The 57671-nt window shown below is 61.6% G+C and carries 47 protein-coding genes (1 of these 47 running past the window's edge); 20 read left to right on the top strand and 27 right to left on the bottom strand.

The features are described from left to right. From BLP99_RS24130 to BLP99_RS24120, 3 genes are all read right to left on the bottom strand, one after another. Nucleotides 1-26, bottom strand: partial view of an AAA family ATPase gene (locus BLP99_RS24130; protein WP_072391072.1) — the 5' portion only. It extends 499 nt beyond the left edge of the window; only the first 26 of its 525 coding nucleotides appear in the window; it begins with the start codon at nt 24-26; its stop codon lies off the left edge, out of view. Continuing rightward, nucleotides 23-586 (bottom strand): nicotinamide riboside transporter PnuC, encoded by a 564-nt coding sequence (gene pnuC / locus BLP99_RS24125; RefSeq protein ID WP_072431116.1) that lies wholly within the window; start codon nt 584-586, stop codon nt 23-25. Before pnuC ends, BLP99_RS24130 begins: the two co-directional genes overlap by 4 nt. Before the next feature lie 175 nt (nt 587-761). After that, nucleotides 762-2396, bottom strand: a complete 1635-nt coding sequence (locus tag BLP99_RS24120; protein ID WP_072391079.1) for a methyl-accepting chemotaxis protein — start codon at nt 2394-2396, stop codon at nt 762-764. A gap of 239 nt (nt 2397-2635) precedes the next feature. Here BLP99_RS24120 and BLP99_RS24115 point away from each other — a divergent pair, with 239 nt between their 5' ends. Next, nucleotides 2636-3466, top strand: a complete 831-nt coding sequence (locus tag BLP99_RS24115; protein WP_092181956.1) for an undecaprenyl-diphosphate phosphatase — start codon at nt 2636-2638, stop codon at nt 3464-3466. Between the two features lie 11 nt (nt 3467-3477). Next, nucleotides 3478-3906 carry a DUF1294 domain-containing protein gene (locus BLP99_RS24110; RefSeq protein ID WP_072391086.1) on the top strand — a complete coding sequence of 143 codons (429 nt, stop codon included), beginning with the start codon at nt 3478-3480 and terminating at the stop codon, nt 3904-3906. A gap of 1 nt (nt 3907) precedes the next feature. On the opposite strand, the gene BLP99_RS24105 is transcribed toward BLP99_RS24110, so the two are convergent. Beyond that, nucleotides 3908-4261 carry an MmcQ/YjbR family DNA-binding protein gene (locus BLP99_RS24105; protein ID WP_072391089.1) on the bottom strand — a complete coding sequence of 118 codons (354 nt, stop codon included), beginning with the start codon at nt 4259-4261 and terminating at the stop codon, nt 3908-3910. Next, nucleotides 4258-5166, bottom strand: a complete 909-nt coding sequence (locus BLP99_RS24100) for a LysR substrate-binding domain-containing protein (RefSeq protein ID WP_072391092.1) — start codon at nt 5164-5166, stop codon at nt 4258-4260. Before BLP99_RS24100 ends, BLP99_RS24105 begins: the two co-directional genes overlap by 4 nt. 128 nt (nt 5167-5294) lie before the next feature. Here BLP99_RS24100 and BLP99_RS24095 point away from each other — a divergent pair, with 128 nt between their 5' ends. Beyond that, the gene (locus BLP99_RS24095) at nt 5295-5903 is read left to right on the top strand and encodes an FMN-dependent NADH-azoreductase (RefSeq protein ID WP_076407100.1); all 609 of its coding nucleotides are present in this window, start codon (nt 5295-5297) and stop codon (nt 5901-5903) included. A 208-nt stretch (nt 5904-6111) separates the two neighbouring features. Beyond that, a complete protein-coding gene (locus BLP99_RS24090; RefSeq protein ID WP_072391098.1) occupies nt 6112-7149 on the top strand; it encodes an alpha/beta hydrolase family protein in 1038 nt (345 codons plus the stop codon). On the opposite strand, the gene BLP99_RS24085 is transcribed toward BLP99_RS24090, so the two are convergent. Then, nucleotides 7143-8336: an MFS transporter gene (locus tag BLP99_RS24085; protein ID WP_092181953.1), complete on the bottom strand. Its 1194-nt coding sequence runs from the start codon at nt 8334-8336 to the stop codon at nt 7143-7145. The genes BLP99_RS24090 and BLP99_RS24085 overlap by 7 nt on opposite strands. A 183-nt stretch (nt 8337-8519) precedes the next feature. Then, nucleotides 8520-10106: an ABC-F family ATPase gene (locus tag BLP99_RS24080; protein WP_072391104.1), complete on the bottom strand. Its 1587-nt coding sequence runs from the start codon at nt 10104-10106 to the stop codon at nt 8520-8522. 770 nt (nt 10107-10876) lie between these two features. Here BLP99_RS24080 and BLP99_RS24075 point away from each other — a divergent pair. Further along, nucleotides 10877-11629 (top strand): fimbrial biogenesis chaperone, encoded by a 753-nt coding sequence (locus BLP99_RS24075; RefSeq protein WP_168199565.1) that lies wholly within the window; start codon nt 10877-10879, stop codon nt 11627-11629. Beyond that, nucleotides 11626-12618, top strand: a complete 993-nt coding sequence (locus BLP99_RS24070; RefSeq protein WP_092181950.1) for a fimbrial protein — start codon at nt 11626-11628, stop codon at nt 12616-12618. Before BLP99_RS24075 ends, BLP99_RS24070 begins: the two co-directional genes overlap by 4 nt. A gap of 450 nt (nt 12619-13068) precedes the next feature. On the opposite strand, the gene BLP99_RS26675 is transcribed toward BLP99_RS24070, so the two are convergent. Further along, nucleotides 13069-13203, bottom strand: a complete 135-nt coding sequence (locus BLP99_RS26675) for a hypothetical protein (RefSeq protein WP_256327893.1) — start codon at nt 13201-13203, stop codon at nt 13069-13071. Between the two features lie 304 nt (nt 13204-13507). Between BLP99_RS26675 and lpxO the strand changes: the two genes are divergently transcribed. Then, the gene (lpxO, locus tag BLP99_RS24060; RefSeq protein ID WP_072391114.1) at nt 13508-14407 is read left to right on the top strand and encodes a lipid A hydroxylase LpxO; all 900 of its coding nucleotides are present in this window, start codon (nt 13508-13510) and stop codon (nt 14405-14407) included. 48 nt (nt 14408-14455) lie between these two features. Here lpxO and ligD read toward each other — a convergent pair whose 3' ends face one another. Both ligD and ku read right to left on the bottom strand, forming a co-directional pair. Further along, nucleotides 14456-16444, bottom strand: coding sequence for a DNA ligase D (ligD, locus tag BLP99_RS24055; RefSeq protein WP_072391117.1), 1989 nt, complete (start codon nt 16442-16444; stop codon nt 14456-14458). Between the two features lie 32 nt (nt 16445-16476). Then, on the bottom strand, nt 16477-17367 hold the full coding sequence (ku, locus tag BLP99_RS24050; protein ID WP_072391121.1) for a non-homologous end joining protein Ku: 891 nt from the start codon (nt 17365-17367) through the stop codon (nt 16477-16479). A 219-nt stretch (nt 17368-17586) separates the two neighbouring features. On the opposite strand from ku, the gene BLP99_RS24045 reads away from it, so the two are divergent. The 4 genes from BLP99_RS24045 (at nt 17587) to BLP99_RS24030 (ending at nt 20994) form a co-directional block, all read left to right on the top strand. Further along, nucleotides 17587-17928: a hypothetical protein gene (locus BLP99_RS24045; protein ID WP_072459216.1), complete on the top strand. Its 342-nt coding sequence runs from the start codon at nt 17587-17589 to the stop codon at nt 17926-17928. Nucleotides 17929-17946: 18 nt separating this feature from the next. Then, nucleotides 17947-19095 carry a PQQ-dependent sugar dehydrogenase gene (locus BLP99_RS24040; protein ID WP_092181947.1) on the top strand — a complete coding sequence of 383 codons (1149 nt, stop codon included), beginning with the start codon at nt 17947-17949 and terminating at the stop codon, nt 19093-19095. A 239-nt stretch (nt 19096-19334) separates the two neighbouring features. Beyond that, nucleotides 19335-20342 carry a threonine ammonia-lyase, biosynthetic gene (ilvA, locus tag BLP99_RS24035; protein ID WP_072391130.1) on the top strand — a complete coding sequence of 336 codons (1008 nt, stop codon included), beginning with the start codon at nt 19335-19337 and terminating at the stop codon, nt 20340-20342. Nucleotides 20343-20715: 373 nt separating this feature from the next. Next, nucleotides 20716-20994 carry a DUF1652 domain-containing protein gene (locus tag BLP99_RS24030; protein WP_072391133.1) on the top strand — a complete coding sequence of 93 codons (279 nt, stop codon included), beginning with the start codon at nt 20716-20718 and terminating at the stop codon, nt 20992-20994. A gap of 76 nt (nt 20995-21070) precedes the next feature. On the opposite strand, the gene BLP99_RS24025 is transcribed toward BLP99_RS24030, so the two are convergent. The 10 genes from BLP99_RS24025 to BLP99_RS23980 form a co-directional block, all read right to left on the bottom strand. Then, nucleotides 21071-22009 (bottom strand): carbohydrate kinase family protein, encoded by a 939-nt coding sequence (locus BLP99_RS24025; protein ID WP_092181944.1) that lies wholly within the window; start codon nt 22007-22009, stop codon nt 21071-21073. Nucleotides 22010-22021: 12 nt separating this feature from the next. Next, entirely contained in the window at nt 22022-23509 is a 1488-nt protein-coding gene (xylB, locus tag BLP99_RS24020; RefSeq protein WP_072431106.1) for a xylulokinase, read from the bottom strand. A gap of 123 nt (nt 23510-23632) precedes the next feature. Further along, nucleotides 23633-25114, bottom strand: coding sequence for a mannitol dehydrogenase family protein (locus BLP99_RS24015; RefSeq protein ID WP_072391142.1), 1482 nt, complete (start codon nt 25112-25114; stop codon nt 23633-23635). A 15-nt stretch (nt 25115-25129) separates the two neighbouring features. Beyond that, entirely contained in the window at nt 25130-26233 is a 1104-nt protein-coding gene (locus BLP99_RS24010; protein ID WP_072391145.1) for an ABC transporter ATP-binding protein, read from the bottom strand. 37 nt (nt 26234-26270) lie between these two features. Further along, nucleotides 26271-27101 (bottom strand): carbohydrate ABC transporter permease, encoded by an 831-nt coding sequence (locus BLP99_RS24005; protein WP_072391149.1) that lies wholly within the window; start codon nt 27099-27101, stop codon nt 26271-26273. Between the two features lie 10 nt (nt 27102-27111). Then, nucleotides 27112-28044, bottom strand: coding sequence for a carbohydrate ABC transporter permease (locus BLP99_RS24000; RefSeq protein WP_072391153.1), 933 nt, complete (start codon nt 28042-28044; stop codon nt 27112-27114). Nucleotides 28045-28201: 157 nt separating this feature from the next. Next, nucleotides 28202-29512 (bottom strand): ABC transporter substrate-binding protein, encoded by a 1311-nt coding sequence (locus BLP99_RS23995; RefSeq protein WP_092181941.1) that lies wholly within the window; start codon nt 29510-29512, stop codon nt 28202-28204. Between the two features lie 425 nt (nt 29513-29937). Continuing rightward, nucleotides 29938-30843, bottom strand: coding sequence for an AraC family transcriptional regulator (locus BLP99_RS23990; RefSeq protein ID WP_072391160.1), 906 nt, complete (start codon nt 30841-30843; stop codon nt 29938-29940). A gap of 182 nt (nt 30844-31025) precedes the next feature. Further along, complete coding sequence (locus BLP99_RS23985; RefSeq protein WP_092181938.1) at nt 31026-32318, bottom strand: glycosyltransferase; 1293 nt, start codon at nt 32316-32318, stop codon at nt 31026-31028. A 75-nt stretch (nt 32319-32393) separates the two neighbouring features. Continuing rightward, complete coding sequence (locus tag BLP99_RS23980; RefSeq protein WP_092181936.1) at nt 32394-32765, bottom strand: response regulator; 372 nt, start codon at nt 32763-32765, stop codon at nt 32394-32396. Nucleotides 32766-33017: 252 nt separating this feature from the next. Here BLP99_RS23980 and BLP99_RS23975 point away from each other — a divergent pair, with 252 nt between their 5' ends. From BLP99_RS23975 to BLP99_RS23955, 5 genes are read left to right on the top strand one after another with little or no spacing between them, the layout of a single operon-like run. Then, a complete protein-coding gene (locus tag BLP99_RS23975) occupies nt 33018-36506 on the top strand; it encodes a response regulator (RefSeq protein ID WP_092181933.1) in 3489 nt (1162 codons plus the stop codon). After that, nucleotides 36506-37321: a CheR family methyltransferase gene (locus BLP99_RS23970; RefSeq protein WP_072391175.1), complete on the top strand. Its 816-nt coding sequence runs from the start codon at nt 36506-36508 to the stop codon at nt 37319-37321. Before BLP99_RS23975 ends, BLP99_RS23970 begins: the two co-directional genes overlap by 1 nt. Next, the gene (locus tag BLP99_RS23965; RefSeq protein ID WP_072391178.1) at nt 37318-37905 is read left to right on the top strand and encodes a chemotaxis protein CheB; all 588 of its coding nucleotides are present in this window, start codon (nt 37318-37320) and stop codon (nt 37903-37905) included. Before BLP99_RS23970 ends, BLP99_RS23965 begins: the two co-directional genes overlap by 4 nt. Nucleotides 37906-37910: 5 nt before the next feature. Then, on the top strand, nt 37911-39176 hold the full coding sequence (locus tag BLP99_RS23960; protein ID WP_076407374.1) for a hybrid sensor histidine kinase/response regulator: 1266 nt from the start codon (nt 37911-37913) through the stop codon (nt 39174-39176). Then, the gene (locus BLP99_RS23955; protein ID WP_072391181.1) at nt 39169-39546 is read left to right on the top strand and encodes a response regulator; all 378 of its coding nucleotides are present in this window, start codon (nt 39169-39171) and stop codon (nt 39544-39546) included. Before BLP99_RS23960 ends, BLP99_RS23955 begins: the two co-directional genes overlap by 8 nt. Nucleotides 39547-39577: 31 nt before the next feature. On the opposite strand, the gene BLP99_RS23950 is transcribed toward BLP99_RS23955, so the two are convergent. From BLP99_RS23950 to BLP99_RS23920, 7 genes are all read right to left on the bottom strand, one after another. Further along, nucleotides 39578-41248, bottom strand: a complete 1671-nt coding sequence (locus tag BLP99_RS23950; RefSeq protein WP_092181929.1) for a response regulator — start codon at nt 41246-41248, stop codon at nt 39578-39580. Continuing rightward, nucleotides 41245-42747, bottom strand: a complete 1503-nt coding sequence (locus tag BLP99_RS23945; protein ID WP_072391187.1) for an ATPase domain-containing protein — start codon at nt 42745-42747, stop codon at nt 41245-41247. Before BLP99_RS23945 ends, BLP99_RS23950 begins: the two co-directional genes overlap by 4 nt. Before the next feature lie 207 nt (nt 42748-42954). After that, nucleotides 42955-44010: a tetratricopeptide repeat protein gene (locus tag BLP99_RS23940; protein WP_072391190.1), complete on the bottom strand. Its 1056-nt coding sequence runs from the start codon at nt 44008-44010 to the stop codon at nt 42955-42957. Nucleotides 44011-44284: 274 nt separating this feature from the next. Further along, nucleotides 44285-45706 (bottom strand): efflux transporter outer membrane subunit, encoded by a 1422-nt coding sequence (locus tag BLP99_RS23935; protein ID WP_092181926.1) that lies wholly within the window; start codon nt 45704-45706, stop codon nt 44285-44287. After that, nucleotides 45703-48882, bottom strand: coding sequence for an efflux RND transporter permease subunit (locus BLP99_RS23930; RefSeq protein ID WP_072391195.1), 3180 nt, complete (start codon nt 48880-48882; stop codon nt 45703-45705). The genes BLP99_RS23935 and BLP99_RS23930 overlap by 4 nt, the downstream gene beginning before the upstream one ends. Nucleotides 48883-48896: 14 nt before the next feature. Next, nucleotides 48897-50150, bottom strand: coding sequence for a multidrug efflux RND transporter periplasmic adaptor subunit MexE (mexE, locus tag BLP99_RS23925; protein ID WP_072391198.1), 1254 nt, complete (start codon nt 50148-50150; stop codon nt 48897-48899). A 126-nt stretch (nt 50151-50276) separates the two neighbouring features. Beyond that, nucleotides 50277-51041 carry a substrate-binding periplasmic protein gene (locus BLP99_RS23920; RefSeq protein ID WP_072459210.1) on the bottom strand — a complete coding sequence of 255 codons (765 nt, stop codon included), beginning with the start codon at nt 51039-51041 and terminating at the stop codon, nt 50277-50279. A 317-nt stretch (nt 51042-51358) separates the two neighbouring features. Here BLP99_RS23920 and BLP99_RS23915 point away from each other — a divergent pair, with 317 nt between their 5' ends. The 4 genes from BLP99_RS23915 to BLP99_RS23900 form a co-directional block, all read left to right on the top strand. Next, nucleotides 51359-53104: a type I secretion system permease/ATPase gene (locus BLP99_RS23915; protein ID WP_076407090.1), complete on the top strand. Its 1746-nt coding sequence runs from the start codon at nt 51359-51361 to the stop codon at nt 53102-53104. Continuing rightward, the gene (locus tag BLP99_RS23910; protein WP_072391208.1) at nt 53091-54410 is read left to right on the top strand and encodes an HlyD family type I secretion periplasmic adaptor subunit; all 1320 of its coding nucleotides are present in this window, start codon (nt 53091-53093) and stop codon (nt 54408-54410) included. Before BLP99_RS23915 ends, BLP99_RS23910 begins: the two co-directional genes overlap by 14 nt. 1 nt (nt 54411) lies before the next feature. After that, a complete protein-coding gene (locus BLP99_RS23905; RefSeq protein WP_072391212.1) occupies nt 54412-55737 on the top strand; it encodes a TolC family outer membrane protein in 1326 nt (441 codons plus the stop codon). A gap of 117 nt (nt 55738-55854) precedes the next feature. Next, nucleotides 55855-57671, top strand: a 1817-nt coding sequence (locus tag BLP99_RS23900; protein ID WP_143007976.1) for a M10 family metallopeptidase, incomplete at its 3' end; no start/stop codon positions are given.

The raw sequence follows: 57671 nt of genomic DNA, 5'->3' as shown, positions 1-57671 counted from the left end.
GGGCCGGTCAGCACCACCACCTTCATGCGCGCAAGGCCGGGTCGGCACGCCACTCCCGCCAGCCTTGCACGGCCAGCAGGGTGAACAGGGCATAAAGCCCGGCGGTGAGGTACAAGCCCTTGTAGATGAACAGGCCCACGAAGATCACGTCCAGGACGATCCACAACGGCCAGCATTGCACGCGTTTCTGCGCCATCCACCATTGAGCCACCAGACTGAAGCCGGTGAGCGCCGCATCGAGCCAGGGTTGCGCCGCGTCCGTCCAGTGCGCCATTGCCGCGCCGAGCATCAGGCTTGCGGCTGCGCCCATGGCCAGCCCGAGCATCACCGAAGGCCCTCCCAGGCGTGTCACCTGCCGGCCGTCATGATGCTGCCCGGCACGCGTCCATTGCCACCAGCCGTAAAGTTGCAGCACGGCGTAGACCACTTGCAGCAACATATCGGAGTACAGCTTCACACCGAAGAAGATCCAGGTGTACAGCAACACCATGACCAGGCCGATCGGCCAGCACCAGGGGTTCTGCTTGACGGTCAGCCAGACAGCGATCACGCCGAGGACTGCGGCAAACAGTTCGAGCCCGGACATGGCGGTTCCTCAGGGAGTGGAAGGGGCGGGGATTGTAAACGGTATGCAGGGGATAGCTCCAACCTCCATCCGTGGGGGCCAGCATCGATTCCGGGGAAACTGCATAGAACCTGTGTGGGAGCAGGTTGGCTCCCACACAGGTCCAGGACGGGCGGTTGTCCCGCCCTGGTGGTCGTCAGACGCGGAACTGTTTGAGCAGTCCGTTCAATTGTTCGCTCAGTTCCCTGAGCCGGGCGCTGGCCAGGCTCGACTGTTCCGCCGCCAGGGCGGTGCTGTGGGACAGGCCGGCGGCCTGGGTCACGTTCTGGTTGATGTCCTCTACCACGTGGGCCTGTTGCAGGGTGGCACTGGCGATGGAGGCGTTGAGGCTGTTGAGGTTGCGCAGGGCCTGGCCGATGGCGTTGAGACTGGCGCCGGCCAGGCCGGCCTGTTCGATGGTCAGTTGCGAGGCACGGCTGCTGTCGCTGATGACTTTCACCGCGGCTTCGGAATGGCTCTGCAGGCGCTCGATCATTGACTGGATTTCCGCCGTGGACTTTTGCGTGCGCTGGGCCAGCAACCGCACTTCATCGGCCACTACCGCGAAGCCACGACCCTGTTCCCCGGCGCGAGCGGCCTCGATCGCGGCGTTGAGGGCCAGCAGGTTGGTCTGTTCGGCAATGGAGCGAATCACCTCCAGCACGCTGCCGATCTGGGTGCTTTCGCTCGCCAGGGTGCGAATCACTTCCACGGCCTGGTCAATGGTCTGGGAGAGACGGTCGATCTGCTGCAGGCTGCCGTCGATGTTGACCTGGCCCTGCTGGGCCTGGGATTCGGCGTCGCGCATTTCGCTGGCGGCATGTTCGGCGTTCTTGGCCACGTCCTGCACGCCGTAGGTCACTTCGTTGATCGCCGTGGCGACCAGTTCCATCTGTTGCGATTGCTGTTGGCTGCGTTCCTGGGCTTGTGCGGCGTCGTTGCCCAGTTCATTGGACGATTGCCCCAGGGCACCGGCGGAGGCCTGCAATTGGCTCACCACCTGCCGCAGCTTGGCGGTGAAGGCGTTGAAGTGCCGGGCCAGCTGGGTGACTTCGTCCTGCCCGTGGGTGTCCAGGGTCCGGGTCAGGTCGCTTTCGCCGCTGGCGATATTCGCCATGGCGTGGACCGTCTCCTGCAACGGCCGCACGATGCTGCGCACGATCAGCGCCAACAGCAGGCCCATGATCAGCGCGATCACCAGGCCGATCACCGAAGCTTTGATCAATTGGGCGAGGAATTCGGCCTGTACGTCATCCACGTACACGCCCGAACCGATGATCCAGCCCCAGGGCTGGAACAGGGTGACGTAGGAAGTCTTGCCCACCGGTGCCTCCGCGCCCGGTTTCGGCCACAGGTAGTTCACCATGCCGGCGCCCTTGGTCTTGGCGATGGACACCATTTCGTTGAACAGCGCGAACCCGTTCGGATCGCGGATCGCCGAGAGATTCTGGCCTTCGAGCTTGGGGTTGGTGGGGTGCATGAGCATGACCGGGGTCAGGTCGTTGATCCAGAAATAGTCGTTCTGGTCATAGCGCAGGCCCCGCACGGCATTGAGGGCCTGCTTCTGCGCGGCCTCCCGGGTCAGCGTGCCGGCCGTTTCCAGGCCATGGTAGTAGTTCAGCACGCCACTGGCGGTCTGGACCACATGCTGGGTTTTCTGCACCTTTGCCTGATGGAGGTCGGTGTGGATCTGTTTGAGCATCAAGGCGCCCAACATGAACATCATCACGATGGCCACGCCCAGGATGAGCCACAAGCGTCGACTGATCGATACACTGCGCAAACTATTCATACGCTGTCACTCCGGTTTCTTGTTCTTGTCGTCCGCGGCGCTTGGGCCATAACGCGGCGGCGTTATCAGGGCTTGTCTGATAGGATTTCGGCCTCGCGGCGAAAAACCTGAGCCTGGCGTCGATCTTTCATTGGTTTTTTTTGAACGGTCGCCGTTATCGTGCTCCCGCTGCTTTTGCACTGGCTTGACACTTGAATATCGATGAGGCCTGCGCATACCAGGTCTTTTTTGGGGGATGAATGGATTTGTGGACCGCCTTACAGGCACTGATTCTTGGCGTTGTAGAGGGCTTGACGGAGTTTTTGCCGATTTCCAGCACGGGGCACCAGATCGTGGTAGCCGACTTGCTGCATTTTGGTGGCGAACGATCCATGGCGTTCAATATCATCATCCAGCTGGGGGCGATCCTGGCGGTGGTCTGGGAGTTCCGACGCAAGATCTTCGACGTGGTACTGGGCCTGCCCACCCAACCCTCTGCCCGACGGTTCACCGCGAACCTGCTGATCGCCTTCCTGCCCGCGGTGGTGCTGGGCGTGCTGTTCGCCGACCTGATCCACCACTATCTGTTCAACCCGATCACGGTGGCCACTGCGCTGGTGCTGGGCGGTTTGGTGATGCTCTGGGCCGAGCGGCGCCAGCATGAAGTACACGCCGAAACCGTTGACGATATTTCCTGGAAAGACGCGCTGAAGGTCGGACTTGCCCAGTGCCTGGCCATGATTCCCGGCACCTCGCGCTCGGCCTCGACCATCATCGGCGGCTTGCTGTTCGGCTTGTCGCGCAAGACCGCGACAGAGTTCTCGTTCTTCCTGGCGATGCCGACCATGGTCGGCGCGGCGGTCTACTCGGGCTACAAGTATCGCGAGCTCTTCGTTCCGGCGGATTTTCCGGTCTTCGCCATCGGTTTCATCACGGCCTTCATCTTCGCCATGATCGCGGTCAGGGGGCTGCTGCGGTTCATTGCCAGCCACAGCTACGCGGTGTTTGCCTGGTACCGGATCGCGTTCGGCCTGTTGATCCTGGCGACCTGGCAATTCGGCTGGGTGGATTGGGCGACAGTCCAGCCATGAAAGGGCCGGCCATGAACGGTCCGGGCCTGCGCAAGCCTGCTACGCGTCAGGCGGCGGGTGGCGTGCAGAACCTGCGGCTCAAGTGGGTCGTGTTTGCGCTGTTGTGCGCCTTGCCACTGCTGGGTTCCTTGCTGCTTTGGCTGCAAGAGGCGTCGTGGCTGCCGCTGGCGGCCTACGGGGCCGTCAGCCTGATGACGTTTCTGCTCTACTGGAATGACAAGCGCAAGGCCCGCGCCGAGGCCTGGCGCACCCCGGAGAACGTCCTGCACGCCATGGAACTGGCGGGCGGCTGGCCCGGGGCATTGCTCGCCCAGCAAATGTTCCGCCACAAGACCCGCAAGGTATCGTTCCAGGTGGTGTTCTGGTTCATCGTGGTGCTGCATCAGGTGTTCTGGATCGATCAGTTGTTCCTGGGCGGCCATCTGCTGGCGCTGTTCTGAATCAGGGCAACAGCAAGCCGACCTGGGTGCGCTTGGGCAGCTTGCTGACCACCAGTTGATGGGAGCGTTGCAGCAGGCCCCGCAGTTCTTCGGCGCCCAGCGGGTAGGGCGTCTGCATGATGATCCACTGGGCCCGGGCCAGATAGGGGGCCGGGTGGATGCCCGGTCGATCGCAATGGCCCAGGAACAGGTCCTTGTCGACCTTGAACGCCAGGGAGTCACCGCGCAATCCCTGCAAGGCGAACATCTTGTTCCCGGCGATGGAGAACACCCGCACGCCGCCCCATTTGTAATCTTCCCTGGCGCCGGGCAGGCCCAGGCAGAAGCGGGCGACGTCCTCTTCGCTCAAACTCATAGCGTCCTGTCTCCACAACGGGCAAAGGCTTCCACCAGATGGTCGATCCAAGCCCGCACCGCCGGCAGCAGTCCGCGTCGGTGGGGATAGACGGCCTGCAGCCAGCCATCGGGCAGCGACCAGCCTGGCAATAGTTCCACCAGTGTGCCGTCCCTCAACTCCTGTTCGCAATACATGCTGGGCAGTAGGGTAAAGCCCAGGCCGGCCAGGGCGCAGGCGCGGCGGACGATGAAATCGTCGATGCCCAGGCGCGCTTCCAGGGCCAGGTCGACACTTTCCCCATCGGCATTGAGCAGGCGCAGGTGCACCAGGCGGTCGGCTTCCAGGGCACCCAGCACGGGCAATTGCCTGAGGTCTTCCGGGGTCTCGATCCGGTGCCCTTCGACGAAGGCGGCGCTGGCCACCATGATCAATCGTGCCTGGCGCAGGCGCCGGGTCATCAGCAGCGGGTCCTCGTCCCCCAGGTCGCGCACCCGCAGCGCCACGTCGATGCCTTCGCTCACCAGGTCCACGCGACGGTTGAGCAGGATCATTTCCAGCTGCACCTGGGGGAATTTCTCCAGGAAGTCGGCCACCACGCCGGGCAGCATCTCGTGGGCCAGCCCCACCGGGCTCGAAACCCTCAGCCTGCCTCGCGGTGCGCTGGACATGCTTGCCACGGCTTCGTCGGCCATTTCGGCCTCCAGCAGCATGGCCTGGCAATGGCGCAGGTAGCGTTCCCCCACGGCGGTCAGCTTCAACTGTCGGGTGGTGCGTTGAAGCAGCCGGGCACCGAGGCGTTCTTCCAGCTCGGCGATGCGCCGGGATAACCGTGACTTGGGAATGCCCAGTGCCCGTCCGGCGGCGGCGAAACCACCGGCTTCGACGACTTTGGCGAAATAGTACAGATCGTTGAGGTCTTGCATGTAAAGCCCGATTGTCCTGTCAGTGGAACGAACTATCGCATCAATGCTGGCTAATCGGCCATTGGTTTCATCGGTAGGATTGTCACCAATCGATCGCCTCGGTAGCGATTCCACTTGGAGAGCACTTCATGAAACTTCTGCACATCGATTCGAGCATCCTCGGAGACAACTCCGCTTCTCGCCAGCTGAGCCGCGAAGTGGTCCAGGCCTGGAAAGCCGCCGAGCCGGACGTGGAGGTGACCTATCGCGACCTGGCCGCCGACGCCATCAGCCACTTCTCCGCCCAGACGCTGGTGGCGGCCGGTACCAGCGCCGAATTGCGCGACGCCGCCCTGCAGCATGAGGCGCAGCTCAGCGCCGCCACCCTGGCCGAATTCCTGGCGGCGGATGCACTGGTAGTGGCTGCGCCGATGTACAACTTCACCATCCCGACCCAATTGAAGGCCTGGATCGACCGTATCGCCGTCGCTGGCCAGACCTTCCGCTACACCGAAGCCGGTCCGCAAGGCCTGTGCGGCAACAAGAAACTGGTCATCGTATCCACCGCCGGCGGCCTGCATGCCGGCCAGCCAAGCGGCGTGGGCCATGAAGCGTATCTGAAACTGCTGTTCGGTTTCCTCGGCATCACCGACATCGAGATCGTCCGGGCCGAAGGCCTGGCTTACGGTGATGACATGCGCACCAAGGCCATGAGCGAAGCCAAGCTGCAGATCGGCGAGCAGTTCGCCGCCGCATAACGCTGTTGAATCCTCCGGGAGCGGCCCGCCCGCGATAGCGGTGTGTCATCCAGCAGCGATGCCGGGCGATACATCGCTGTCGTGGGCGGGCTTGTTCTTACCGTGCATATCGAAACCCTTGTAAAACGCTGTATTCTGGCTGCCGGGTGCACGTCAGGGCGGCGAGCGGACAGGTCTCTGTCGTTCGCTGGTGAAGGTGGAAGAGTCGATGAAGCGTCTTGGTGCAGGGTTACTGCTTGGTTTGCTCGGCAGCCTGGTGACAGTACAGGCCGCACCGGGGCTGGAGCCTCATTGGAGTGCCGGTTTCCATGAGCTGAGCTTCCTCGATCCGCTGGACCACCAGCCCATGCGTGCCATCGCCTTCTATCCGTCGACCGCCCGGGAGCAGACCAGCCGGTTGGAAGGCTATGAGATCGATGCCGCGCCGGACGCCCGGATCGCCATCGGCCGCTTTCCCATGCTGATGCTGTCCCATGGCAACACCGGTACGCCGCTGGCCTTGCATGACCTGGCCACGTCCCTGGCGCGCAAGGGGTTCGTGGTGGTGGCGGTGATTCATCCGGGCGATAACGCCCAGGACCACAGCCGGCTCGGCACCTTGAGCAATCTGTACGGACGGCCCATCCAGATTTCCGAAGCCATCACCGCAACGTTGAGCGACCCGATGCTGTCGCCGTTCGTCAATGCCGGGCAGGTGGGCGTGATCGGCTATTCGGCCGGCGGCGAAACCGCGTTGATCCTGTCGGGCGCCACCCCGGATCTCGATCGCCTGCGTCGCTACTGCCATGAGCGGCCGGATGATCGCGATGCCTGCAACACCCAGGGCGAGCTGATTGCCGACCGCGACGACCTGCATCCGGTGGCCGACCCCAGGGTCCGGGCGTTGTTGTTGATGGCGCCGTTGAGCCTGAAGTTCGGCCGTCATACCCTGGCCGACGTCCATGTGCCGGTGCTGCTGTACAGCGGCGATGGCGACAAGTTGGTGGCCTTTGACAAGAATGCCGCCGCCCTGGCCCGCAAACTGCCCACCGCGCCGGATTTCAAGACCCTGGCCGGGGCCGGGCATTTCGTGTTCATGGCCCCTTGCACTGAAGAGCAGATCGCCGCGATGCCTGCGCTCTGCACCGATGCCGATGGCGTCGACCGCAAGGACATCCACCGCACCATGATCTCCGAAGCAGGGCGCTTTTTCAGCCAGGCCTTGGGTAGGCCGACCCGCGCCGGCCTGCGGACCGCGGATCAATAAGCGGCTTTTCCGGCACGCTGGCGTAGCAGCAGGGTCAAGGCCAGGCCGCTGATCGACAGTACAGCGGCGCTGAAAAAGATCCATGAATAACCCAGGTTCAACGCCACCGCGCCCATCATGGGCCCGGCAATCGCCAGGGCCAGGTCGAAGAAGACGGCGTAGGCACTCAATCCCGCGCCGCGGCTGGTGTTCGGCACCTGCTTGATGGCCTCCACGCCCAGCGCCGGGTACACCAGCGACAGCCCGAAACCGGCCAGCCCCGCGCCCACCAGGGCGAACCCTGTGGAAGGCGCCAGCCACAGCAACACCAGCCCGAGGGTTTCGATGCTCATGCACGCAATGGCAGAGTTGAACCCTCCGAAGCGGCCGATGCTGGAAATGAACAACAAGCGCGAGAGGATGAAACAGATGCCGAAGACGGTCAGGCACCAGGCCGCGCCGGTCCAGCCGCGACTGAGGTAGAACAGGGTTATGAATGTCGTGAGCGTGCCATAGCCGATCGAGGCCAGGCACAGGCTCGTTCCAAACGGCGCGATACGGCCGAATACCGCCCGGAAAGGCAGGCGCTCGCCACGAACCACCGGCACCGACGGTTTATTGCGAATCAGCAACAGCGCCCCACCGGCCAGCAGCGACAAGGCGACCCCCAGGCTGGCGAAACCCAGGTCGCCCACCATCACCACTCCCAGGGGGGCACCGATGGCGATCGCGCCATAAGAGGCGATGCCGTTCCAGGAAATCGAACGGGCCGTGTGTTCCACTCCGACCTGGCCCATACACCAACTGATGGTGCCTACGCCGATCAGGCCCTGGGCCACCCCCAGCAACAGCCGGCCGCCGATCAGGATCAGCAGGCTCAGCAGTGGCAGGCTTTGCAGCAAGGTGGAGAGCAGGGTCAGCCCCCCGCTGAGCACGATACCCGACAAACCGTAGACAATCGCCCGCTTGGTGCCGACGCTGTCCGATAGCCGCCCGGCCATGGGCCGGCTGAGCAGGGTCGCCAGGTACTGCGAGCCGATGGTCAATCCGGCCACCACCGCACTGAAGCCCAGTTGCTCGTGGACGTAGCCCGGCAATACGGCAATCGGCAGGCCGATGCAGAGAAAGGCAATGAACGTGTAGAAAACGATGGAGACGATCTGCAGGGTGACTGACAGGGAGCTGGGGGCGGATTGAGGCGTTGACATGGAGCTCGTTCGCGGGCGGCGGCGGGAGAGGTCCATGATGGCGCGAGATGGGGAGAAAAGAAAGCAGGCTAACTAAATGGCCGGGCCAAGGCCTTTGAACCCGGCTCGCGCCTATGGGGATGCCGAATGCAAAAAAGCCCTGTCGCATTGGACAGGGCTTTTCATTGGCCGTTGGGGACGGTCCTAGAACATCACACCCTGGCTGCGCAGGTAGTCGTCATAAGTGCCGCTGAAGTCGACGACGCCGTCGGCGCTCAGTTCGATGATGCGGGTGGCCAGGGACGACACGAACTCGCGGTCGTGGCTGACGAAGATCAGCGTGCCCGGATAGTTTTCCAGCGCCAGGTTCAGCGCTTCGATGGATTCCATGTCCAGGTGGTTGGTCGGTTCGTCCATCACCAGTACGTTGGGCTTCTGCAGGATCAGCTTGCCGAACAGCATGCGGCCCTGTTCGCCACCGGAGATCACCTTGACCGACTTGAGGATCTCATCGTTGGAGAACAGCATGCGACCCAGGGTGCCCCGGATCATCTGTTCGCCCTGGGTCCATTGGCCCATCCATTCGAACAGGCTGACGTCGTCTTCGAAGTCATGGGCGTGGTCCTGGGCGTAGTAGCCCAGCTCGGCGCTTTCGGTCCATTTCACCGAGCCGCTATCGGGTGTCAGTTCGCCCATCAGGGTGCGCAGCAGGGTGGTCTTGCCGATACCGTTGGGGCCGATGATCGCCACACGTTCGCCGGCTTCGACGGTGAAGCTGAAGTTCTTGAACAGGGTCTTGCCGTCGAAGCCCTTGGACATACGCTCGACGGTGACTGCCTGGCGATGCAGTTTCTTGGTCTGCTCGAACCGGATGAATGGGCTCACGCGACTCGACGGCTTGACCTCGGCGAGCTGGATCTTGTCGATCTGCTTGGCGCGGGAAGTGGCCTGCTTGGCTTTCGAGGCGTTGGCCGAGAAGCGGCTGACGAAGGTCTGCAGCTCGGCGATCTGGGCTTTTTTCTTGGCATTGTCCGACAGCAGCTGCTCGCGGGACTGGGTCGCGGCGATCATGTACTCGTCATAGTTGCCCGGGAACAGGCGCAGCTCACCGTAGTCCAGGTCGGCCATGTGGGTGCAGACACTGTTCAGGAAGTGCCGGTCGTGGGAAATGATGATCATGGTGCTGTTACGCGCCGTGAGGATGTTTTCCAGCCAGCGGATGGTATTGATGTCCAGGTGGTTGGTCGGTTCGTCGAGCAACAGCACTTCAGGATCGGAGAACAACGCCTGGGCGAGCAGGACCCGCAGTTTCCAGCCCGGCGCCACCTCGGTCATCGGACCGAAATGCTGTGCCAGCGGAATGCCCAGGCCCAGCAGCAGCTCACCGGCACGGGACTCGGCGGTGTAGCCGTCCATCTCGGCGAACTCGGTTTCCAGCTCGGCTACGGCCATGCCGTCTTCTTCGGTCATTTCCGGAAGCGAGTAGATGCGATCACGCTCGGCCTTGACCTTCCACAGTTCCTCGTGACCCATGATGACCGTGTCGATCACGGTAAAGGCTTCGTAGGCGAACTGGTCCTGGCGCAGCTTGCCCAGGCGTACGTTCGGTTCGAGCATCACCTGGCCACCGGACGGCTCGAGATCGCCACCGAGGATTTTCATGAAGGTCGACTTGCCGCAACCGTTGGCGCCGATCAGGCCATAGCGGTTGCCCGCACCGAACTTGACCGAAACGTTTTCGAACAGCGGCTTGGCGCCGAACTGCATGGTGATGTTAGCTGTGGAGATCAATTACCTTACCTATCAATGGGTTAGAGCTGGTCATTTTCCCTGATACCGATGTGGTATCCATTCGGAGCTTCTCCAGCTCCGCCCAGTCCGAGCTTGAGGTTGAGCCAACGCGCATACGTCGCCAGCAACATTGGACGCTGTGGCCAAGCTGCTGAGCGATGAATGCGGGGGGCATGTTGGACGTTGCGCGCATTGTCGCATAAGTATGACGGCAGTTGTATGGCAGCCGAAAGCGCATCCGCACCTGACCCTTCATCAGCGGGCTTCCTTGCGGGAGCGCGTGATCGCTTCGCAGGAGGGTTGGAGGGCCAGAGCTGCCGGCCTGGCTTTCATGGAGCTGCGCTGTAAATGGCCTGCCGATCTCCTCGGGTACGTAAGGTCGCTCGCGGGAGGTTGTCGACAGGCACATCGATCGATCCGCATGTAACCGATAAAGCGCTATCCGCCGATCAGTGCCAGATCAGGTTTCACCAACTGCAAGTGGTGATTCGTCTTTCCAGTTTACGATGTTGCGTAACTGCGGCCCTTCGCTTGCCGATGTTATATAGCTGAGCCCAATACCTGGTTATTGTTTTATAGATCGATTGCCGGAATTAAGACGATTCTTAAAGAGCGGCCATTTCCTGGAATGAATCGATGCTCGATGTTATAAAAAAACCAGTGCCGGGCTGCAGCCGAATATTGGGAGTATTGATGGTTCTGTCTGGTCGTTGGCGGGAAGCTTGCAATTTCAATGAATGATTTTGTTTGTGGCAGGGATGGTTTGTTTTATGCGGTTTATCAAGTTCGGTGCCTTGGTCTGGCTACTGTCTCAAACGATAACGTTTACTGGACTGGCGGCGGCAGATGTTGATTTCGGTGGGACGACCCGGTTCGTCTTCAATGCCAGGGACAAGGCAAAAACAATTACGATCGAAAATGTTGGCAAGCAAGCCGTGCTGGCTCAGGTCACATTTGGTGATGGCGATGATCAGCAAGCTCTGGACGACTTGCCGCTTGCGCTTTCAAGACCATTAATTGAGATTCAGCCCGGAGACAAGCAGACGGTTGATATTCTGTATCAAGGGGTTGGGCTTCCTCGGGATCGGGAATCCTGTTTTCTATTGAGTGTGATGGATATTCCAAAGGTTCCTGCGGAGCAGAACAGGTTGCAGATTGTCCTGCGTCACCGCCTGAAGGTATTTTTCCGCCCCGCGTTGCCTATGTCTCCGACAGAAGCTTTTACCAGGTTGTATTGGCGGCAGGCGACCCAATCAAAAGATGCCATCCTCGATGCTCACAATGATTCGCCTTATTTCCAGACTCTCACGGATGTCCAATTCCTTGATCGGCAGGGGCGGGTGTGTGGGAAACCCGTGGCGCACCTGATGTTGCCCCCCTTTTCTACACGGGATGTACAGCTGGCCGATTGTGCAAAGCCAATAGCCAGGATTACCAGCACGTTCATCACGGATGAGGGCGATAGAACTCCGCATGTGATGGCTGTGACGCGTTCCACACCTAATTCAGGATCGCCGATATGAATAAAGCAATAAGTATCCTGGCAGCGCTTTCGTTGAGTTTCAATGTGTCTGAGTCCAAGGCCCAGAGCGAGGTGCAATACACCTGTGACAACACCTACACTCATGCAACTACGCAAGCCTTGCAAATCAATGCCTCTGTAACGATACCCGACTCGGCACCTGCAGGAACGGTAGTATGGCGGATGCCCGCCCAGGACCTGAACTACAACTGCTGGTTAGGACCTTCGACGTTTGCGACCTATTTTTTTCTTAATCCCCTCGGCCGGGATTTTGGTCCGGATATAGAAGTCGGGGTGACGTTGAATGGCACTGACTATCGCCCGTCTGTTACCAAGTCTGTGCGCGCAAGGACCATGCCTACGAACAGTACGTCGGTAGGGCAGATAAATGTCAATGAGTTCGGATATTACAAGGCCTCTTTGTTTATTTTAAAAAAGACCGCTGCAAGCACGACTTCACAGACCAGGACAGTAGACCTGAACAACTATGTTCCCTATACGATTGGGAAGGAGGGGCAGCCTATTTCGGGGTTGCTCTCTGTAGTGGTCAAAGGCCTCACCGCCAACCTCATCCCCTGTTCGTCCACGGTTACCGTGAACCCTACTACCATGAGTTTCGGAAATATCATCAGTGCTGGCGCAACTCCCGGGCTTGAAATCAAGCGTGCCACCTTCTCGCTCTTTGAACAACGTACCTGTCAAGGTACCGCCGTGTATGGTTTGAACGGGATTCTGCGACCCGCGGAGAACGCGATTCTATACGACAGTATGGGAACCCTGGTGCCCAAGGATAATGATTCGGTCGGTATCGAAATCCTGGATGCCGACAACCACACCCCGCTGCGCTTCAACAACGCGTTCGTGGTGATTCCTCAAGTCAGCTCGACCAGTAACAGCAAGCAATTCGAGGCTCGTTTGAAGTGGCGCACGGATAAACCCAAGCTGGGCAGCTTCAATGCCGGCGCTATCTTTGACGTGTACTACAAGTAGCCCAGGCCACCGATCGTCTGGGCTTTCACATCGTCAATCGAAGTGGTGTCACAATGATTCTACGTGGCAGGGCACCTGATCCCTGGTAATCCGCCGATTTCATGTGTGACCTCATGCCTTCGATTGACGATTTTCGCTTCAACGCCCATCACCTGCTGCTCGATCTCGATGCAGCCACGAATCATCTCATGATGCTCGTCGTTTCTCGCGAAGTTTCAGGGGTTCGCTGGGATGAGGCGGTCTCTCGCCATAGGCGTGCATATGAAGCCTGGGCTTGTCTATCCACCGGGGTCCAGACGGACCCGATGCCTGCCCTTGATGGACGACCGGTCGAAGGTGGTACTCCGTCACCCTAGGCTCTGCACAAAAGTCTTGAGATGAAGGTCAGGCAAGGCGAAAACAGCTGGCGATCACCCGCGCGCAGGACGGGCCCACCCGTCATGGCGCTCGCTACTCCACGATGCAGATCCAGCGATGATTCTGCCGGTAGGGTGCACGGGTGAATGCCACGTCCGAGACCAGAACCATGCCTTGCTCTTGAAGCGCTTCGGTCAGTTGCACGAGTGTCTCTGCTTCGATAGTCATCTCTGTTACCTCGTCAGATTACTGCGTTCATAATTCTTGACCGAGCGGGCAAGTGACTAATTCATTTTTTCTAGGGAGCTGATGCCTGGAGTGCATCGGCGCTTCTGATTCAGTCCTTATGACATTGTCTGGGGGCGTGGCTGGGCCGAGGGCGCTTGGGGAGGGGGGCCGGGCATGACAGTTTTTCACAATTGAGGGTAACTTTCAGTTACAAAGTGTGGCTAAAATGCCATCTTTCAGATGCCCTCACGCTGCCGCTTGGTGGGGAGAGCAGTCCGTTCACTTAAGCTGTGTGACGAATCGCGTGAAACTCATCATTGTTGCGATCTATATCCTCTCCATCGGCTATGTGCACTTGCGTGGGCGTGTGCGGCACAAGCTCGGTCGGCAGTTGAGCGACCATTCTTCCTTCCTGGCGCCTATCAATTGCCTGCTGTACCTGTGTTCGAAACTGCCCAACAGGCCTTACCTGGAAACGGCCGATTTTCCCGACCTGAGCCCCTTGCAGGCCCATTGGGAAGAAATTCGCGCAGAAGGCCAGAACCTGCTGAAGGCAGGAGAAATCAAGCGCTCCAATCAATATGACGATGTCGGTTTCAACTCGTTCTTCAAGACGGGCTGGAAGCGCTTCTACCTCAAGTGGTACGGCGACAGCCATCCTTCGGCCATGAAGCTGTGTCCGCGCACTACCGAGCTGGTACAGGGCATCGGGTCGATCAAGGCGGCGATGTTCGCCGAGTTGCCGCCAGGCTCGAAGCTGGTCCGGCACCGCGACCCGTATGCCGGTTCGTATCGGTACCACTTGGGCCTGGATACGCCCAACGATCCTGGCTGCTACATCAATGTCGATGGCCAGCAATACCACTGGCGTAATGGCGAGGCGGTGATGTTCGACGAGACGTTCATCCATTACGCCGAGAACACCACGCCTCACAACCGCATCATCCTGTTCTGCGACGTGGAGCGGCCGATGAAATTCCGCTGGGCCAGTGCCTTCAACCGTTGGTTCAGTCGCACCGTAATGGCGGCCGCCGGTGCACCGAACGATGCTGGCGACAGGACCGGCGGGCTGAACCGGGCGTTTTCCAGGCTCTACAGGATCCGCCTGCAAGGCAAGGCCCTGAAGAAGCGCAACCGTACCCTGTATTACCTGCAAAAATGGGCGTTCTTCGGTGGGCTGTTGGCGATTTTCGTCTGGATCTGAGGGGGCTGCCGCAGTCCCGTTCCTGCACGGTGTCGGGACGCGAGCAGCTCACTCTCCGGGCTTCTCGGCCTCCAGTTGTTGCCACATCCGGGCCGTGATCCGCTGGCGGTGGTTGTAGCCGTCCCACGGATCGGCGCCCAGCCCCCTGGCTCGCTCCAGTGCGGTATGGATATCCCATTGCTGGGCGTTACGCAGGCCATCGAGTTCCGCCCGGGCAATCGGTACCGACACCGGCAGGCCGGGCCGGGCGCGTACCGAATAGGCGGCTACCGTACTGGCGCCCCGGGCATTGCGCAGGTAGTCGATGAAGATCTTCCTGACCCGGTTCTTGGGCCCCATGGTGGCGGTCACCCGCTGGGGCATCTGCTGGGTCATGAATTGAGAGATGGCCTTGGCGAACGCCTTGGTCGTGTCCCATCCTTCACTGCGCGCCAGCGGCACGATAACGTGCATGCCTTTGCCGCCGCTGGTCTTGAGGAATGCCTGCAACCCCAATTCGTCGAGCACCGATAATGTCAGGCGGGTGACTTCCAGCATGGCGCTCCAGGGCAGTGTCGGGTCCGGATCCAGGTCCAGGACGAACAGGTCGGGGGTTTCGATCCGGTCGTGGGTCGCGGTCCAGGTATGCAGCTCCACCGTCCCCATCTGAGCCGCACTGATCAGTGCCCGTGGACTGTCGATTTCCATCAGCGCGGCATGGCCAGGGTCCAGGGCCGGATCCAGCTGGCGGATATGGGGAATTTCCAGGCGGTCGGCATGCTTCTGGAAGAACTGCTCTTCACCGATTCCATCCGGTGCCCGCAGCAGGGCCACCGGGCGCTGTTTCAGATGGGGCAGGATCCATGGCGCGATGTCCGCGTAGTATTGCGCCAGTTCCACCTTATGCACGCCGCTGACACTGTCGATGACCCGCTCGGGATGAGAGATCTTCACGCCGCCGACATGCACCGCGCGATGTTTTGCGCCGCGCTTGGGTTCAGGTGCCATGGCCTTGATCGGCAAGGGTTGCACTCGCACCACCTGGTCGACTGGCGTGTCGGCCAGCAGGCCGAGAAAGGCTGCCTGGCGCACGAGGCCGTCGCGGGTCCACTCGGCGAATTCGATTTCACAGACGCGGGTTGGCTCGACCCACTGCACGCCGCGCCCTTGTGCCGTATTGAGGGGAACGTTCAGGGGCGAAGTGTCACGCACCTGCCTCAAGAGCTGCTCGTGCAAGCCCTTGAGCTGGGCTTGCTTGAATCCTGTGCCAACCCGACCGGCGTATGTCAGCCCCGCAGGGCCGTTGACCGCCAGCAGCAACGCACCGAAACCACTGCGGGTGCCTTGCGCACGGGTGAAGCCGACAATCACGAAGGCCTGGCGCAGCCGGCACTTGAGTTTGACCCAATCGACGCTGCGCTGGCCCGCGTAGGGGCTGCCCAGGCGCTTGCCGACCACACGGTCCAGCGACAGGGCGCTGGCACTCTCGAAGATCTCGTCCTGGCTGGCGGAGAATGCTTCGGAGAACCGCAGGTGTTTGCTGGCATTGTTGGCCAGGGCCTTTTTCAGCGCAGCTCGCCGTTCTTCCACCGGCACCTGGCGCAGGTCCCGATCATTGAGAAATGGCGCATCGAACAGAAAATACAGCAGGTCCACGGTGCGACCGATCTCAAAAGCCTGCCGCAGGGCCGCCAGGTCGGATCGCCCGGTATCGTCGAGCAGCACCAGTTCACCGTCCAGCCAACTGTCCCCCAGGCCCAGGGCGGCGAGGGCATCGGCGTGCAGCTTGAGGCGCTCGGTCCAGTCCTGGTGATTGCGGTTGAACAAGCGGACCGCGCCATGCTCGATGCGGGCCAGCAGTCGATAGCCATCGAATTTGACTTCATAACGCCAATCGCCGGCCGGTGGTTGCTCCACGGGCGTAGCGAGTTGTGGGGACAGGCGTTCGGGTAACCGGTTATCGGTAAGGCTGTCGTCTCGCCGGTTGTCGTCGCGAGTCGTGACGGTGTCCGGTTCGGTGCCGGACGAACGGGCATATTCACTATCGGCCTTGGCCATGACAGATTCCCTTGCAGTACTGGCTTCGGGGATTAGCCCCGGGAGGCCTTGGTGGCTTTTTTGGCAGGGGTGGATTTCCGAGGCTTGGCGGCTTTCTCGGCGGTCTTGCCGCCGGGCTTGTCGGCCGCCTTGCCCTTGCTGCCCAGGCTGCGTTTGAGCAGTTCGGTGAGGTCGATGACATCGGCGCTCTTGCGTTGTTCTTCGCCCGGGTCGGTTTCCACTGCTTCGAGCCGGCCCTCGTTGGCTTTTTTCTCCACCAGTTCCATGATCTTGTCCTCGAAACTGTCGCGGTATGCCTGGGGTTCCCAATCCCCACTCATGTCCTCCACGAGGCGCTTGGCCATTTCCAGCTCACCCTTGGCCAGCGTCGGGTGAATCACCTCGTCGCCCAGTTCCAGGATATCCAGGTCGCGCACTTCGGCGGGCCAGCGCAGCATCACCAGCACCAAAGCCGATTCCAGGGGCATGAGGGCCGCCAGGTGCTGGCGGGTATGCAACACGACATGGGCCAGGGCCACCTTGTTGGTCTTGACCAGGGTCTCGCGCAAGAGCGCATAGACCTTGCCGCCGCGCTTGTCGGGGGCAAGGAAGTAGGGGGTGTCGATGTTCTGCAGTGGAATTTTCTCGCTGTCGACGAAGGAAAAGATGTCGATGGTCTGCGTGGACTTGGGGTGTGCGGAGCGGATCTCCTCTTCGCTGAGCAGCACATACTGGCCTTTCTGGTATTCGACGCCCTTGACGATGTCTTCCTTGGTCACTTCCTTGCCGGTGACCTTGTTGACCCGCTTGTAGCCCACCGGGTCCATGCTGCGCTTGTCCAGCCAGTCGAAATCCACCCCTTGGGATGACGTCGCCGACACCAGTGCAACCGGGATATGCACCAACCCGAAACTGATAGCGCCTTTCCAGATTGCCCGTGCCATGGTGGGGGTTCCTTGCCAGTGATGAAGTCTCTCTTGGTGACCTTCCGGCCCCGGCAAAAGTTTCCCTGGAAGCGAGTTCAAGCCGTGACGGGAGCGCCTGTCGATTTGCCCGGAGATGCCTCGTTACATCTTTACCGGGACTTTCACTTAACAACGGCGAACCAGAGCAGTAGCGTGCTTTCGATATCCCTGAGCGATTTCGCGACGCAGGAGAAACCCATGAACAGGCTGATGCTCGCCGTTTCCGCGCTGTTGCTGGCCGGTGCCGCCCAGGCGACGCCGGACCCCGGGGCGCTGGTCCTGGCCCAGAACCTGCCGGGCAACAATGACCCCTACAGCAATCCGATACGGCGGGCCAATCCCAACAGCATGCAGGGCACCCAGCCCAACGTGCCGACGATCCGCCACAATCCGACGATCCCCGCACCTCGACCCCCGACCCTGGAAAATGGCGGTATCGGCAACGGTTATCCGCGTTCCGGGCCGCCGCCTGGTTCACCCAGGCCCACCATCGAGTCCGGCACGCCCAACCGGAACATGAACAACGGTAATCGCCAGTGATAACAGAAGGAGCTGTGCATGTTGCATAAGACATTCATCGCTGCGCTCTGCGCCAGCACTGTCCTGACATTCGCCACCGTGGCCACGGCCGCCCAGACCCAGTCGTTGAAGAGCGAGGAGGGCACCCTGGAGGTGACCACCGTGGTCAGGGGGCTGGAGCATCCCTGGTCCGTGGCGTTCCTCCCGGACCAGCGGGGCATGCTGGTGACGGAGCGGTCCGGCAACCTGCGCCTGGTGGATGCCGAAGGCCGATTATCGGCGCCCCTGGGCGGCGTACCCGAGGTCTGGGCCAGGAGCCAGGGCGGATTGCTGGATGTGGTGCTGTCGCCGGACTTCAAGCAGGATCGCACCGTCTACCTGTCCTATGCCGAGGCCGGTGAGGACGGCAAGGCCGGCACTGCGGTGGGGCGCGGGCAGTTGTCCCAGGACCTGACGCGCCTGGAGAACTTCGATGTGATTTTCCGCCAGCAGCCAAAGCTATCGACGGGACATCACTTCGGTTCGCGCCTGGTGTTCGACCGGGATGGCTATCTGTTCATCACCCTGGGGGAGAACAACCAGCGTCCTACGGCCCAGGACCTGGACAAGCTGCAAGGCAAGGTCGTGCGTATCTACCCGGACGGCCAGGTGCCGGACGATAACCCCTTTGTCCTGCAGAAAGAAGTCCGGCCCGAGATCTGGTCCTACGGTGTACGCAATCCCCAGGGCGCCGCGCTCAATCCCTGGACCGGTACGCTGTGGGAGAACGAGCACGGGCCCAGGGGTGGCGATGAACTGAACATCATAGAGCGTGGCAAGAACTACGGCTGGCCGCTGGCGACCCATGGCATCAACTACTCCGGTTCGCCGATTCCCGAAGCCCAGGGCAAGATCGTCGACGGTGCGCTTGGCCCTCATCATGTATGGCAGATTTCGCCGGGGCTCAGTGGCATGGCGTTCTACGACAGTGACCGCTTCAAGCCCTGGCAGCACAACGTGTTCATCGGCGCCTTGGTGTCCAAGGACCTGATCCGCCTGCAACTGGAGGGGGACAAGGTGGTCCACGAAGAGCGTTTGCTGGGGGAACTCAAGGAGCGCATCCGGGACGTGCGCCAGGGGCCGGACGGTTACCTGTATGTGCTGACGGATGAAGACGACGGTGCGTTGTACAGGGTCGGGCTCAAGTAAACAGCGCCGGGTGATCCGCAGGGCGGTGGCCTTGATTCGGTCTACCGCACATTGGTGATTGACTTGCCCTCGACACCCGGCTAGTTTCCAGGCATGACTAACACCGTACTGCGCAACCAGCCAAGCATTATTACCGCCATTCCTTATCTGGCGGGCTAGCTGACGACTGTGCCCAACCCGCCCTCGAGGCGGGTTTCTTCTTTCTGTCTCCTGGGCTTCCACCTCACCAGGAGCACGCCATGACCGCGACCCGCCACGAGCAAACGTTACTGGAACACTACGTCAAGAAAATCCTCGCCGCGCCGGTATACGAACTGGCCGTACGCACGCCGCTGCAAGCGGCGCCGGCGCTGTCCCAGGCCCTGGGCAACCGGATCCTGCTCAAGCGCGAAGACCTGCAACCGACGTTCTCATTCAAGATCCGCGGCGCCTACAACAAGCTGGTCCGGTTGACCCCGGCGCAGCGGGCCCGTGGTGTCATCACCGCATCGGCTGGCAATCATGCCCAGGGCGTCGCGCTGGCGGCGCGGGAGCTGGGCATCTCGGCCTGCATCGTGATGCCCAGGAGCACACCCGGGTTGAAGGTGTCGGGCGTACGCGACCGGGGCGCCGAAGCCCTGCTGCACGGGGAGAGTTTTCCGTATGCCCTGGAGCATGCGTTGAACCTGGCCCGTGAGACCGGACGAGAATTCGTTTCTCCTTTCGATGACCCCGATGTGATCGCCGGCCAGGGTACGGTCGCCATGGAAATCCTCAGCCAGCATGCCGGCGCGCTCGATGCGATCTTCGTTCCGGTGGGCGGAGGCGGGCTGATCGCCGGGATTGCCGCCTACATCAAGTACCTGCGCCCACAGGTGCGCATCATCGGTGTCGAGTCCCGACACTCCGCTTGTCTGCAGGCGGCGTTGGCCGCAGGGGAGCGAATCATCCTGCCAAGCGTGGGGACCTTCGCCGATGGCGTGGCGGTGGCGCAGATCGGCGTCCATGGTTTCGAGATCTGCCGCTTCTGTGTGGACGAGGTGATCACGGTCGGCAACGGCCAATTGTGCGCCGCTATAAAGGATATCTACGACGATACCCGCTCGATCACCGAGCCTTCCGGCGCGTTGGCGGTGGCCGGCATCAAGCAGTATGTGGCCCGTACCGGCATCCGGGGCCAGACGCTGGTGGCCATCGACTCCGGTGCCAATATCAACTTCGATAGCCTGGGACAGGTCGCGCAGCGAGCCGCCCTGGAAACGGCGTGACATGACCTGTCATCGCTTTTTTCATGCCAGCCGACGGACGCCCCTTTGCATGATGGCAATTAGGGCTAATCTAGCTTCCGACGCAATGAGCAATTGCAGTTTGCAAGAGCAATACGCCGCTTCCTTGCATTTTGCCCGAGGAAGTCTCGACGCTGGCACGCTAAGTCATTGATTTACATCAAACAGAAACGTGGCAATTGCAGGCATATTTTTTGCGGGATGATCCAAGAGTTCGTTTGTACGAGCCTATTGATTAAAACGCCAAAAACGAACGGCACGGTTTTTTTATCGTCCCAGTCCGCACGGAAGAATACGGACAAGAATCACCGTCGTCGTGAACATAAGTTGGACGCCTCAACAGGAGAGAGTCGCCATGTTTTTATCTGCCCTCGAAATGCGCAGCATCATTGAAAGCAGCTTGTTACCCAAGCGCTCCCAATGCACCTTGTCACCCGATCTGTCGATGACCATCAAGGTCTTCGATGACCATGTAACCGATCGTGTCGCCTTGCTCAGAACCGATATCGATGCCAACAAGCTCACCAGCTGCCGGGCCATCAACGATCTGATCGCCGACCTGCGTACCGAGCTTGACCACAGTCATGTCACCGGTAATCAATTCCACCAGCAGCATCGAATGACCGGGCGTTAATAGCCCATAGTCAGTCACGCAGACGTTGGGCTGGGGCTCAAGCCCTGGCCCGGCGTCCGATTTCCCCTCGTTTCCCTCAGCTCAGCTGGTGCCTGTACGGCAGGTCCGGACCTGTCTTGCCGCACGTCAGGGCGGCCGCGCCCATGGCGAATTGCAGCATGGCGCTGACCTGATCCCGTTCCAGTGTCCGCAGGCCTTCGGCCGAATCCAGTTCGTTCTCCGACAGCCAGGTCAGCAGGGCGGCCTGGAAGGTGTCTCCTGCGCCCACGGTATCGGCCACCTTGACCGGTTGGGCGGGCATCGACCAGCTGCCATGGCGGCGACTGAACACCGTTGCGCCCTGGCCACCCCGGGTCAGGAAGACCAATTGGCAGCGGTGTTCAAGCCAGCCTTGGATCACCGTGCCTGGATCGCGCTCAGGGTAGAGCAGGCCGAGGTCTTCGTCGCTGACCTTGATCAGGTCGGCAAATTGCGCCAGCGTCCCGATCCGGGCACGCCAGAGTTCGATGTCCGGCTGTGGGTTGAGCCGCACGTTCGGATCGAGGCTGATCAGGCGCTGGCCGCTTTCGCGTTGCGCCAGTGCCAGCAACGCATCGGCGATGGGTTGTACCACCAGGGAGAACGAACCGAAATGCAGGCCGCGGACCTCCGGCCCCAGCGCGGGTAGATGCTCCAGGGTCAGTTGACGATCCGCGCAACCCTCGCCACGGAAGCTGTAATGGGGTGAGCCATTGGCACCGACGGCAACCATCGCAAGGGTGGTCGGTGCATCGAAGTCCACCAGGTAGTTTGCGCTGACGCCCTCGCTGAGCAGGACCTGGCGCAGGCGCCGGCCGAGATAGTCGGTGGACAAACCACCGAACAGCGCCGACTCCCTCCCCAGGCGGCGCAGCCCCACCGCCACGTTGAACGGCGAGCCGCCGGCGATGGCCTTGAAATTGACCTGCGCGACCGGACCGCCAACCTCGTCTTCGCTGAAGACATCAAACAGTGCTTCACCACACACCAGAAACATAATTGCCTGCTCTCAAAGGGTTGCGACGTGTTGTCGGTAACGTTCATAGGCCTGTTGCGATGCCGCGACGTGCTCGGCGATCGGCCGGGTTTCACTGGCCGGATCGAGCTTGACGCAACGCTCGCACAGCTCGTCCAGGCCTTGCGGCGATCCTGAATGGCACCAGGCGGCCTGGATCGCCGCGCCCAGGGCGGCCGCTTCGCTCTGCTCGGTGCAGATGACGGTGGTGTCCATGATGTCGGCGACGATCTGCCGCCAGACCGCGCTTTTCGAGCCGCCGCCGATCAGGCGAATGCTGCGGGCCTCGAGGCCGTTGGCCCGCAGCAGGTCCAGGCCGTAGCGCAAGCCGAACGTCGTGCCTTCGACCACCGCGCGGCACAGGTTGGCCCGGCTCAGGTTGGTAGTCGTCAGGCCCAGCAGGCTGGCGCTGGCATGGGGCAGGGGAGGCACGCGTTCGCCGTTGAGAAACGGCAGCATGCAGACACCCTCGGCCCCGATGGGTGCCTGGGCCACCAGGGTGTTGAAAGCCTCGATGTCCAGCCCCAGCAGCTCGCGGATCGCACCGGTGGCGTTGGTCAGGTTCATGGTGCAGATCAATGGCAGCCAGCCACCGCTGGATGAACAGAACGTCGCCACCGATGCCTGCGGGCTGACCGCCGGTTCCCGGGCGTAGGCGTAGACGGTGCCGGAAGAGCCGAGGCTCATGGTGATCACGCCTGGCTGGATGTTGCCGGTGCCGATGGCGCCCATCATATTGTCTCCGCCACCGCTTGCCACCACGGCCTCGGGGTTGATGCCCAGGCGCGCGGCAATGGCCGGCAGGATGCGGCCGACGGGCTGGTGGGCCTCGATCAGTTCCGGCAGGGCCGCCTGCAATCGGCCGCTGGGGTCGATGTGCTGCAGCAGTCGCACATCCCATTGGCGGGTGCGCACGTTGAAATAACCGGTGCCCGAGGCGTCGCCGTATTCGCTGCAATGGCGGCCGGTGAGCCAATGGTTGAGGAAGTCATGGGGCAGCAGGATGCGGGCGATGCGGGCGAAGACATCCGGGTGTCGTTCGCGGGTCCAGAGCAGCTTGGACACCGTGTAGCCGGGCGCGATGACCACGCCGAGGCGTTCCAGGCTGCCGTCCTCGCCGCCCAGGTGCGCCAGGAGCCGATCGTTTTCCGGCGTCGTCTCGGTGTCGCACCATAACTTCGCCGGGCGCAAGACCTGGCCCTGGTCGTCAAGCAGGACCAGGCCGTGTTGCTGGCCGGACACGCCGATGCCGAGGATGGCCTGGCCATCGACCCCGGCCGCAGCCAGCGCCTGATGAGTCGCCTGGGTAAAGGCATCGAGCCATTGCCCGGTGTCTTGTTCACGGCGACCGTTGGCCCCGCTGATCATGCTGTGGGCAGCGGCGCCCTGGCCAAGTACCTGGCCGCTGATCGCATCCAGGATCAGCGCCTTGGTGCCTTGGGTGCCACAGTCGATGCCCAGGAACAGTTGTTGGTTTGCCATGGAAATCCTTGATATCAATGAACCGTCAGCACAGAACTGTTCGGACCGGGACAGGCTGGAACCTGGAACCTGTGGCAAGGTGATAAATCCCCTCGCCACAAAAAAGCGACCGCGTCCGCAGGTTCAGTCTGCGTCAGCCAATACCCGTTCAAGTGTTCGTGTTACCCCGTGCTCGCGCAAGCTGTTGCAGCACCATTCGAATGCTGCCACGAACTCCGGCGAGCGGGGGATCGCGGTGCCAAATATTTCTTCCACCTCCAGCATCCGCTGTGTCACCAGCGCATCGTCGGCCACCAGGGCCTGGCAGAACGCCGCCCGAGGGTCCGGGATCGAATACGTCGCGCCGTTCTCGTCCACGCCCTTGAGGTACACGGCCCAGGCCGCAACCACCAGCGCCGCGCGGCGGGTTTCAGCGCCATCGGCGATCAGGCGGTTGATGGTGGGAACGGTGAACTTCGGAAACTTCGACGAGCCGTCCGAGCAGACCCGTTCCAACTGGTCGGCAATGGCCTGGTTGGAGAAACGCTCCACCAGGGTGTCCTTGTACTCGCCCAGGTCGATGCCGGGCACCGGTGCCAGTTGCGGTGTCACGTCCAGGTCCATGTAGGCGCGGATGTAACGCACGAACAGCGGATCGTTCATGGTTTCGTGGACAAAGCGATAGCCCTTGAGAAAGCCCAGGTACGTCAGGGCCAGGTGGCTGCCATTGAGCAGCTTGATCTTCATCTCCTCGTAAGGCGAAACATCGTCGGTGAATTGCACGCCAACCTTTTCCCAGGCCGGCCGACCATTGACGAACTTGTCCTCCAGGACCCATTGCACGAACGGTTCGCAGACCACCGGCCAGGCGTCGTCGATCCCGTGTTCGTCGTGCAGTTGCAGGCGGTGGGCCACGCTGGTCATGGGGGTGATGCGATCCACCATGGCGTTGGGGAAGCTCACGTTGCGGTCGATCCATTGCCCGAGGTCGGCATCGCGCAGCGCGGCGAAGGCGAGCAGCGCCTTGCGCGTCACGGCGCCATTGTGGGGCAGGTTATCGCAGGACATCAGGGTGAATGCCGGGATGCCCGCGGCACGCCGCTTGGCGAGGGCTGCACAGAGAAAACCGAACACGGTTTTCGGATGGTCCGGGTGGCTCAGGTCGTGCTGGATCTGCGGCAGGTGGGCCATGAACTCGCCGTTGCTGTCGTCGATGCAGTAGCCACCCTCGGTGATGGTCAGCGAGACGATGCGGATCTGCGGGTCGGCGAGCTTGTCGATCAGCGCCTGGGCGCTGTCTTCGGCCAGCAGCATGTCGGCTATGGCGCCGATGACCCGCACTTCGGTGTCGTCGGTGTCACCCAGTTCATACAGCGTGTACAGGTAGTCCTGGCCGGCCAGGTCGTCCCGCGCGCGGCGGTCTTCGGGCCGCAGGCCTACGCCACAGATGGCCCAGTCCAGGCCTTCGCCGGTGTTCATCAGCGCATCGGTATAGTACGCCTGATGAGCCCGGTGGAAACCGCCGACGCCGATGTGGGCGATGCCTTGGCGGATATCGCTCAAGGGATAGGCGGGCAGGGCGACGTGCGCAGCGAGGTTGTGCAGGTTTTGACGGTTGAGTTTCATCACGGGTCTCGGTAATCAGGCGGCGGCGCGCAGCGTGCGGGTCAGCGCCACGCCATCGGCATCGAACAGGTGGCAGTGGTCGGCGTCCAGATGAAGGCTCAACTGCTCGCCGAAACGGCTCGCCAGGTCGCCACGAACGCGCATGGTCAGGGCTTCGCCGGACGCCGTGGTGACGTGGCAGAAGGTGTCGCTGCCCAGCCGCTCGCTGACGTCGGCCGTCACCTGCAAGGTGCATTCGCCCGGTTGTGCCAGGTTCAGGTGTTCCGGGCGGATGCCCAGGGTCACCGCGCTGCCGACGTCCAGGCTGGCCCCGCTGACGGGCAACTGGATACGCGTGCCCGCATCCAGCAACACTTCGCAGCCCAGGCCGCTGAGCGCCGTGACCTTGCCCTTGAGGAAACCCATCTTCGGGGTGCCGAGAAAGCCGGCGACAAACAGGTTGGCCGGCTGGTGATAGAGCTCCAGCGGCGAGCCGACCTGCTCGATGCGACCGCCGTTGAGTACAACCACCTTGTCCGCCAGGGTCATGGCCTCGACCTGGTCATGGGTCACGTAGATCATGGTCGCCTGCAGCTCCTTGTGCAGGCGCGCCAGCTCCAGGCGCATCTGCACCCGAAGTGCGGCGTCGAGGTTGGACAGGGGTTCGTCGAACAGGAAGATCTTCGGGTTGCGCACGATGGCCCGGCCAATCGCCACGCGCTGGCGCTGGCCACCGGACAGTTGCTTGGGCTTGCGCTCGAGCATCGGTCCCAGTTCAAGGATGCGCGCCGCTTCGTTGACCTTCTTTTCCACCTCGGCCTTGGGCACGCCGGCCAGGTCGAGGGCGAAGGACATGTTCTTGCGCACGCTCATGTGGGGGTACAAGGCGTAGGTCTGGAACACCATGGCCAGGTCGCGCTTGGCCGGGCTGACTTCGGTAATGTCCCGGCCATCGAGTTCGATGGTGCCGTCGCTGACCTCTTCCAGGCCGGCGATCAGCCGCAGCAGTGTGGATTTGCCACAGCCCGACGGGCCGACGAAGACCACGAACTCGCGGTCGTTCACTTCAAGGTCGATACCCTTGATGATGGAGAAGCCTTCGAAGCCTTTTTGCAGATTCTTGATTTTCAGGTTGGCCATGATGATGAGCCTCCGCTTGATAAAGATGTAAGGCGCGTTACTTGACGGCGCCGAAGGACAAACCGCGCACCAGCTGTTTCTGGCTGATCCAGCCGAAAATCAGGATCGGCGCGCAGGCCAGGGTCGAGACGGCCGACAATTTGGCCCAGAACAGACCTTCAGGGCTGGAGTAGGAAGCGATCAGCGCCGTCAGCGGCGCAGCCTTGGACGAGGTGAGGTTCAGCGACCAGAACGCCTCGTTCCAGCACAGGATCAGCGACAGCAGCACAGTGGATGCCAGCCCGCCCTTGGCGATCGGCAGCAGCACGCGGACCATCTCCTGCCATAGGGTGGCGCCGTCCAGGCGCGCGGCCTCGAGGATGTCGCGGGGAATGTCCTTGAAGTAGGTGTAAATCATCCAGACCACGATGGGCAGGTTGATCAGTGTGTAGATGATGATCAGTGCGACCCGGGTATCCAGCAGGCCGAACTGCTTGGCCAGCAGGTAGATCGGCATCAGCACGCCCACCGGCGGCAGCATCTTGGTGGAGAGCATCCACAGCAGGGTGCCTTTGGTGCGCTGGGTTTCGTAGAACGCCATGGAGTAGGCCGCCGGTACTGCGATCAGCAGGCAGAGGGCCGTGGCGCTGAAGGACACCACCACCGAGTTCCAGGCGAAACTGAAGTAGTTGCTGCGCTCGTTGATGTGCAGATAGTTCTCCAGCGTCGGCGCAAAAATGAATTGCGGCGGCGTGGCGAACGCGTCGATTTCGGTCTTGAAGCTGGTCAGCACCATCCAGAAGATCGGGAAGAAGATCACGATCGCGATGGCCCAGGCCAGCGTACCCAGCAGCAGGCTTTGCAGCCGACGGGATTGTTGAAGAGTCATGGCGGCGGCCTCAGTGCTTGTCGGTGAGGTTTTTGCCGATCATCCGAACCAGGATGATGGCGGCGATGTTGGCGATGACCACGGCAATCAAGCCACCGGCCGACGCCATGCCGACGTCGAACTGCACCAGCGCCTGGTTGTAGATCAGGTAGGCCAGGTTGGTGGAGGCATAGCCGGGACCGCCGTTGGTGGTGGTGAAGATTTCGGCGAACACCGACAGCAGGAAAATGGTTTCGATCATCAGCACCACGGCGATCGGACGGGCCAGGTGCGGCAGGGTCAGGTGCCAGAAGATCGCGATCGGCCCGGCGCCGTCGAGGCGGGCAGCTTCTTTCTGCTCCTGATCGAGGGACTGCATGGCGGTCATCAGGATCAGGATCGCAAAGGGTAGCCATTGCCAGCTCACGATGATGATGATCGATAGCAACGGGTAATGGGCCAGCCAGTCCACCGGTTGGGCACCGAACAGCTTCCACACCGAGGCGAGGATTCCCGAGACCGGATGGAAGATCAGGTTCTTCCAGATCAGCGCCCCCACGGTGGGCATGATGAAGAACGGCGAGATCAGCAGCACCCGCACGATCCCGCGCCCGAAGAATTCGCTGGCCTCCAGCAATGCGCTGATCAATACCCCGAACACGACGCTGATCAGCAGCACGCTGCCGACCAGCAGCAATGTATTGGTGGCGCCGGGCATGAACCCCGAGTCGGTCAGGAAGTACGTGAAGTTCTCCAGCCCCACGAATTCGTTTTCGCCGGGGTAGAGCAGGTTATAGCGGATCATCGAGAAGTAGACAGTCATGCCCAGTGGCACGATCATCCACAGCAGCAACAGGGCCACCGAAGGGCTGACCAGGAACCAGCCGGGGTTGGCCACACGGACCTTGCGTACCGGTGGGGCTATCTCGAGTGGGGCTTTGACAGTTGTCGTTGAGCTATTCATGGCATTGAACCGATTTTTGCGGGCCTGTGTAGATCCACTGTGGGAGCGAGTTTGCTCGCGATAGCGTCGTATCAGTCACTCGTGATATTGGCCGGGTGGCCCTCATCGCGAGCAAGCTCGCTCCCACAGGAATCGGGAGCGGGCCTCAATGAGCTGACTACTTGGGATACCCAGCGCGTTTCATCTCGCGTTCGGTGGTGGACTGCGCGGCCGTCAAGGCCTGGTCCACGGTCTGTTGTCCGGTCAGCGCGCCGGAAAAGAACTTGCCTACCTGGGTGCCAATGGCCTGGAATTCGGGGATGGTCACCAACTGAATGCCGACATAAGGCACGGGCTTGAGGGTAGGGGCTTTCGGGTCGGCGACTTTCAGCGACTCCAGCGTCACCTTGGCAAACGGTGCGGCCTTCATGTACTCATCGCTGTACGTCGAGGTGCGGGTGCCTGGCGGTACGTTGGCGATGCCGTCGGTCTTGGCGACCAATTGGCCGTATTCCTTGGACGTCGCCCAGGTGGTAAAGACCTTGGCCGCGTCCTTGGCTTTGGAGCTGGTGGGGATGGCCAGGGACCAGGAGTACATCCATGAGGTGCCCTTGTCGGTTTTTTCCCGGGGGGCGAAAGTGAACCCGACGTGATCGGCCACCTTGCTCTGGGTCTTGTCGGTCACGAACGAACCGGCCACGCTGGCATCGACCCACATCGCGCACTTGCCGCTGTTGAACAGCGCCAGGTTCTCGTTGAAACCGTTGCTGGAAGCACCCGGCGGGCCGGATTTCTTCATGTTGTCGACGTAGAAGTTCAGCGCATCCTTCCACTCGGGGCCATTGAATTGTGGCTGCCATTTCTCATCGAACCAGCGCGCGCCAAAGCCGTTTGCCAGGGTCGTGATCAGGGCCATGTTCTCGCCCCAACCGGCCTTGCCCCGCAGGCACAGGCCATACTGTTCCTTGGATTTGTCGGTGAGTTTTTCCGCGAACTCGCCGATCTGGGTCCAGGTCGGGCGTTCGGGCATGGTCAGCCCAGCGTTCTTGAACAGGTCGGTGCGGTAATAGGTGATCGAGCTTTCGGCGTAGAACGGCAAGGCGTACAGCGTACCCTTGACCGACAGGCCATCGCGCACGGAAGGGAAGACGTCGTCCAGGTCGTAGGAAGCCGGCAGGTCCTTCATGGGTTCCAGCCAACCCTTGGCGCCCCACAGTGCGGCTTCGTACATGCCAATGGTCAAGACGTCGAACTGCCCGCCCTGGGTGGCGATGTCGGTGGTCAGGCGCTGGCGCAGGACATTTTCTTCGAGCACCACCCAATTCAACTTGATGTCCGGATGCTCTGTCTCGAAGGTCTTCGAGAGTTTCTGCATGCGGATCATGTCGCTGTTGTTGACGGTGGCAATGGTGAGGGTCTGTGCGCCGAAACTGACGCTGCTGAGGGTCAAGCAAGTGGAGACAAGCAGGGTTTTTGCCAAAGGTTTCATCGCGCACTCCTTTTCTGCGCCCGGCAGGCTGCAGAAGGACAGTTATTGTTTTTAGTCTTCCGATGAAAGGAAGGATGTGCGCTGATTACAGCCTTCAATGGACGGCGTGACAAATCATCCGTCGCACTTATGCTGATACTTTTTTGCAGTGCATGCGGTTTCAGCGAAGTTTGTCTGTCGGGAAGGATTCGTCCATGTGCGGAAGATTGAATCTGTGTGTAGGAGATTAAATCTGTGTAGGAGATAAATCTGTGGCGTGGCGAGGGGATTTATCCCCGCTGGGCTGCGAAGCGGCCCCCGGTTCTTTCTGACCCACCTCAGTGTTGGATTGATATGGGGAGCGCTGTCGCGCCCCCGGCGGGGATAAATCCCCTCGCCACAGGTCACTCCGGCCCCTGATCCTGCCTCACCGGGGCAGGAAAGTGTCAGCCCTGGTTCTGCTCGGTCAGCCGCTGTACCGCCAACCGTCGGTAGTGGGAAGGGGTCATGCCCTTGAGCTGCTGGAACCTGCGGTTGAAGTTGGAAATGTTGTTGAAGCCCGATTCGAAGCACACCTCCGTCACCGGCTTGTCGCCATCGGCCAGCAACTCGCAGGATTTGCTGATGCGCAGCCGATTGACGAACTCGATGAAACAACGACCGGTGGCCTGCTTGAACACCCGGCTGAAATAGGTGGGTTTCATGCCCAGGTGTTCGGCGACTTCTTCCAGCGTCAACTCCCGGGCGTAGTGGGCGAAGATGTAATCCACGGCGCGGTTGGTGCGGTCGACGCTGTGCTCGTCGGCCATCTGCGAAGAGGTGGCGCCGGAGAGCAACTGATAGTCATCCGAGGTGGCCAGCAACTCCATCAGGATGAAGAAATAGCCCAGGCGGCTCATGCCCTGGGAATCGGCGATCCGCTGCATCAGGATCGTCGCCTGGCGGATGGTGCGCTTGCAGCGGAACTCGATACCGTACCGGGCCCGTTCCAGCAGCGGGGCGATGGTCTTGAGCTCGGCGAATACCTGGTGGCCGCTGTCGAACAGCTCATCGGTGAAATTCACCAGCATGTCACGCTTGGGCACCACTTCATTCTCGGCCACCTGGCTGATCCAGTTGTGGGGCACGTTGGGGCCGGTGAGAAACAAGGTCTGCGGGTAGAAGTTGCCGATGTAGTCGCCAATGAACACCTTGCCGGAGCTGGCAACGATCAGGTGCAGCTCATACTCCTTATGGAAATGCCAACGCACCAAGGGGCACGGAAAACCATGCTGGCGATAGATGATGGACAGTCCGTTATGGTCATCCATCAACTCATAGGAAGGGTCGGTGACTCTCGCTGTTCGGGTCATAGGCCTGCGCTTTTGTTTTTATCGCTGCTGGATAATGCCCCTATCGCCGTAGCGGTGCCAGCCCGCCGAGGGTACCGGTGGTCGCTGGGTCATGTACGTGGCGAAAGAGGGTTGCACAGTTGCCTATGATCGAAACGCGGTCGAAAAGGTTCATGCAGGACACTCTCGATCTGCAGCGGCCTTCACTGGTTGCGATTCTTCTCCTCGATCCACTGGGACATGTATTGGGTGCTTTTATGCTGGTGGTGCCGCAGCATGCTGCCGGTGAAGTTGTCCCGACGCCGTTGTGCAAGGTTGGAGCGGCAGGCCTGGATGCGCTCGATCAACGCCGGGGCGTGGACCTGCCGGCAATAACGGCTCGCCAGTAGCGCGAAGCCATCGTCCCGGGCCTGAGCCCAGCGCGCCGGATCGCTATACAGCTGCACGGCAGCCCCGGCGAGCGCTTCTGCGCTGCTGGCCACCACCCCGGGCCACGGCAGGCCGCCGTGCATGGCTTCGGCGCCGACGGGGGTGGTGACATTCGGCGTGCCGCACAGCATGGCATCGATCAGCTTACCCTTGATGCCGGCGCCAAAACGCAGCGGCGCCAGGCAGATGCGTGCCGCCGACATCACCTGCAGGGCATCTTCGGCCCAGTTCATGATATGAAAGCCCTGGGCCGGATTGTGCAGCGCGGCTGCCTTTGGCGGGGTGTAGGCGCCATACAGGTGCAGTTGCGCGCCGGGCAATTGCTGGCGGATCAGCGGCCAGACGGCATTTTTCATCCAGAGCACGGCGTCCCAGTTCGGTGCATGGCGGAAGTTGCCGATGCTGAGGAAATGCGCCCGGTCTTCGTAGGGCACGGCCGGCGCGGCTGGCAGGTCCAGCATCAGCGGGCACCAGAGCAGCAGGTCGCGGGGCAGTCCGAAATGTTCAACCAGCAGCTCGATTTCGAACTCGGACACCATCAGGTTCAGGTCGCAGCGGTACAGCGCGGCGATTTCCCGCTTCGCCATGTCCGTGTCGGCCATCAGTTGGAATTCTTCATGCAGGGCCGGTGCGAACAGGTCGCTGAAATCCTGGGAAGCACTGTCCGTCTTCAAACGCTCCTTCAGGCGGTGATGCCGGGCGTGGCGCAGGCTCTGCAGATCGGACGTCTCGAGTACCCGCAGGGCATCGGGGCAATGTTTCTCGACCCGCCAGCCGAACTGCTCTTCCATCATGAACTGGTCGAACAGCACGATATCCGGTGCCAGTTCGCTGATGAATGCATCGAAGCTGCTGTGGTTGAGTTCGATCGCCACCTCACGGATGCCCAATGCCAACAGGTCGGCGCGGTTCTCGCCAGGCCTGGCGGGGCTGCTGAAAGTAATCTCCCAACCTTGCCCGAGAAACGCTTCGAGGATCTGCATGACGTGTCCGCCGGCGGCCGATGAGCGCGGCTCGGGCCAGACGTAGCCGATGACCAGGACCTTCAAGGAGGGAGGGAGAGGCATGAGCAGGGCATTTCCTTTGGCAATCAGGCACAACGGCGCAGGGGGCGCCGATAGTGACCAGAAATCCCTTGCGGCTCAAGGCAGAATGCTTTTGACCTTGTCGCGTAGCTGGTCGATGGAAAATGGCTTGCCGATCACCGCCATGTTGTCAGGCACGTCGATGCTTTCGGCATAGCCGCTGGCGAACAGGATCGGCAGGCCGGGGCGTACCGCGCGGGCCTGTTTGGCCAGCTCGCGGCCATCCATTACGGGCAGGCCGACGTCCGTCATCATCAGGTCGATGGCCTGGTCGGGGTTGCGAAGCTGCTCCAGCGCCTGTTCACAGCCGTCCGCCTCGAGCACCTGGTATTCGAGTTCTTCCAGCACATCGACGATCAACATGCGGACAATGTCGTCATCTTCGACGACAAGAACGGTGATGGCGGTGCCAGAAGCGGGGGTGGACATGGTCATTATTCTCGGAAAATAAATCGGAAGCGGCAAAAAGGCCTTATGCATGAGTAAATGGCGAGGTGTGACAAGTTCCCTGGGGTGTACAAGAAAGGATCTATAGTACAAGAGCCGACAAGGATAGTCGCTTCCTTGCCACTGGGCGGCTCGCCCTGGGAACTGCGTCCTTGCCTCGTCAGAAATGTGGATCCAAGCCATCACTTTCGGGCACACTCCACGGTTTTCAACTGTTTGCCAAGGCCTTTTTCCATGACTCCTTCGTCTTCGGTCGACGAGCAAAGTTTTCGCAAGCTCCTGAGCCGCAATATCAGCCTGCCGCTGGGCATCGGTGCCCTCAGTGCGGTGTTCTTCATCGTGCTGGTGACCTACCTGCTGTCGGTGATCCAGTGGGTCGGTCATACCGACCGGGTGATCAATAATGCCAACGAAGCGCTGAAGCTCAGCGTGGACCTGGAAACCGGCATGCGCGGTTACCTGCTGAGCGGTGACGAGCATTTTCTCGACCCTTATGAAGTCGCCAAGCCGCGCATCGCCGTGGCGCTGGAAACGTTGTTGGAATTGACAGCCGACAACCCTACCCAGACCGATCGCCTGCACAAGGTGCAAGCGTTGCAGACGGAGTGGGCCAGCTACGCCCAGAGCATGATCGACCTGCAGCGCAGCAGTGGCGATTATCGCGGTGCGGTGAAGGCCGGGCGTGGCAAGCGCCTGACGGATGAAATCCGCAAGTCCTTCGAAGACATCATCGATACCGAGCAGCGATTGCGCACCGAGCGCAACGACAGGGTCCGTTCCACCACGCTCTGGAGCATCACCCTGTACTTGATGTTCGTCGCCGCTGTCAGTGGTCTGCTGGCCTATGTCGGGCGCCGCGACCTGTTGAATCTGTCCAGTCAGTACGCCGCCAGCCTCAAGATTCAGCAGCAGAGCGCGTTGCACCTGGAGAAGCAGGCCTGGTTGCGTACCGGCCAGACCCAACTGGCCGAGCAGGTGCTGGGGCAACTGACCCTGAACCTGTTGGGTCGCAACATCCTGCAGTTCTGTGCCCGTTATCTGGATTGCGCCGTCGCGGCGTTGTATGCCCGTGAAGAGAATGGCGTGCTCAAGCGGGTCGCCAGCTATGGATTGTCCCGAGAGGACGCGGAAAAGGAGCAGTTGATCGCTCCCGGAGAAGGCATCGTCGGCCAGGCCGCCCAACAGGGGCGCCTTATCCGCCTGGATAACGTGCCCAAGGATTACCTGAAAGTCAGCTCGGGGCTCGGCAAAGGCTTGCCCAACAGCGTGCTGGTGGTGCCGACCAGCGACGATGACCGGGTCAACGGCGCCATCGAGCTGGGATTCCTGCGTCCGTTGACCGAACGCGACGTTGAACTGCTGGAGCGGATCTCCGGCAGCATCGGTACCTCCATAGAAGCCGCCCGCTATCGCCAGCGGTTGCAGGAAGTACTGGCTGAAACCCAGCAGTTGAATGAAGAGTTGCAGGTCCAGCAGGAAGAGCTCAAGACGGCCAACGAGGAGCTGGAGGAGCAGTCGCGCATCCTCAAGGAGTCCCAGGCGCACCTGGAAGCCCAGCAGCAGGAACTGGAACAGACCAACGAGCAACTGGCCGAGCAACGCGACGCCATGGACCAGAAGAACAGCGAGCTGAACCTGGCCCAGCTGCAGTTGCAGGAACGCGCCGAAGAGTTGCAGCGCTCCAGCAAATACAAGTCCGAGTTCCTTGCCAACATGTCCCATGAGCTGCGCACGCCGCTCAACAGCTCGCTGATTCTCTCCAAATTGCTGGCAGAGAATCCGCAGCAGAACCTCAGTGAAGAGCAGGTCAAGTTTGCCGAGTCCATCTACTCCGCCGGCAACGACCTGCTGAACCTGATCAATGACATTCTCGACATTTCCAAGGTGGAAGCCGGCAAGCTGGAAGTCCGCCCGGAGAACACCAGCGTGCCGCGCCTGGTGGACAGCCTGCGGGACCTGTTCACGCCGCTGGCGGCCGACAAGGGCCTGGACTTCGAGGTGCAACTGCTGCCGGACGCGCCGTCGATGCTGTACACCGACCGCCAGCGCCTGGAGCAGATCATCAAGAACCTGCTGTCCAACGCGGTGAAATTCACCGAGCAGGGTTCGGTCTGCCTGACCGTCAGCGGCCAGCCGGACTCGGGCATCGCATTCATGGTGCGTGACTCCGGGATCGGCATCAGCGCGGACCAGCAGCAGAGTATCTTCGAAGCGTTCCGCCAGGCCGATGGCACCACCAACCGCCGGTATGGCGGCACCGGCCTGGGGCTGTCGATTTCCCGGGACCTGGCGACCCTGCTGGGCGGCTCGATCTCGGTGTCCAGCGAGCCGGGACAGGGCAGCGTGTTCACCCTGGTCCTGCCCGAGCGCTATGTCGTGCCTGGGAACGCCCCAGTGGAGCCACCGACGTTCATCCCCTCGTCCAGCCTGCCTGCCCCCGTGACCGCCGCGCCTGCTTCTGTGACGGCTCCCCCGGTGGCCGAAGTGGAAAGCCCTATCGCCCGGTTCGCCGACGACCGGGACAAGGCCCCGTTCGACACCCGCTGCATCCTGGTGATCGAAGACGAGGCCCGGTTCGCCCGGATCCTTTTCGACCTGGCTCACGAACTGGGCTACCAGTGCCTGGTGGCCCACGCTGCCGACGAAGGCTTCGACCTGGCCTTGCAGCTCAAGCCCGATGCGATCCTGCTGGATATGCGCCTGCCCGATCACTCCGGCCTGACCGTGCTGCAGCGGCTCAAGGAACAACCCGAGACCCGGCATATCCCGGTGCATGTGATTTCCGTCGAAGATCGCGTCGAGGCCGCGATGCACATGGGGGCTATCGGCTATGCCGTCAAGCCGACCACCCGCGAAGAGCTCAAGGACGTGTTCGCGCGCCTGGAAGCCAAGCTGACCCAGAAGGTCAAGCGAGTGCTGCTGGTGGAGGACGATGACCTGCAGCGCGACAGCATCACCCGCCTGATCGGCGACGACGACATCGAGATCACGGCCGTAGGCCTGGCCCAGCAAGCCCTGGACCTGCTGCGGGACAACGTCTACGACTGCATGATCATCGACCTCAAGCTGCCGGACATGCTGGGCAACGATCTGCTCAAGCGCATGTCCACCGAGGAAATCTGTTCCTTCCCACCGGTGATCGTCTACACCGGACGCAACCTGACCCGCGATGAAGAAGCCGAGCTGCGCAAATATTCGCGCTCGATCATCATCAAGGGTGCCCGCTCGCCAGAGCGGTTGCTGGACGAGGTGACACTCTTTCTGCACAAAGTCGAATCCCGGTTGTCCCATGAACGACAGCGCATGCTCAAGGCTGCCCGCAGCCGCGACAAGGTATTCGAGGGGCGCAAGGTGCTGCTGGTGGACGACGATGTGCGCAATATCTTCGCGTTGACCAGTGCCCTGGAGGCAAAAGGGGCGATCGTGGTCATCGGTCGCAACGGCTTCGAGGCGATCGAGCGGTTGAATGAGAACGAGGACATCGACCTGGTGCTGATGGACGTGATGATGCCGGAAATGGACGGTTTCGAAGCCACCGCGCTGATCCGCAAGGACCCGCGTTGGCGCAAGCTGCCCATCATCGCCGTGACGGCCAAGGCCATGAAGGATGATCAGGAGCGTTGCCTGGCGGCGGGTTCCAACGACTACCTGGCCAAGCCGATCGACCTGGACCGTCTGTTTTCACTGATTCGCGTGTGGTTGCCGAATATGGAAAGAATTTAGTGGAACGTGACACTGACATTGAGCTTCGGTTGTTGATCGAAGCGATCTACCTCAAGTACAGCTATGATTTCCGGGATTACTCCGGTGCTTCCATCAAGCGCCGGGTACTGCATGCCCTGAGCCAGTTCGAATGCCGGACCATTTCGGCGCTCCAGGAACGGGTGCTGCACGACCCGGGCATTTTCATGCAGCTTTTGCAGTTGCTGACGATTCCGGTCAGCGAGATGTTCCGCGACCCGTCGCACTTCCTGGCTATCCGCGAGGAAGTCGTGCCGCTGCTCAAGACCTATCCTTCCATCAAGATCTGGATTGCCGGTTGCAGCACGGGGGAAGAGGTCTACTCCATGGCGATCCTGCTGCGGGAGGAGGGCTTGCTGGACCGTACCTTGATCTATGCCACCGATATCAATCCCAGGTCGCTGGAAAAAGCCAAGCAGGGCATTTTTTCCCTGGAAAGCGTCAGGAGCTACACCCAGAATTACCAGCGTGCCGGCGGGCGTCGATCGTTTGCCGACTACTACACTGCTGCCTACGATTACGCCATGTTCGACAAGACACTGTGCGAGAACGTGACTTTCGCTGATCATAGCCTGGCGACGGACAGTGTTTTTTCAGAAACACAGTTAATTTCCTGTCGTAACGTATTGATATATTTCAACAAGAAGTTGCAAGATCGCGCCTTTGGGTTATTCCACGAGTCGCTCTGCCACCGAGGCTTTCTTGTGTTGGGCAGCAAGGAAACCCTGGATTTTTCAACGTTCGGCAAGCAATTCGAGCCGTTGGTCAAACAGGAACGGATCTATCGCAAGTTATGAACCAGACGAGGGATGGGTCCTGGCCTGCGGTCGAGGCCATTGTGGTCGGTGCTTCAGCCGGCGGGGTCGAGGCGCTGCTCAAGGTGTTCGGGCAATTGCGCCCGGGCTTTGGCATACCTGTGCTGGCGGTATTGCACCTGCCCGACGAGCGTGACAGCCAATTGGCCCAGGTCTTCGGCCATCGCCTGGCGATACCGGTGGAGGAGGCGCGGGACAAGCAGGACATCCAGCCTGGCACCCTGTACTTCGCCACGCCGGGTTATCACTTGTCGGTGGAGGCCGATCGCAGCCTGTCGTTGAGCCTGGAGGCACCGGTGCATCATTCCCGGCCGTCCATTGACGTGCTGTTCGAATCCGCCGCCGATGTATACGGCCCGAACCTGCTGGCGGTCGTGCTGACGGGGGCCAATGACGACGGTGCCCAGGGCCTGGCCCGGGTCAAGGCCCTGGGCGGCGTCACGGTTGTCCAGGACCCCGCACAAGCCCAGGTCCCGACCATGCCCGAGGCGGCGTTGGCGCTGCACGAGCCGGACCACATCCTTACTTTACAAGGCATCAGCGAATTGCTGGCCGGGTTGGAATGAACGAGATGCCAAGAGAGATTCAAGCCAAACTGCTGATCGTCGACGATCTGCCGGAAAATCTGTTGGCTCTGGAGGCGCTGATCAAGGGGGACAACCGCGAGGTCTTCAAGGCGCTGTCGGCTGACCAGGCGCTGTCCCTGCTGCTGCAACACGACTTCGCATTGGCGATTATCGATGTGCAGATGCCGGAGATGAACGGCTTCGAACTGGCCGAACTGATGCGCGGCACGGAGAAGACCCGCAGCATTCCCATCATTTTCGTCAGCGCCGCCGGTCGTGAGCGTAACTATGCGTTCACCGGCTATGAGAACGGCGCGGTGGATTTCCTGCACAAACCATTGGACACCCATGCCGTCAGAAGCAAGGTCAACGTGTTCGTGGAGCTTTATCGCCAGAAAAAGGCCGTGAAGGAGCAGGTCGTTGCCCTGCAAGAGAGTCGCCGGGAACAGGAAGTCCTGCTGCAGCAGTTGCAGGCCACCCGCGGCGAACTCGAACAGGCGGTGCGCATGCGTGACGATTTCATGTCCATCGTGGCCCATGAGGTGCGTACGCCCCTCAATGGCCTGATCCTGGAGACTCAACTGCGCAAGATGCACCTGGCCCGGGACAATGCCGCGGCATTCAGCCTGGACAAGGTGAGGGCGATGGTCGAGCGCGACGAGCGTCAGATCAAGAGCTTGATCCGCCTGATCGAAGACATGCTGGATGTGTCGCGGATTCGTACCGGAAAACTGTCCATCCGTCCGACTCGTTTCAACCTGGGCACGCTGGTGGAAAACCTGCTGCGCAACTTCCAGCCGCAGCTCATGGCGGCTGAATGCTCGTTGACCTACACCGCCGAACCCTCGGTGGAAGGCCATTGGGATGAGTTCAGGATCGAACAGGTGGTGTCGAACCTTTTGACCAACGCGTTGCGCTATGGCGGCAAAGGTCCCATCGACGTGCGTGTCTACCAGACGCCTGAGCATGCCTGCGTCGAAGTCCAGGACCGCGGCATCGGCATCAGCGAAGAGAACCAGAAGCGCATCTTCCAGCAGTTCGAGCGGGTGACGTCCAAGGCTGTCTCCGCCGGCCTGGGGCTGGGGCTGTTCATTTCCGAGCAGATCGTGACCGCCCACGGTGGCACCATCACGGTCGACAGCCGCCTCAACGAAGGGGCCTTGTTTCGCGTTTGTCTGCCCCTGCAGAAAACTGTCGGGCCGACGCAACCTCTGAGTGACCCTACGGTCGTATCAGCAGCTATTGATCGAACAAAGGCTTCTCATGAGTGAAGATGCGCAAGATGTTGTACTGATCGTCGAGGACGACCCGTCGATCATGACGGTGTTGTCCGCCTACCTGTCGGGCGAAGGGTATCGGGTGCTGGAGGCCGAGAACGGTGAAAAGGCCTTCGAGATCCTGGCAAGCAAGCCCCACCTGGACATGATGATCACTGATTTTCGTCTGCCAGGCGGCATTTCCGGGGTACAGATCGCCGAGCCTGCCGTCAGGTTGCGCCCTGACCTGAAGGTGATCTTCATCAGCGGGTATGCCGCGGAGATCCAGGAAACCGACAGTCCCATCACCCGCACGGCCCCCATTCTGGGCAAACCCTTCAAGCTGGATGAGCTGCAGGCCATCATGCGCACCATGCTGTCCTGATCTTCATGCATCGCCGGTAAGTCCGGGCCGCTCAGGCCCGGATCATTTCCCGTACCTTGGCGGTCAGCAAGTCGAAGGTGAACGGCTTGGTGATCATCTGCATGCCCGGATCGAGGAAACCACCCCTTACCGCGGCATGTTCGGCGTAACCGGTGATGAACAGCACCCGCAGGTCCGGGCGTATCTGCCGGCCGATTTCCGCCAGTTGCCGCCCGTTCATGCCCGGCAGGCCCACGTCGCTGACCAGCAGATCGATGCGCTGGTCTGATTGGAGAATCGGTATCGCGCCATTGGCGTCGGCAGCTTCGAGGAACGTGTAGCCCAATTCACTCAGTACCGCGCTGACCAGCACCCGAACCGCCGGATCGTCTTCGACGATCAGCACGGTCTCGCCATCCTGGGCATGGGGGGTGTGCTGGGCATCGACCTTGGGCTCTTGCACCTCTTCCCCCTTGAAGCGCGGCAGGTACAGGTTGACCGTGGTGCCCTGGCCGACAACGCTGTCGATGGTCACATGGCCGTGGGATTGCTTGCTGAAGCCATAGATCATTGACAGGCCCAGCCCGGTACCCTGGCCGATGGGCTTGGTGGTGAAGAAAGGGTCGAAGGCACGACTGACGACCGCCTCGGGCATCCCGCAACCGGTGTCCTGGACGCTCAATACCACGTAATCGCCGGGTTCGAGGTTGGTGTAGGCGTCGGTGAACCCGGTATCCAGGTACTGGTTGTAGGTCTTCACCACGAGTTTACCGCCATCGGGCATGGCGTCCCGGGCGTTGAGCACCAGATTGAGCAGGGCGCTTTCCAATTGATTGGGGTCGGCTTCGGCGATCCACAGTTGATTGTCCAGTTGCATGTCCAGCCGGATGCTTTCGTTGAGGCTGCGTTGCAACAGTTCTCCCATGGACAGTACGAGGGTGTTCATCTGTACGGCCTTGGGGTCCAGCGATTGGCGACGCGAGAAAGCCAGCAGGCGATGGGTCAGGCCGGCGGCGCGGTTGGCGGAGGTCACGCCCAGATCGATCAGGCTGTCCAGGTCTTCGGTGCGGCCGCGGGCGAGGCGGCGACGCAGCAGCTCCAGGCTGCCGATGATGCCGGTGAGCATGTTGTTGAAGTCGTGGGCGATGCCGCCGGTGAGCTGGCCCACCGCTTCCATTTTCTGTGACTGGCGCAGGGCTTCTTCGTTGTGGCGCAGTTGTGCGGTACGTTCCTCTACCTGCTGCTCGAGGGTTTCGAGGGTATTTTGCAGGCGCAATTCACTGTTGCTGAGGTCGATCAGGCGGTCCCGGGCTTCGTATTGCCTTCGGCGGCCGCGCAGGGCGGTGGTCACCAGGCTGACCAGGGTCACGGGGTGGAAAGGGCGTTCCAGGAAGGTCACGTTGCCCAGCTGCACGCCGATGCGTGCCGCCGGGTTCTGTTCCGGGCCACCGTGATGGGTCAGCAGGACGATGGGCAGGTCGGACCAGGCGGGCTGTTGTTCGATCTGCAGGAACAGCGTCTCCAGGTCCGGCCCCACCAGGGCCTCCGAGGAAATCACCAACAAGCCGGCGCCTTTCTCCAATTCTTCGCACAATTGCCCCAGATGACGGCAGATGAGGCCGGCAAAACCGGCTTCATTGAGGATCATCAAGGCAATCTGACTGTCCCTTCCCAGCGGGGCGAGGATCAACGCCCGCTCGGACAAGGGTTCCGCTAACGTCACTGGATATCGTCCTTGAGCAACGGATTGTCCGCTCCCATGTAGGTTGGCACACCGCGCAATACACCCTGGAAGGCCTCCAGCGGCTCGCCGATGGTCATGCCCTGGTTGCCGATACGGTATTCGCGGATAGTGGATTCATGGCTGCCGGTGCGTTTCTTGATGATGGAGATCGCTCGGCGAACCTTGCCCAGCGCTTCGAAGTAACGCAGCAGGATCACCGTGTCGGCCAGGTAGGTGATATCCACCGGCGCCTGCATGTCGCCCACCAGGCCGTGTTGCGCGACGGTCATGTAGGTCGCCGCGCCCTTGCGGTTGAGGTAGAGCAGCAGCTCATGCATATGCAGCACCAGGGCATTTTCCTCCGGCATGGCTGCCTGATAGCCGTTGATGCTGTCGATCACCACGGTCTTGATGTTGCCGTCATCGACGCAACGACGCACCCGGTGGGAGAACTCGCCGGGAGACAGTTCGGCGGCGTCCACCTGGTCGATCAATAACCTGCCGGTGTCCTGGAGTGCCTGCAGGTCGATGCCGATGTTTTTCATCCGCTCGTACAACAGGCCCAGTTCCTCGTCGAAGATGAATAGCGCGGCGTGCTCGCCACGATTCACCGCGGCAGCAGCGAAGATCAGCGCAATCAGCGATTTGCCGGTACCTGCCGGGCCCAGGATCAAGGTGCTGGAACCGGTTTCGATACCGCCGCCCAGCAAGGCGTCCATTTGTGCGATGCCGCTGGAGAGTTGCCGGCGGTTGTATTGCCCGCGGTGTTCGGCGGCCACCAGTCGTGGGAAGACGTGCACGCCGTCGGTCATGATGGTGAAATCATGGTAACCGCCGCGGTACTTCTGCCCGCGATACTTGACCACCCGGATCCGGCGTCGCTCGGCGCCATAGGTGGGGGTCAGTTCTTCCAGGCGAATCACCCCGTGGGCAACGCTGTGGACGGTCTTGTCCAGGGACTCCGTGGTCAGGTCGTCGAGCAAAAGCACCGTGGCGTCGTAGCGCACGAAGTAATGCTTGATCGCCAGGATCTGGCGGCGATAGCGCAACGAACTCTGGGCCAGCAGGCGGATCTCCGACAGGCTGTCGAGCACCACCCGGGTCGGCTTGACCCGTTCCACCACTTCGAAGATCTGCCGGGTGGCTTCCCCAAGCTCGAGGTCCGAAGAATACAGCAGGCTTTGCTGGTGCTCGGCGTTGAGCAGGCTTTCTGGCGGGGTCAGCTCGAAAATGACAATGTTGTCATCCATCTCCCAGCCGTGGGAGGCGGCACCCTGACGCAGTTCCCGTTCGGTTTCCGATAGGGTGATGTACAAGGATCGCTCGCCGGCCCGGGCGCCCGCCAGCAGGAAATGCAAGGCGACCGTGGTTTTGCCGGTCCCCGGTTCCCCTTCAAGCAGGAACACATGACCGCGGGACAGGCCACCGCAAAGGACATCGTCCAGCCCTTCAATGCCGGTGGCGGCTTTTGCGCTGATCAACTCGTTGGATGTAGACAAAAAGAGCCCTCTCATGACCAGGGAAGTGGGCGGCAGGCCGGGTAGAGCCTGAAATGAACCGCCTCATTACTTGACCGTTGGCGGCGATAGCGGTTCCGCTTCCTCTGCTTGCTTGTGTGACACTGTCGACGACTTCGAGTCTTGATTCGGTGTTTCCGGCTGTCGGACATCACCCGATCGCCCGCCAGGGAATCATGGCTTGCACCCTCACCACGCCTGCTGCAACGCCGGGTCGTCGGGGTTCAGTTGTTCCAGTTTCGCCAACAGAACCTGGACATGCTGCAACTGACCGGTTTCCTTCCAGTAATTGATCAGCAGGACCCGCGCCTTGCGGTCGGCGGGGTAGCGCTGGACGATCTCCTGCAACTGCTTTTGCGCCGCTTCCACCTCATTCTCGGCGTGAAGAGTGGTGGCGAGGTCATAACGGTAATGACGGTTTTCCGGTTCCAGCTCCACCGCTTTCGCCAAGCCGAGCACGGCGTATTCGGTCTGGCCATGCTGCAGCAACCACATGCCCAGCGCATGTTGCAGATAAGCCGATTCCGGCTGGGCTTGCAACTCTCGGGCGAGCAATTTGCGCGCGGCATCGCCCTGGCCCAGTTTGTCCAGCACTTCGACCTGCATGACCAATGCCGGCAGGTTGTCCGGCTTGAGCTTCAAGGCCTGTTCCAGGGCTTGTCGGGCCTTGTCCAGCTGGGCGTTGTGCAGGTAAAGGCGGGCGAGCTGATACAGGGATTCACTGGTGAGCGGGCCGTCCTGGAGCACCTGTTTCCAAGTGTCGATGGCCAGCTGCATGGCACCGAAATACAAGCCCAGGTCATCGGGTGACAGGCCCAGCAGTGCATTCACGGCGGCAAACCGTACTTCAGGCTCGTTGTCCTCGAGCAATGGCCCCAGCAGCAGGGTGCGCTGGTTCGCCGGCACCAGCCCGACGATGCTGCCGATGGCTGCCCGACGCACGTCCGCCGATTCGCTGTGCAGGTCCGCATCCGCCAGTTTCAGGGCCTGGGGGCTTGGGTAGTTGGGCAGCTCGGCGTGCAGCCATACCCGGCGCTTGGGCGACAGGTCAGGGCGACCCAGTTGCTGGTATAGCATCCGTGCCGCGCCAGGCTGGCCGTTGCGCGCCTGTTCCAGCGCCTCGCTGTAGCCACGCTTGACCGCTTCCGGGATCTGCGGGGTGGTGCTGCGCAGCCACAGGGTGCCCACAACGATGACCAATAGCACGAGCAGGCTGATAAGCGCATAGCGGCGAAGCGAGGGCATACAGGAAATCCATGACCAGGTAGCGTGAAATGTCGCAAGCTTCGACCAGGCAAGAGCCTGAGTCAAACCCTGTGCCATTTCGCCATTATTCGTGGGCTTCGGCCTGTGCGGTCGTGTTCGGGCCGTCGGTGTGACGGCGCCGGCGCGTAGGGGCAAAGGAGGGCGGCCAGGCAATCGGTGAAGAACCAAAAAAAAGCCCCGCATCCAGATGGGATACGAGGCCAATATTTGGTTGGTTGCGGCCAACCAAAGGAGCTCTGTCGGCCGGGATCGGTCAGTTGCTGGCGACGGTTTCCGGTTGCCAGCCACCGCCCAGGGCCTTGTAGATCGCGACGATGCCGCGATACAGATCCACTTCGGCCTGGGCCTGGGTGTCTTCGGCGGCCAGGCGTTCACGCTGGGCGTCGAGGAGCACGAGGAAGTCCACGGTGCCTTCGCGATAGCGGATTTCGGCCAGGTCGGCGGCGGCGCGGCTCGATTCGCTCTGGCGAATCAGCGAGATCAGGCGTTGCTGGCGCTTGCCGTAGTCGCTGAATGCGTTTTCCGATTCCTCCAGGGCCAGCAGCACTTGCTGTTCGTAGGACGCCAGGGCGCCTTCCGCTTCGGCATTGGCACCGCGCAGGCGGGCCCGCACGCTGCCCAGGTCGAAGGCGGGCCAGGTAATGCTCGGCCCCAATGCCCAGGCGTTGGCCGCCGAGGAGCCGATCTGCGAGCCGCGCCCGGCGGTAAAGCCGAGGAAACCGCTCAGGCTGACCCGAGGGAACAGGTCGGCCTTGGCGACGCCGATGCGCGCCGTGGCAGCCGCCAGCTGGCGTTCGGCGCTCAGGATGTCCGGACGCCGTTGCAGCAGCTCACCCGGATCGCCGATGGGCAGGGCCTTGGCGATGGCGGGCAGCTCCTTGGGGCTCAGGTCGACGCTCAGCTTGTCCGGGCGTTCGCCCAGCAAGGTGGCGATGCGGTTGCGTTGGCGCACCTGCTCGGCCTGCAGCTGCGGCACGCTGGCTTCCACCGAGGCCAGGCGCGCATCGGCGCGTACCACGTCGAGCTGATCGCCGACGCCGGCATCGCGCAGGCTTTCGGTGATCTTGCGTGAGGCTTGCTGGTTCTCGAGGTTCGCCAGGGCGATTTTTTCCCGCAGTTGAGCGCCGCGCAGTTGCCCATAGGCGTCCACCAACTCGGCGATCATGGTCACCTGCAGCTGATAGAGGTCGGCTTCGGCGGCCTGCTGGTCGGCATCGGTGGCTTCCAGGTTGCGCTGGATGCGTCCGAACAGGTCCAGCTCCCAGGCCATGTCCAGGCCCAGGTCATAGCGCTCGGTATTGACCCGGTCGGTGGTTTGCCCGGGAATCTGGCCCTTACCCAGGTTGCTGCTGGCTCGGCTGGTGATGGTCGGCATGACGTCGTTGCTGGCGTCATCGCGAATCGCCCGGGCCGCCCGCAGGCGGGCGAAGGCGACGCGCAGCTCGCGGTTGCCTTCCAGGGACCGGCTCACCAGCGCATTGAGGGTCGGGTCATCGAATTGCTGCCACCAGATGCCTTCGAAACGGGCCCGGTCGAAGTTCTTCTGGCCGGCGGCACCTTCGGTGGCGGTGGTGATATTCGCCGCCTCGGTCTGTGGTGCCTTGTAGTCCGGGCCCACCGCGCAGGCGCTGAGCGCCAGGGCCAGCAAGCTCGGAACGAACGCTTTCAAACTCATTGTTGCGCCTCCAGTTTCAAAGCCCGGGCCGCCTTGCGGGCCTCGCTGCGTTCGACGAAGTTGCGGATCAGTACATAGAACACCGGCGTGAGCAGCAGGCCGAAGAAGGTTACGCCCAGCATCCCGGAGAACACCGCCACACCCATGGCATGACGCATTTCCGCGCCGGCGCCGCTGGAGAACACCAGGGGCACCACGCCCATGATGAAGGCGAAGGAGGTCATCAGGATCGGCCGCAGACGCAGACGGCAGGCTTCCAGGACCGCCGCCAGCGGGTTCATGCCTTCCAGCTGTTTATCCTTGGCGAACTCGACGATCAGAATCGCGTTCTTGCATGCAAGCCCCACCAGTACGATCAAGCCGATCTGGGTAAAGATGTTGTTGTCGCCACCGGACAGGATCACTCCGGTAATGGCCGACAGCAGGGTCATCGGTACGATCAGGATCACCGCCAGCGGCAGGCTCCAGCTTTCGTACTGAGCCGCGAGCACCAGGAACGCCAGCAGCACGCAGAGCGGGAACACGAACAGCGCGGTGTTGCCCGAGAGGATCTGCTGGTAGGTCAGGTCGGTCCACTCGTAGGTCATGCCATTGGGCAGTTCTTCCTTGAGCAGTTTCTCGATGGCCTTTTCCGCCTGGCCGGAGCTGTAGCCCGGTGCGGCCGCGCCGTTGATTTCCGCAGTGATGAAACCGTTGTAGTGCATCACGCGGTCCGGCCCCGAGGTATCGCTGACCTTGATGAAGGTGGCCAGTGGAATCATCTCCCCACGGTTGTTGCGCACCTTGAGCTGGCCGATCTGGTCCGATTCGAGACGGAACTGCTGCTCGGCCTGGACGTTGACCTGGTAGGTACGGCCGAAGCGGTTGAAGTCGTTGGCATACAGCGAACCCAGGTAGATCTGCAGGGTGTCGAAGATGTCGCTGACGGCCACGCCGTGGGTCTTGGCTTTCTCACGGTCGATGGCGGCGTCGACCTGGGGCACGTTCACGGTGTAGCTGGTGAACAGGCCGGCCAGTTCCGGCACGCTGCGGCTCTTGGTGATGATGTTCATGGTTTCCTTGTACAGCTCGTCGTAACCGAGGTTGCCCCGGTCCTCGATCTGCAGGCGGAAACCGCCGATCGTACCCAGCCCCTGTACCGGCGGCGGCGGGAAGATCGCCATATAGGCTTCCTGGATTTCCGAGTACTGCCCGTTCAAGGCGCCGGCAATGGCACCGGCCGACTGGCTCGGGTCCTTGCGCTCGTCGAAAGGCTTGAGGGTCACGAACACGATGCCGGCATTGGGGCTGTTGGTGAACCCGTTGATCGACAGGCCAGGGAAGGCCACCGCGCTTTCGACGCCGGGTTGCTTGAGGGCCAGGTCGGACATGCGCTTGATCACATCTTCGGTGCGGTCCAGGCTCGCGGCATCCGGTAGTTGCGCGAAGGCCACCAGGTACTGCTTGTCCTGGCCTGGCACGAAACCGGTGGGCGTGCTGGAGAAACCGAAGAACGTCAGTACCATCAGGCCGGCGTAGACGAACAGGGCGATGCCGCTGCTGCGGATCACGCGGCCCACGGCGCCCACGTAGCTGTGGCTGGCACGGTCGAAAAAGCGGTTGAACGGGCGGAACAGCCAGCTACCGAGGATGCGGTCCAGGAACCTGGAGAAACGGTCCTTGGGCGCGTCGTGGCTCTTGAGCAGTACCGCTGCCAGGGCCGGTGACAGGGTCAGGGAGTTGAACGCCGAGATCACCGTGGAGATGGCGATGGTCAGGGCGAACTGCTTATAGAACTGCCCGGTCAGGCCGCTGATGAACGCCGCGGGAACGAAGACCGCACACAGTACCAAGGCCGTGGCGATGATCGGACCGGTCACTTCGCCCATGGCGCGTTTGGTGGCCTCCACGGGCGTGAGGCCCAGGCCGATGTTCCGTTCGACGTTCTCCACCACCACGATGGCGTCGTCCACCACGATACCGATGGCCAGTACCAGGCCGAATAGCGAGAGCGCGTTCAGCGAGAAGCCGAATAGATGCATCACGGCGAACGTACCGATCAGCGACACCGGTACCGCCACCAGAGGGATGATCGAGGCGCGCCAGGTCTGCAGGAACAGGATCACCACCAGCACCACGAGGATCAGCGCTTCGAAGAGGGTATGGACTACCGCTTCGATGGAGCCGCGCACGAAGATCGTCGGGTCATAGACGATGCTGTAGTCCATCCCGGCGGGGAAGCCCTTCTTCAATTCGTCCATCTTGGCGCGAACATCGTTGGAAATCTGGATGGCGTTGGAGCCTGGCCGCTGGAAGATCGGGATGGCCACCGCCGGCTGGTTGTCCAGCAGCGAGCGCAGGGCGTATTGGCTGGAGCCCAGTTCCACCCGCGCGATGTCTCTCAGGCGAGTGATCTCTCCGTTCTCGCCGGAGCGAATGATGATGTTCTCGAACTCTTCCTCGGTCACCAGGCGCCCCTGGGTGTTGACCGAAAGCTGGAAGGCCGTGGCGTTGGGGGCTGGCGGAGCGCCCAGGGCACCGGCGGCCACCTGGCGGTTCTGTTCGCGGATCGCGGTGACCACGTCGGTGGCGGTCAGGTTGCGCGAGGCGGTCTTGTTCGGATCCAGCCAGACCCGCAGGGAGTAGTCACCCATGCCGAACAGTTGCACGTCACCCACGCCGCCCAGGCGTGCCAGCTCGTCCTTGATGTTGAGCAGGGCATAGTTGGACAGGTAGAGCATGTCGTAGCGTTTGTCCGGCGAGGTCAGGTGCACGACCATCGTCAGGTCGGGCGAAGCCTTGTCCACCGTGATGCCGATCCGGGTCACTTCTTCCGGCAGCTTGGGCTCGGTCCGGGTGACGCGGTTCTGCACCTGCACCTGGGCGTTGTCCAGGTCGGTGCCCAGGGCGAAGGTGATGGTCAGGGTAATCTTGCCGTCGGCGGTGGACTGCGAGGACATGTAGAGCATGTTCTCGACACCAGTGATGGCCTGCTCCAGGGGAGCGGCCACGGTTTCGCCGATGACCTTGGGGTTGGCGCCCGGGAAGTTGGCCCGCACCACCACGGTCGGCGGCACGACTTCAGGGTATTCGCTGATCGGCAACTGGAACAGCGAAATGGCGCCGGCGATCAGGATCAGCAGCGACAGTACCGCTGCGAAGATCGGCCGTGAAATGAAGAACTGGGAAAATTTCATCTTGGTTCAGTTCCTTAACCGCGTGGAGTCGCAGCGGCCAGTTTGCCCGCCGTTCCGTTTGTCGCCTTGGACGGCGCGACCTGGGGCAGATTGCTGGCTTCGAGCGCTTTGCGATGTTGCGCCAGGGCGGCGAGGGTTTCTTCGCTGGCCATCGGTATGGTTTCAGGTGTGACCGGCGATCCCGGGCGAACCCGCTGCAAGCCCTTGACGATGATGGTGTCGTCCTTGCTCAGGCCGTTGCGCACGATGCGCAGGCCTTCGATCTTCGGTCCGAGCTCGACGGCGCGATACGCAGGCTTGTTGTCGGCATCCATCACCAGGACGAATTTCTTGCCCAGGTCGGTGCCCACGGCTTCGTCGTTGATCAGCACGGCGGAGTAGGTGCCGCTGCCCACCAGCTTGAGCCGGGCATAGAGGCCTGGGGTATAGGCGCCGTCCTTGTTGTCGAACACGGCGCGACCGCGGATGGTGCCGGTCTGCGGGTTGACCTGGTTGTCGATGAAGTTCATCTGGCCCAGGTGCGGGTTGCCGTCCTCGTTGGACAAGCCCATGTAGACCGGCGTGGCCTGGCCGCGCTGGCCCTGGCGGGCAAGTTGGGTGTATTTGAGGAAGACTCGCTCGTCGGCGTCGAAGTAGGCATACACCTTGTCGGTGGAAACCACGCTGGTGAGCCGGGTGACGTCGGCGGTGACCAGGTTGCCGGCGGTGATTTCCGCCCGGCTGACGCGGCCGCTGATGGGCGCGGTGACGCGGGTGAAGCTCAGGTTCAGCTTGGCCAGGTCCAGTTGCGCCTGGATGGCCGCTGCGGCGGCACGGGCCTCGGCGGCGGCACTGGTGCGCGAGTCAGCCAGCTCGGCGGAAATGGCATTGCTCTGACGCAGGCGTTCGCCACGCTGGGCTTCGTTCTCGCTACGGGTGGCCGTGGCGCGGGCCTGGGCCAGCTGGGCCTCGAGGCGCCGGACTTCGGCCTGGAAGGGACGAGGATCGATCTGGAATAACAGGTCGCCTTTCTTGACCAGCGCGCCTTCGGTGAAGGCCACTTCGTCGATCTGACCGGAAACCCGCGGACGAATCTCGACAGTCTCCGGTGCCTCGAGGCGTCCGGTGAACTCGTCCCATTCGTTGACCGGTTGTTCCAGCACCTTGGCCACACTCACCTTGGCGGCCGGCATGGAAGCCGCGGTATCGGGAGTCTTGCCACAGGCGCTTATCACCAGCACTGCCAACAGTGCGAGGGGAAAACGCAATTTTGAAAGTGAATGTTCCATGGATAGCTCCGCCAATGTATTGAGAATGGGCGGATGATGCGTGGCGGGATGCAACGGAACGAATCGAATGAAGCAAAGATAACTATCATCCGGAATGATATAAGCTTGGCTTCGGTCCCGCAGGCATTACCGGGGCTGATAGATCGCCTGTACACGGCTGAAGGTGCCGTCCTGGCGCATCGCTTCGACGGCCTGGCGCAAGTCTCTCACCATCTTGGCCGAGCACTTCCTGGAGCAGGCCAGGTAGATGTCGGCGCTGCTGCCCACCGAGCTCATCAAAAGCTTGCGGTCGGACACCTTGGGCCAGATGTAGCGGCTTTCCGGGACGCCGTTGAACCAGGCATCGATGCGTCCCATCAGGAGCATCTGAGCGGGGTTGTCGCCGATGGTCAGCGTGTAGATCTGATCGTCGTCGAACCCCTCGGCACGCAGGATCGCCTCCTGGGCGCTTCCCAGGCCGACACCGATCTTGCGGAAGGTCTCCCTGGCCTGGGCAAAGCTGGCCACTTGCCGGTCGAGGGTGAAGAACGCCCGCTCCATCGACATGATCGGGGCGATCCAGGTAAAGCGATCCTCCCGCACGGGGATGCGCGACAGCGGGGCGATCAGGTGATCCTCCTCCTCGCTGACATGTTTTTGTGCCCGGGCCCAGGGCAAGACATGGATTTTCACCGCATAGCCGGCGCGGATCATCGCCTCAATGGCGATATCGCCAACGATGCCATGCCCCTTGGGGTCGTCGACGAAGGTCAGTGGAGGCGCATCGAGGATGTGCAGTTCGATGGGCAGAGGGGCGCCATGCGCAGTGCACAAGCCCAGCAATGTCAGCAACAGGCTAAGCCGGCAAAGCACTTTGGCGCGAGCATTCGACACGCAGGTGATCCGGCTCATGATCGATTACTTCAGGCATGAAAGGCGGCGCCATTCTACGTCGCCCGGGTGGGTGAAACAGCGCCTTGCGCACGATGAATATGTGCAATGCAGCACATCCTGAAGACAGGGTAGTCCAGGGGAGCACTGCCGGCTTGCATTCGTTGACGATTTCCTCGGGAGCCGCCCCTTCAGAAATATCTGCCGCCGCCGATATGCCGCCGTAGACCCTTTTTGCCCGGATGCGTCGGCAGTGCCCTGCTGAAAAATCATAAGCATCCGGGTACCGGTCCCCCACGTTTTTGCAGTCAGCCCCAAGCCGGCTCAGGTAACGAACCATGTCAGCCCACCCGAAGACCGATCTGGAAGGCGCCCTTGCCGTATGCAGAGGCAGTTTCCTCTCCGTTGGTTTTTTCAGTTTTTTCGTCAACCTGCTGATGCTGGTTCCGTCGTTCTACATGTTGCAGGTGTATGACCGCGCTGTAGGAAGCGCCAGTCTGTCGACCTTGTTGATGCTGACGCTGATCATGTTGCTGCTGATGGCCACCATGGGCGGGCTGGAGTGGGTTCGTTCGCGGATCATGGTGCGCGTCAGTACGCGTCTGGACACGCTGCTGGGCCAGCGTCTGTTCGACGCCAGTTTCAAGCAGGCCCTCAATAGCAGCGGGATGAACGCTTCGGGCCAGCCGCTGAGCGACCTGAGCGCGTTGCGCCAGTTCCTGACCGGAAACGGTCTGTTTGCGTTTTTCGATGCGCCCTGGATCCCGATCTACCTGGCGGTCATGTTCATGTTCCACCCCTGGTACGGCTGGATGGGACTATTGAGCGCGTTGCTGCTGGGAGCACTGGCCTTCGCCAACGAGCAACTGACCCGTGGGCCGTTGCAGACGGCCAATCGTGAGCAGATGGTCGCCAGCGCCTTTGTCGCCAAGAGCCTGCGCAATGCCGAGGTGGTGGAGTCCATGGGCATGCTCGCCAGCCTGCGCCAGCAGTGGAACGAGCGCATCCATCGGGTCCTGGCCTTGCAGAGTCTGGCCAGTGATCGCGCGGCGAGCATTGCCGCGGTGTCCAGGACGTTCCGCCAGGTCCTCCAGTCCCTGGTGCTGGGGTTGGGGGCCTATTTGACGATTACCCATGAAATTTCCTCGGGGATGATGATCGCCGGTTCCATTCTGCTGGGGCGGGCGTTGGCGCCCATCGACCAGTTGATTGGCGTGTGGAAAGGCTTTCTGGGAGCACGCTCGCAATATGCCCGGTTGCAGACGCTGCTGATCGAGGTGGCCGCTGAGCCAGAACGCATGTCATTACCCGCGCCCGAAGGGGCGATTCGCGTCGAGGGGCTTTCGGTGAGTGCGCCGGGCAGCCGCAAGCCGGTTGTCCGGGGCTTGAGCTTCCAGGTGTCCGCCGGCGAAGCGGTGGGCATCATCGGTCCCAGCGGCGCCGGCAAGTCCAGCCTGGCCCGGGCGTTGCTGGGTATCTGGCCAGGCCAGGCCGGCACCGTACGCCTGGACGGTGCAGACATCAGCCAATGGCGCCGGGAGGAGTTGGGCCAATATATCGGCTATCTGCCCCAGGACATCGAATTGTTCGAGGGCTCCATCAGCCAGAATATCTCGCGCTTTGGCCCGGCCAATGCGCCAGCAGTGGTCGCCGCCGCGCGCATGGCGGGTGTCCATGAGCTGGTGCTGCAATTGCCCGACGGCTACGACACCGTGATCGGCGCCAATGGCGGCGGATTGTCCGGTGGCCAGCGGCAACGCATCGGCCTGGCTCGCGCCTTGTACGGTGAGCCACGCCTGGTGGTGCTCGATGAGCCGAACTCCAACCTGGACGACGCCGGGGAAAAAATGCTTGCCGAGGCGTTGCACAAACTCAGGCAGAGCCGTGCCACGGTGTTTGTCATCACGCACCGCTCAGGTGTGCTGGCGCAGGTAGACAAGCTGCTGGTCCTCAACCAGGGCGAGTTGAGCCTGTTCGGGCCGCGCGACCCGGTCCTGGCACGGTTGCGGGGCGCTGCCCCCGCCGCCCAGCAGGCGACGGCCCCATCGAAAGAAGCGGATGAGCACCTTTATGCCAAGCAATAAGTCCTCATCCGTCGACATGTCCACACTGCCGATCGATGACGCTCCGGCACGGCGCATCGGGTATCTGATGCTGCTGGTCACCTTTGGCCTGTTCGGCGGCTGGGCCACCCTGGCGCCCCTGGACAGCGCGGCACTGGCCCCAGGGGTGGTCACGGTCAAGAGCTACCGCAAGACCGTACAGCACCTGGAAGGCGGCATCGTGCGGGAACTGCGGGTGCATGACGGCGACCTGGTAAAAGCCGGCGATGTGCTGATGGTGCTGGACAACACCCAGGCACGTTCGGAAATGGAAGCCATGCGCAGCCAGTTGGTGGCGGCGCTTGAACTGCAGGCCCGCCTCGAAGCTGAGCGGGACGGGCTGCCCGAGCCCGTCGCCGTGCACTCCCTTGACCCCTCCGACCCGCGCGTGCGCGAAGCTCGGGACAGCGAAGCACGGATCTTCCAGACGCGACGGACCTCGCTTCTGGGCGAAGTCGGCCTGCAAGAGACGACGATCGGCCAGATCGAGGAACAGATTCGCGGACTCAAGAACATCATCGCCAGCAAGCAGGCGCTGGCGGCGTCCTATGAAGAAGAGATTGTCGATTTGCGGGCCTTGCTCGCCGAAGGCTACGTGGACAAGCAGCGCCTGCGGGAACAGGAACGCAGCCTGTCGCGCCTGCGGGCCGAAATCGCCGAAAGCCAGTCCGGGATTGCCCAGGCACGCGTCCATGCCGACGAAGCGAAGCTGAAGATACTGCAATTGAAGAAAACCTTCGCCAGTGAGGTGGCAGGCCTGCTGGGTGACACACGGAGCAAGGTGTATGAGTTGCGCGAGCGCCTCGCCACCCTGCAGGACCGCGACCAGCGCACCGACATCGTCGCGCCTGAGTCGGGCATGGTCATGGGCATGACGGTGCACACCCTGGGCGCGGTGGTCAGCCCGGGCACTGCGTTGCTGGATATCGTCCCGGCCAACGAAGAACTGATCGTCGAGGCGCAGGTTTCGCCCATGGACATCGATCGCATCGCCCTCGGCAAGCTGGCGAGCATGCGTTTCAGTGCGTTCAAGAGTGGCACCACGCCGGTGATCGAAGGGCAACTGGTGCAGCTGTCCGCTGACCGCCTGACCAACAAGGACACCGGTGCGGCCTACTACCTGGCGCGGGTGGCGCTGACAGACAATGGGCGTCGCACGCTGGGCAGCCTAACCCTGGTGCCGGGCATGCCGGTCGAAGTGCTGCTCAATACCGGGGAGCGGACGCTGTTGCAGTACTTGATGCAGCCCGCCAGCAATGCATTTGCCCGTTCGTTGATCGAGGACTGACATGAAGTCTCTGATCGCGATCGGCCTGCTCGCTGTGTCGATGAGCGCCTTGGCTGACACTGAAGCGCCGCTGCCTTATGTCGATCTTTGGCAACTGCACCAGGAGGCGCAAGGGGCCGATCCCCGTATCCTGCGGGCACAGGCCCTGACTCGTAGCGGTGACGGCAATGAGCGGGCGGCCTTGGGCCGCTTGCTGCCGCAGCTCAATGCCAGCAGCAGTGTCAACCGCAGCCGGCGGGACGATGACCTGGGGCGAATCCAGTACAACGGCAAACGCATGGCCGTGGTACTCAATCAGGTGCTCTACGACCCGCAGGTCTGGCGCAGTTATCAGAAGTACGTCGAGCTGGCCCAGAAAAGCCAGTACGAATCCGACGACACCCAGGTGCAGTCCAGCATCGACTTGTCCGAACGCTACTTCGCCGTACTGGCGGCGGAGGATGAACTGTCCCTGGTGCGCAGCGAACTGGCCGCCACCGAGCGCAACCTCAAGCGGATCAAGGCGCTGTATGCACGCCAGATGGCGATGGTGACCGATACCCTCGACCTCGAGGCGCGAGTGGATGCGCTCAAGGCCGACGAGATCGAGGCCGGCAACAAGGTCCAGGTCAGCCGCGAAGCCATTTCCGAATTGGTGGGGCGGGACGTCCAGGAACCTCTCAAGCGTATCGGCGACAACCCAGCCTTCACTCTGCCGCCGCAGACTCCGGACGATTGGATACGGATGGCCCTGGACAGCAACCCGGCCTTGCATGCCCGGGAGCACAATATCCGCGCCGCCGAGGCCGCCATCGGCGAAGCCAAGGCGGGCCATTTGCCGCGCCTGGGCCTGAACCTCACCGCGCAGCGCAGTGATATCGGCTATGAGGGCGCGTTGACGCCACGCTCGGACAATCTCGTTGCCTCCCTCGATTTGCAGGTCCCTCTCTACAGTGGCGGCTCCACCAGCGCCCGGGTATCGAGTTCCGAGAGCGACAGGGAGGTCGCCCAGCAAGAGCTGGAGGCGCTGAGGCGCCAGGTGGTCAAGGAAACCCGCACGGCTTACCTCGGCATGATGGCCGAACTCAGCCGGATCAAGGCGACACGCCGCGCGCTGGAGTCCGCCGAGAAGTCACGGACGGCCACGGAAAAAGCCTTCGGTTATGGCGTCAAGAACGCCGTCGATGTGCTGGACAGCATCAAGGATGAGTTTCGTGCACGGCGTGATTTCTACCAGTCCCAGTACCGGTTCGTTACCAGCCTGCTGGTGCTGCACCGCTGGAGCGGAAGGCTGGGGGACGGGGATATTCGCAAGACCAACGAGTGGCTTGTTGCGCCAAATAACTAGCGTCAAAATTTGAAAAATTAGTGGCTAGATGATATCAATGCCGCCATTCCTCACCATGATCTCTTGCTGCGGCCTTAATTCAGGAAGGGCTGTAGATTTGCACACAGGAAGTTTCGCATGCCTAGTCCACTCGGTTATTCATTTGTTTCATCTGCAAAGCTGACGGGCAATGCGCAAATCGATAGCTTGATCTACGGCACCTACTGGATGGGTACCTGGAGCAACGGCGCGTTTACGACGCCCTTGACCTACAGCTTCATGACCACCGACTCGCTTTTCGCCCGCTTCTACAGCGACGACAATGAGTACGAGGCCGGCTACGTGCTGTCGTCAGCGCAGCAGAGCAGCATCGTCGATGCGCTCGGTGCTTGGAGTTCTGTCGCCAACATCAAGTTCACCCAGGTCACCGAGACTTCCACCAACGTCGGCGACCTGCGATTCGGTGGCTATGGGGACATGGACACTGGCACTGCGGCCTGGGCCTATTATCCAAGTCGAACCCCCAGCGGCGGTGATGTCTGGATCGGCCCGGTCACGAACAACCCCGCGCCGGTCGAGGGCACCTACGATTACCTGACCTTTATGCATGAGATCGGTCATGCCCTGGGTCTGAAGCATCCGTTCGACCAAGGCTTGTCGAACCCTACGGTGCTGGCTTCCCAGTACGACGATGTCCGCTACACCATCATGAGTTACGACAACGCGTACTCCTATGAGCCGACCACGCCCATGTTGCTGGACATCGCTGCCATCCAGCGGCTTTACGGCGCAAATACCCAGTGGCAGGCTGGCAATAACACCTATAGCTGGGCGAGCGACCAATCGGTTTTCGAAACGATCTGGGACGCTGGCGGCACCGATACGATCGATGCCAGCAATCAAGTGGCAGCGGTGCGCATCAACCTCAATGAAGGCCAGTTCAGCAAGATCGGCAAGACGTTCCTGGACCCCAGCGACAAGGTTTTCAATGAAGGCCTCGCGATCGCCTATGGCGCGAAAATAGAAAACGCAGTCGGCTCGGCCTTCAACGACAGCCTGATCGGTAACGCGCTGGGCAACGTGCTGAACGGTCTTGCCGGCAAGGACAGCATGGCCGGTGGGGCAGGCAATGACACCTATGTGGTCGACGATGCAGGGGACATCGTCAGTGAAACCAGCACCCTGGCCACTGAAATCGACACCGTGCGTTCTTCGGTGACCTGGGCCTTGGGCGCCAACCTGGAAAATCTCACGCTGTCCGGCAACAGCTCCATCAATGGCACCGGCAACGCTCTGAATAACACGCTGATCGGTAATGACGGCAACAACGTCCTGAACGGCTCAGCCGGGCGGGACACGCTCATCGGTGGCGCCGGGAATGACACTTATGTGCTCGACCAGGCCGCTGAGCTGACACTGCTGCGGGAGAGCGTCAGCCAGGGTACCGACAGCCTGGTCATCGCGTACGCTGCGAGTTCGGCAAGCAGCGTTGTTGACCTGAACCTCAGCAATCTGGGCAGCATCGAAAATGTCACCCTGAGTGGTGCGGGGGCCTTCTCCGTAAGCGGCAACAGCCTGAACAACAGCCTCGTCGGCAACGCTGCCGCCAACGTGCTCAATGGTCAGGGCGGTGCGGACACCCTGGACGGCGGTGCCGGCAATGACACCTATTACGTGGACAACGTCGGCGACACGGTGATCGAGCGCGGTGCTTCGATTCTCGAAGTCGACAGCGTCATTTCCTCCATCAGCTACACCCTCGGCGCCAACCTCGAGGCCCTGACCCTGAGCGGCACAGCCGGCATCAGCGGCACCGGCAACGGGTTGAACAACCGCATCACGGGTAACGCCGGGGCCAACACCCTGGACGGTGGCATCGGTATCGATACCCTGGCCGGCGGCACGGGTAATGACACCTATGTAGTGGACAACCTCAAGGACGTGGTCAGCGAAAC

Source organism: Pseudomonas sp. NFACC32-1, assembly GCF_900101215.1.
In the GTDB taxonomy this organism is placed as follows: domain Bacteria; phylum Pseudomonadota; class Gammaproteobacteria; order Pseudomonadales; family Pseudomonadaceae; genus Aquipseudomonas.
The sequence above is the reverse complement of the archived record's forward strand: the minus strand, read 5'-3'. Positions and strand labels throughout refer to the sequence as shown.

Excerpts from the sequence above, each read along its gene's own strand:
- BLP99_RS23955 (WP_072391181.1), top strand. The coding sequence starts at position 39,169 with ATGAGTGAAGATGCGCAAGATGTTGTACTGATCGTCGAGGACGACCCG.
- BLP99_RS24095 (WP_076407100.1), top strand. The coding sequence starts at position 5,295 with ATGAAACTTCTGCACATCGATTCGAGCATCCTCGGAGACAACTCCGCT.
- BLP99_RS24005 (WP_072391149.1), bottom strand. The coding sequence starts at position 27,101 with ATGACTCTTCAACAATCCCGTCGGCTGCAAAGCCTGCTGCTGGGTACG.
- BLP99_RS24030 (WP_072391133.1), top strand. The coding sequence starts at position 20,716 with ATGTTTTTATCTGCCCTCGAAATGCGCAGCATCATTGAAAGCAGCTTG.
- BLP99_RS24085 (WP_092181953.1), bottom strand. The coding sequence starts at position 8,336 with ATGTCAACGCCTCAATCCGCCCCCAGCTCCCTGTCAGTCACCCTGCAG.
- BLP99_RS24010 (WP_072391145.1), bottom strand. The coding sequence starts at position 26,233 with ATGGCCAACCTGAAAATCAAGAATCTGCAAAAAGGCTTCGAAGGCTTC.
- BLP99_RS23985 (WP_092181938.1), bottom strand. The coding sequence starts at position 32,318 with ATGCCTCTCCCTCCCTCCTTGAAGGTCCTGGTCATCGGCTACGTCTGG.
- BLP99_RS24105 (WP_072391089.1), bottom strand. The coding sequence starts at position 4,261 with ATGAGTTTGAGCGAAGAGGACGTCGCCCGCTTCTGCCTGGGCCTGCCC.
- BLP99_RS24115 (WP_092181956.1), top strand. The coding sequence starts at position 2,636 with ATGGATTTGTGGACCGCCTTACAGGCACTGATTCTTGGCGTTGTAGAG.
- BLP99_RS24040 (WP_092181947.1), top strand. The coding sequence starts at position 17,947 with ATGTTGCATAAGACATTCATCGCTGCGCTCTGCGCCAGCACTGTCCTG.
- BLP99_RS24045 (WP_072459216.1), top strand. The coding sequence starts at position 17,587 with ATGAACAGGCTGATGCTCGCCGTTTCCGCGCTGTTGCTGGCCGGTGCC.
- BLP99_RS23995 (WP_092181941.1), bottom strand. The coding sequence starts at position 29,512 with ATGAAACCTTTGGCAAAAACCCTGCTTGTCTCCACTTGCTTGACCCTC.
- BLP99_RS24070 (WP_092181950.1), top strand. The coding sequence starts at position 11,626 with ATGAATAAAGCAATAAGTATCCTGGCAGCGCTTTCGTTGAGTTTCAAT.
- BLP99_RS24025 (WP_092181944.1), bottom strand. The coding sequence starts at position 22,009 with ATGTTTCTGGTGTGTGGTGAAGCACTGTTTGATGTCTTCAGCGAAGAC.
- BLP99_RS24110 (WP_072391086.1), top strand. The coding sequence starts at position 3,478 with ATGAACGGTCCGGGCCTGCGCAAGCCTGCTACGCGTCAGGCGGCGGGT.
- BLP99_RS23975 (WP_092181933.1), top strand. The coding sequence starts at position 33,018 with ATGACTCCTTCGTCTTCGGTCGACGAGCAAAGTTTTCGCAAGCTCCTG.
- BLP99_RS23905 (WP_072391212.1), top strand. The coding sequence starts at position 54,412 with ATGAAGTCTCTGATCGCGATCGGCCTGCTCGCTGTGTCGATGAGCGCC.
- ku (WP_072391121.1), bottom strand. The coding sequence starts at position 17,367 with ATGGCACGGGCAATCTGGAAAGGCGCTATCAGTTTCGGGTTGGTGCAT.
- mexE (WP_072391198.1), bottom strand. The coding sequence starts at position 50,150 with ATGGAACATTCACTTTCAAAATTGCGTTTTCCCCTCGCACTGTTGGCA.
- BLP99_RS23940 (WP_072391190.1), bottom strand. The coding sequence starts at position 44,010 with ATGCCCTCGCTTCGCCGCTATGCGCTTATCAGCCTGCTCGTGCTATTG.
- BLP99_RS24100 (WP_072391092.1), bottom strand. The coding sequence starts at position 5,166 with ATGCAAGACCTCAACGATCTGTACTATTTCGCCAAAGTCGTCGAAGCC.
- ilvA (WP_072391130.1), top strand. The coding sequence starts at position 19,335 with ATGACCGCGACCCGCCACGAGCAAACGTTACTGGAACACTACGTCAAG.
- BLP99_RS23965 (WP_072391178.1), top strand. The coding sequence starts at position 37,318 with ATGAACCAGACGAGGGATGGGTCCTGGCCTGCGGTCGAGGCCATTGTG.
- BLP99_RS24015 (WP_072391142.1), bottom strand. The coding sequence starts at position 25,114 with ATGAAACTCAACCGTCAAAACCTGCACAACCTCGCTGCGCACGTCGCC.
- ligD (WP_072391117.1), bottom strand. The coding sequence starts at position 16,444 with ATGGCCAAGGCCGATAGTGAATATGCCCGTTCGTCCGGCACCGAACCG.
- pnuC (WP_072431116.1), bottom strand. The coding sequence starts at position 586 with ATGTCCGGGCTCGAACTGTTTGCCGCAGTCCTCGGCGTGATCGCTGTC.
- BLP99_RS23915 (WP_076407090.1), top strand. The coding sequence starts at position 51,359 with ATGTCAGCCCACCCGAAGACCGATCTGGAAGGCGCCCTTGCCGTATGC.
- BLP99_RS26675 (WP_256327893.1), bottom strand. The coding sequence starts at position 13,203 with ATGACTATCGAAGCAGAGACACTCGTGCAACTGACCGAAGCGCTTCAA.
- BLP99_RS23990 (WP_072391160.1), bottom strand. The coding sequence starts at position 30,843 with ATGACCCGAACAGCGAGAGTCACCGACCCTTCCTATGAGTTGATGGAT.
- BLP99_RS23920 (WP_072459210.1), bottom strand. The coding sequence starts at position 51,041 with ATGAGCCGGATCACCTGCGTGTCGAATGCTCGCGCCAAAGTGCTTTGC.
- BLP99_RS23910 (WP_072391208.1), top strand. The coding sequence starts at position 53,091 with ATGCCAAGCAATAAGTCCTCATCCGTCGACATGTCCACACTGCCGATC.
- BLP99_RS23935 (WP_092181926.1), bottom strand. The coding sequence starts at position 45,706 with ATGAGTTTGAAAGCGTTCGTTCCGAGCTTGCTGGCCCTGGCGCTCAGC.
- BLP99_RS23980 (WP_092181936.1), bottom strand. The coding sequence starts at position 32,765 with ATGTCCACCCCCGCTTCTGGCACCGCCATCACCGTTCTTGTCGTCGAA.
- BLP99_RS24000 (WP_072391153.1), bottom strand. The coding sequence starts at position 28,044 with ATGAATAGCTCAACGACAACTGTCAAAGCCCCACTCGAGATAGCCCCA.
- BLP99_RS24090 (WP_072391098.1), top strand. The coding sequence starts at position 6,112 with ATGAAGCGTCTTGGTGCAGGGTTACTGCTTGGTTTGCTCGGCAGCCTG.
- BLP99_RS23960 (WP_076407374.1), top strand. The coding sequence starts at position 37,911 with ATGCCAAGAGAGATTCAAGCCAAACTGCTGATCGTCGACGATCTGCCG.
- BLP99_RS24075 (WP_168199565.1), top strand. The coding sequence starts at position 10,877 with ATGCGGTTTATCAAGTTCGGTGCCTTGGTCTGGCTACTGTCTCAAACG.
- xylB (WP_072431106.1), bottom strand. The coding sequence starts at position 23,509 with ATGGCAAACCAACAACTGTTCCTGGGCATCGACTGTGGCACCCAAGGC.
- BLP99_RS24120 (WP_072391079.1), bottom strand. The coding sequence starts at position 2,396 with ATGAATAGTTTGCGCAGTGTATCGATCAGTCGACGCTTGTGGCTCATC.
- BLP99_RS23930 (WP_072391195.1), bottom strand. The coding sequence starts at position 48,882 with ATGAAATTTTCCCAGTTCTTCATTTCACGGCCGATCTTCGCAGCGGTA.